The following is a 55,103-nucleotide window of genomic DNA, read 5'->3' as shown; positions in this document are numbered from 1 at the left end:
CATGCCCACGAGGTGATGCCCCCCGGCACCCCGGCCGAGGAGCAGCTCTCCATCGGCCACCTGCTCCACGAGGGCCAGGCGCTGGTGGTGCAGGTCACCAAGGACCCCATCGGCTCCAAGGGGGCGCGGCTCACCACCCATCTGTCGGTGCCGTCGCGTTACCTGGTCTACATGCCTGACGCTCCCCATCACGGCGTCTCCCAGCGTATCGAGGACGAACGCGAGCGTGAGCGCCTGCGCGGCCTGATCGAGGAGGCCCAGGCCCAGCAGAGCCTGGAGGTGGCCGGCGGCTTTATCGTGCGCACCGCCGCCGAGGGGGTGGGCGTCCAGGAGCTGGCCGCTGACATGCACTTCCTGTTGCGGCTGTGTCGCAAGGTGAGCGAGCGCAAGGTGACCTCTTCGGCGCCCAGCGTGATCTACGACGACCTGCCACTGTTCATGCGCATCCTGCGCGACGTGATGCGTGACGACATCGAGAAGGTGCGCATCGACTCCCGGGAGAACTACGTCAAGCTGATCGAGTTCGCCGAGGAGTTCATGCCCGACGCCGTGGAGCGCATCGAGCACTACGCCGGCGAGCGGCCGATCTTCGACCTCTACAGCGTCGAGGACGAGATTCACAAGGCGCTGGGCCGCAAGGTTCAGCTCAAGTCCGGTGGCTACCTGGTGATCGACCCCACCGAGGCGATGACCACCATCGACGTCAATACCGGCGGCTATGTGGGGCACCGCAACCTCGAGGAGACCATCTTCAAGACCAACCTCGAGGCCGCCACCGCCATCGCCCGCCAGCTGCGGCTGCGCAATCTCGGCGGCATCATCATCATCGACTTCATCGACATGGAGGATACCGAGCATCAGCGCCAGGTGCTGCGCATGCTCGAGAAGTCGCTGGAGCGCGATCACGCCAAGACCAAGTGCACCGGGGTCACCGAACTGGGCCTGGTGCAGCTGACCCGCAAGCGCACCCGGGAGAGCCTCGAGCAGACGCTCTGCGAGGCGTGCCCGACCTGTGCGGGCCGTGGCACTCTCAAGACCCCCGAGACGGTCTGCTACGAGATCTTCCGCGAGATCCTGCGCGAGGAGCGTGCCTACAGTGCCGAGACCTACATGGTACTGGCGGCGCAGGAGGTGGTGGACCGCCTGCTCGACGAGGAGTCGGCGGCGGTAGCCGACCTGGAGGAGTTCATCGGCAAGCCGATCCGCTTCCAGGTGGAGGCCCACTACTCCCAGGAGCAGTACGACATCGTGCTGATGTGAGCCCATGGCCATGACTCGCCCGGTGATTCGCTGGACCCTGACCCTGGTGGCCTTGCTGCTGGCGGGGGTGGCGCTGCTGGTGCTGCTGGCGCGCCTGGCGCTGGGGCTGGCCGATGGCCTGGTGCCGCGGCTGGAGGCGCTGCTCTCGGCGCGCTTCGCGGCGGAGGTGCGGATCGCCTCCCTGGAAGGGGGCCTGGCGTACCTCGACCCGCACCTCAGCCTGGATGATCTAAGCCTGAGCACCCGGGAGGGCGACAGGCCGCTGCTGGAGGTCCGGTCGGGCCACCTTCGCCTGGACAGCTGGCAGAGCCTGCGCGAAGGGCTGCCGGTGGTGGAGGATGCTCGCCTCGAGGGCGTGACGTTGCACCTCTACCAGACTCCCGACGGGGGCTGGCACTGGCCCGATCCCGCCGAGCTACCGCCCGAACTGCAGCCCGAGGGCGAGCTCGACCTGGAACGTATCGACTTCTGGGTCGGGGTCCTGCTGCGTCAGCGCGCCTGGGCCGAGCGGGTGAACGTGGTGCTGCATGGCCTTGAACGGCGGGTCGCCTTCGAGGCGCCGCGACTGCTGATGACCGGCGATGACCGACGCGCCCATCTCGAGGGGGAACTGCGCCTGGTGGGCGATCCGGATGTTGCCATGCAGGTGGCCCTGGAGGTGCTGCCGGGCCAGGCCGGATTTCGCGATTTCGGCGCCGCCCTGCAGGCCGAGTTGCGTCTCGACAGCCTGGTGGAGCTGGCCGCGGTGTTGGGTAACAGCCAGCCGCTGCGCCTCGACGAGGCGCGTGGCGAGGCGAGCCTGTGGGGACGCTGGCAAGGCGGCAGCCTGGCCGACGCCCGCCTGGCCCTGGACATCGAACGGCTGGCGGTCAGCCACCGGGACGCGGCGGGAGAGCGCCATGACCTGGAACTCGACAGCGTGACCGGGCGCGGCCAGTGGTTGAAGGGGGAGAGCGGCTGGCAGGCGTGGTTCCAGGGCGACGCCGAGAGCCCCGATGCCAGCGAACTCGATGTCCCCGCACCGCGCTGGGGCCCGGCCTTGCCCTATCGCTGGCACCTGAGCGGCGATGCCGACGGCTGGTGGCTCAACACCAGTGCCTTCGACCTGGGGTCGCTGGCCGCCTGGCGTGACCGGGTCCCGCTGCCCGAGGCCCTGTCGCGGGTGGTGGACAGCCTCGACCCGCGCGGGCGCGTGATGGGCTTCGGCCTGGGTTTTCAGGAGGGAGAGTGGCAGGCACGGGCCGCACTGCGCGGGGTGGAGGTCTCGCCCTGGCAGCAGGCGCCGGGCGGAGGGCCCTTCGACATGTGGGTGGAAGCCCGCGGGGGGAGCGGGCTGGTGCGCTTCGTCGGCGGCGACGCCGCCACGCTGCATTTTCCCGAGGTCTTTGCCGGCCCCATGGCGCTCGAGCACGCCTCGGGCGAGGTGCGCTGGGTCTATGATGGCCCGCGCAGCATGGTCAGCGGCCGCGACCTCGTGGTGGGCTGGAACGGCGCCGAGGTCAGCGGCGGCTTCGGCCTCTCCGTCGGCCGTGGTGCCCGGGGCGGCTTCGGCCTGACCCTGGCCCTCGAGGAGGTCGATGCCGTGGAAACACCGCTTATCGAGTGGCTGCCGGTGGGTATCCTCGGTGATGAACTGCACGACTGGCTCGCCGACGGCGTGGCGGGGCGGGTGCCCGAGGGTTCGCTGCGCCTGCATGTGCCGCTCTTCGGGGGCAGCGACGAGCGCGTCGCGGCGAGCTTCGGCCTCGACCTCGCCATTCGCGATGGTCGCCTGCCCATCGCCCCGGCCTGGCCGATGCTGGAGGGCATCGAGGGGCGGTTGCGCCTCAACGACGGCGTACTCGATGCCGAGGTGACCCACGCCGAGAGCCTCGGCGTGGAGGCGCACGACGGCCGGGTACGCCTGGCCGACGAACGCCTCGAGGTGGAGGGCCAGCTGGCCACCGAGGCGGCCGGGCTGCGTCGCTTCCTGCTGGCCATGCCGGTGGAAGGTATGCAGGCCCTGGATGCCTGGCAGGCCGAGGGGCGTGCCGAGGGCGCGCTCTCCCTGGCGCTGCCCCTGGCCGAGCCCGAGGGCCTCGAGCTGGATATCGTCACCGAGACCGCCTTCCCGCGCCTGGAGTATCGCCCCCTTGGCCTTGCTTTTCGCGACCTCGCGGGGCCGCTTGCCTGGCGCCAGCGTGGCGACGAGGGCGGTCTCGAGGGACGCATCGAGGGCCAGGCGCTGGGTGGGCAGGTGCAGGCCGATATCGATACCCTGCAGGGTGGTCTCGAGCTTGCCGGCACGGCCGAGACGAGAGCGCTGCTCGAGCTGGGCGGCGTCACCGCACTCGGCGAGCGGCTGTCGGGCCGTTTCGACTGGCGCGGACGGCTGGGCGTCGGCGAGAGCGTTTCCTTGCGCCTGGAGAGCACTCTCCAGGGGCTGGCCGCCGACCTGCCTGCCCCGCTGGGCAAGTCGGCAGGGGAGACGCGTCCGCTGCGGCTCGACATGGACCTGACCGAAGGGCGCCTGGAGGGGCGCCTGGGTGAGGCGCTGGCACTGCGCTGGCGGGCGCTGCCGGGTGGCGACAGCGGCCAGGGGCAGGTGTGGCTGGGCCGCCCGGCCTCCGGCAGCTGGCCAACGGGGGCGGGCTGGTGGGTCGACGCCTACCTGCCGAGGCTGTCACCCGCCGCCTGGGGCGAGTCGCTCTCCGGCCAGGTGGGCGCCGGCTCGGGAGCGGCAGGCGGTGCCCTGAATCTGCGCGAGGTGCGCCTGGCGAGTGACTGCCTGCATCACGATGACCGCTGTCTGGGTTCCTTCTACGCCACGGCACGCCCCCAATCCGGAGGCGGCTGGCGCCTGGCGCTGGATGGCAGCCTGCTGGAGGGAAATCTCGACTACCGGCCCCAACTCGCCGAGCCCCTGGATATCGGCCTGGCTCGGCTCTCCCTGGATGCGCTGATGCCGGGCAGTCGTGAAGTCGGCTCGCTGTTCGACGAGATCGCCACCCCACCCGAGCCGCAGCCACTGCCCGAGTGGGTGGCCGACCTCCCCGACGGACGCCTGCGCGTTGCCGACATCGAACGCGCCGGCCAGCGGCTGGGTCCCCTGACCGCCCGCTGGCAGGCCACACCCGAGCGACTCAGTATCGCTCCCCTGGGGCTGACCCTGGGCGAGGTCAGTGCCCGTGGTGAGCTGGTCTGGGAGACAGCCGGTGCCGGGGCCAGCCTGACCCGTGCGCGTCTCGACCTGGATGGGCGCGACCTCGGCACGGCGCTGGAGCGCCTTGGGCAGGAGGCGGTGATCCGCAGCCAGGAGACCCGGGTCAAGAGCCAGCTCGCCTGGCCGGGGGCCCCCTGGCAGTTTGCCCTGGAGCGCTCCCGGGGCAGCGTGGAGGCGGAGCTGCGTGACGGGCGTTTCGTCAACCTGGAGTCCACCCCGGCGCGCCTGGTGGGTCTGCTCAATATCGACAACCTGGTACGTCGCCTGCGTCTGGACTTCTCCGACGTGACCGGACAGGGGACCGCCTTCGATCGTGTCAGTGGCGCGGCGACCCTGTATGGTGGCAGTCTCGAGACACGGGGGCCGGTCGAGGTCGTGGGGCCCGCCACCCGCTTCTCTCTGGATGGCAGCGTCGAGCTGGCACGGCGGGAACTCGACATGCGGCTGGGGGTCACGCTACCCGTCAGCCGCAACCTGCCGCTGGCCGCGGTGATCGCCGGCGCCCCGGTAGTAGGTGGCGCCCTGTTCATTGCCGACCGCCTGTTCGGTGATGCCATCGACAGCGTGACCCGAATTCATTATCGCGTGCTCGGTCCCTGGACCGCGCCGCAGATCTCAGTGGAAAGCGCCGAATGACCCAAGCGAGACACGCACTGCTAGACGAAGCCGCCGGTATCCTGCTGGCTCCCGGCGGCCTCTCCCTGGATGACCTGGATGCCGGCCTCGGCCACGCCATGGGCCCGGGCATCGACTATGCCGACCTCTACTTCCAGCGCAGCTGGCATGAGGGATGGGTGCTGGAGGACGGCGAGGTCAAGGAGGCCAGCTACAATATCGACGGCGGGGTGGGCGTGCGCTCCCTGGCCGGCGAGAAGACCGGCTTCGCCTACTCCAACCAGATCACCGCCGACGCCCTGGGCGAGACCGGGCGCACCGCCGCGGGCATCGTGCGCAGCGGCAAGCGCCTGAGCCTGGGCGTTCCTGTCGCCGTCGCGCCCACGGCGCGCTATGCCGGGGTCGACCCGCTCTCCGGCCTCTCTGCCGAGGAGAAGGTCGCCATGCTCAAGGAGGCGGATCGCGTGGCCCGCGCCGCCGATCCCTCGGTCAGCCAGGTCAGTGCCTCACTCTCCGGGGTCCATGAGGTGGTGCTGGTGCGCGCCAGCGACGGCACCCTGGCGGCGGATATCCGCCCTCTGGTGCGCTTCAACGTCAGCGTGATCGCCGTGCGGGGCGGCCGTCGTGAGCGCGGCAGCGCCGGTGGCGGTGGCCGCTATCCCATGTCGCGCCTGCGCGACGAAGGCGTGGCCGAGCGCTACGCGAAGGAGGCGGTACGCCAGGCACTGGTCAACCTGGAGGCGGTCGACGCCCCGGCCGGCCAGCTGCCGGTGGTGCTGGCGCCGGGCTGGCCCGGCATCCTGCTCCACGAGGCGGTAGGTCACGGCCTGGAGGGCGACTTCAACCGCAAGGGCAGCTCGGCCTTCGCCGGACGCATGGGCCAGCGCGTCGCCGCGCCGGGGGTGACGGTGGTGGACGATGCCACCCTGGCCGACCGCCGCGGCTCGATGAGCGTCGACGATGAAGGCACTGCCGGTCAGCGCACACCGTTGATCGAGGATGGCATCCTGACCGGCTACATGCAGGACAAGCTCAATGCCCGGCTGATGGGCATGGCGCCCACCGGCAACGCCCGCCGCGAATCCTTCGCCCACCTGCCCATGCCGCGCATGACCAATACCGTCATGCTGGCCGGGCAGGACGACCCCGCCGATATCCTCAAGAGCGTCAGGCGTGGCCTCTATGCGGTGAGCTTTGGCGGCGGCCAGGTGGACATCACCTCGGGCAAGTTCGTGTTCTCGGCAAGCGAGGCCTACCTGATCGAGGATGGCCGGATCACCGCCCCGGTGAAGGGCGCCACGTTGATCGGCAACGGCCCCGAGGTGATGGGGCAGGTGTCGATGATCGGCCATGACATGGAGCTGGATAGAGGCATCGGCGTCTGCGGCAAGGAGGGTCAGGGCGTGCCCGTGGGCGTCGGACAGCCGACCCTCAAGATTGACGAGCTGACCGTGGGTGGTACGGCATCATGAACGAACGTGCCTGCGCTCGCCCATACGGCGTTGGCGCTCGGCTCGCCATGCTCATTTAGGGCCCCTAAACTCCGTTGGCTCGCCGAACGCCGCCTTGTCTGGCCTTCGCTCGGCGACGTTCCGCGAGGGAAGAGGTCTAGAGTCCTGCGGTATCGCGGATCAGCTTGAACAGCTTGCGGGCGCTGGCCGGGGGCTTGCCCTTCTCGCGCTCTCGCTGGGCGTTGCGGATCAGCTGGCGCAGTGCCTGGCGGTCGGCGTCGGGGTAGTCGGCCACGAAGGCTTCCACCGCGGCGTCGCCCTCGTCGACGAGGCGGTCACGCCACTTCTCGAGGCGATGGAAGGCGTGGTCACGGCGCATCGACTCCTGCTCGATCTCGTCGTGGACGGCACGGATCGCCTCGAGGTCCTCGCGGCGCATCAGCTTGCCGATGTACTGCATATGCCGGCGTCGGCCCTCGTGGGAGCGGATGCGCGTGGTCTCTTCCACCGCGGCGAGCATGTCGTCGGAGAGTGGAAAGCGTGCCCGCTCGCCGGGTGTCATGGCGATGATCTGTTCGCCCAGCGTCTGCAGCGCCTGCATCTCGCGCTTGAGCTGGGACTTGCTGGGGCGTTCGTCGTTGTCCGGCTGCTGAAGGATCTGATCGAGCAGCTCGCGGGGAGATTCCTGGGACATGCCGCTTCCATCGGTTGGGGGCTGGTTGTCCCGACAGTATACCAGCCCGCTACACCGGGCTGAGAATGAACATCACAGGCGTGGCCTCCGGGTCCGCCGAAGGAGGAAAGAGATGACTCAGGCTTTCGATGCCGCCGCCCAGCAGATCCAGCTGGAGAGCCGTTCCCGACAGGCCTTGGAGCTGGCCCGCAAGCTCGGCGCCGATGCCTGCGAGGTGGGCGCCAGCGTCGACCAGGGCGTCGGCGTCAGCGTGCGCGAAGGGGAAGTGGAGACCGTCGAGCTCTCTCGTGACCAGGGCATCGCGGTGACCGTCTATCTCGGGCAGCGCAAGGGCAGCGCCTCCTCCACCGACGCCGGAGAGGCCTCCATCCACGCCGTGGTCGAGAAGGCTATCGCCATCGCCCGCTACACCGGTGAGGATCCCGCCGCCGGCCTCGCCGACGCCGAGCTGATGGCCACCCATCTGCCGGATCTCGACGTGCACCACCCCTGGCCGCTGACCACCGAGGAGGCGATCGACCTGGCGCTGGCCTGCGAGGCCGCCGGTCGCGGCAAGGCGGGAATCAAGAGCTCCGACGGGGCCTCGCTCTCCAGCGGCGAGGGGGTGCGGGTCTATGCCAACAGTCACGGTTTCCTGGGCAGCCAGTGCGGCAGCCGCCACTCCCTCTCCTGCATGCTGATCGCCGAGGACGCCGCCGGCATGCAGCGCGACTACGACTTCACCAGCGCCCGGAACCCCCGCGACCTGCTGGCTCCCGAGCGCGTCGGCGAGAGCGCCGCCGAGCACACCCTGCGGCGCCTGGGCGCCCGCCGGCCGGCCACCGGGCGCATGCCAGTACTCTTAGACCCCAATCTGGCCGCGGGCCTGGTCGGCTCGTTGATGGGCGCCATCGCCGGCGGAGCGCTGTTCCGCCAGTCCTCCTTCCTCTGCGACCGCCTCGGCGATGAGCTCTTCCCCGAGTGGTTCAGCCTGCAGGAGAAGCCCATGGAGATCGGCGCCATGGCCAGCTCGCCCTTCGACAACGACGGCGTGCAGACCCGCGACAATGTGTTCATCGAGAACGGGCGCCTGGCCAGCTACATGCTCTCGGCCTACAGTGCCCGCCGCCTCGGCATGCAGACCACCGCCAACGCCGGTGGCGCCCGCAACCTGCGCATCGCGGCGCCGCTGGCCTCACGCGACGAGTTGCTCGCCCGCATGGGGCGCGGCGTACTGGTCACCGAGCTGATGGGGCAGGGCGTCAATGCTGTCACCGGCGACTACTCGCGCGGCGCGGCAGGCTTCTGGGTTGAGAACGGCAAGATCCAGTACCCGGTGGAGGAGTTCACCATCGCCGGTAACCTGGAGGCGATGTTCCGCGGACTGGCCGGCGTGGGCAGCGATATCGACACCCGCGGAAGCATCCATACCGGCAGCTGGCTGATCGACGAGATGACCGTGGCCGGCAGCTAGTCATCCTCGTCGAAGCGGGCCTCGAACAGCGCCTGCACGGCGTCGAGGGCCGCCTCGGCATCCTCCCCCTCGGCGCTGACGGTGAGTTCGGTGCCGCAGGGGGCGGCGAGCATCAGCAGCGACATGATGTTGTCCGCCTCGCCCTGCATGGCGCCATTGGCCACGCAGATACGTGCGTCGAAGGGCTGGCAGCACTGCACCAGCCGGGTGGCGGCGCGGGCGTGGAGCCCACGCTTGTTGGTCAGGGTCAGCTTGCGTTGCAGCACGCTCAACTTCCTTGATGAGGTGTGGCGTCGGGGCCGGGCAGGGTGTTCTGGGTGCCCAGCTCACGGTGGCGCAGGCGTACATGGGTCTGGCTCTGCGCCAGCTGCATCGCCAGCCGCTCGGCGATATAGACCGAGCGATGCTGCCCGCCGGTGCAGCCGATGGCCACGGTCAGGTAGCTGCGATGGCTGGCCTCGTAGCTGGGTAGCCAGCGGGTCAGCCAGGCGTGGATATCCTCGAGCATCGCCTGGACCAGGGGATAGCCCTCGAGGAAGGCGATGATCTCGGGGTCCTGGCCGGTGAACGGCCTCAGGCGCGGGTCCCAGTAGGGATTGGGCAGGCAGCGGGCATCGAACACCAGATCGGCGTCGAGGGGCACGCCGCGCTTGAAGCCGAAGGATTCCACGGTCAGGGTCAGCTGCTCGGGGCGATGCCGGGCCACCTGGTCGGCGATGCGACCGCGCAGCTCGTGCACCGACAGCCGTGAGGTGTCGATCACCAGGTCGGCCAGGTCACGGATCTCGGCCAGCGCCTGCTCCTCGGAGTCGATCGCCTCGGCCAGCGTCATCTCGCTTCCGCGGGTGAGGGGGTGGCGGCGCCGGGTGGCAGAGTAGCGTTCGATCAGGATGCGTGCGTCGGTGGTGAGGTAGATCACCTGGCAGTCGATGCCGCGGTCACGCACCTCCTCGAGCAGGCTGGGAAAGCGCTTCAGGGCCTGGGGCAGGTTGCGGGCGTCGATACTGACGGCAATCGAGGAGCGAGGGGACTCGGGGTTGCCCAGCTCGTCGATCAGCGAGCCCAGCAGCATGGCTGGCAGGTTGTCGATGGCGTAGTAGCCGAGATCCTCCAGGGCCTGCAGGGCGATCGACTTGCCCGAGCCGGAACGGCCGCTGATGATCACGAGCTGCATGGGGATCTCCTGGTCGTCCTGGCCGAGCGGGTGCTCAGCCCTGTCGTCGGATGGCCTCGATCAGGCCCTCGTGGAGTTCTCGCTGACTGGCGCTACGGCGCAGGCGAGTTCGGGTGTCGACGTCGTTCATGATGCCGGCCACCTGGGCCAGCAGGGTCAGGTGGGCGGCATCGGCCTCCTCGGGCACCAGCAGCACGAACACCAGGTCGACGGGCTCGCCGTCGATGGCATCGAAATCCACCGGCTCGGCCAGCTTCAGGAAGCCGGCGATGGGGGCCTTGCAGTGGGGGCTTCTGGCATGCGGGATGGCCACGCCATTGCCGATCCCTGTACTGCCTAAGCGTTCGCGGGCGATCAGCCGCGCGAACACCTCCTGGCTGTCGAGGCTGGGAGTATTCTGGGCAATGAAGGTGCTGAAGAACTCCAGCACCCGCTTCTTGCTCCCCCCGGGCACATCGAAGAGGGTGCGCTCGGGGGGCAGGATGGTTTCGAGAGACGACATCGTGGACTCAGCGAACGCCGGCGCCCTGGGCGCGGGCCTGAGCCTTTTCCTTGTGCTTGACCAGTTGGCGGTCCAGCTTGTCGGCCAGGGCATCGATGGCGGCGTACATGTCGTTTTCCTGAGCCTCGGCGTGCAGATCGGCACCGGCGGCGTGCAGGGTGCAGGCAGCAGACTGGCGCTCCTTCTCCACCGACAGGGTCACCTGCACGTTGGTGATATTGTCGTAGTGGCGCTCCACGCGCGTCAGTTTCTCGCTGACATAGTCACGCAGGGCATCGGTCAGTTCCACATGATGGCCGGTGATGTTGACTTGCATGACACGCTCCTTGCTCGTTGGTTGTGTTTCGATTGTAACCCTTTTTCCTGCCTTGCATACCCCCGTGCCGACGCCCTGGATGTCGGTCATGACGCGGGTCATGCCAGCCGCTTGCGTTCGCTGGAGGAGGGGATGCCCATGGCCTCGCGGGTAAGCTTTGGAGAGTGCCACGGTGCGGCGCCGCGCGGGGTTATGCCAGCCGCTTGCGTTCGCTGGATGAGGGGATGCCCATGGCCTCGCGGTACTTGGCCACGGTCCTGCGCGCCACCTGGATCCCGGCTTCGTCGAGCAGGCTGACCAGCTTGCTGTCGGAGAGCGGCTTGCGTGGCGGTTCCGCCTGGATCAGCTTGCGGATGTGTGCGCGGATGGCGGTGCTGGAGTGGGCGTCGCCATCGCCCTCGCCGCGGACCTGGCTGGAGAAGAAGTACTTGAGTTCGAATACTCCCCGCGGCGTGTGGATGAACTTCTGGGTGGTGACCCGCGAGATGGTGGATTCGTGCATCTCCACCGCCTGGGCGATATCGGCCAGGATGAGTGGCTTCATCGCCTCTTCGCCGCGCTCGAGGAAGTCGAGCTGGCGGGCCAGGATCTCACGGCCCACTCGCAGGAGGGTGTCGTTGCGGCTGGACAGGCTCTTCATCAGCCAGCGCGCCTCCTGGAGGTGCTCCTTGAGGAACTGGTTGTCGTCACTCCTGACGGCGCGGCGCACCAGGGCGGCGTAATCGGGTTGAATGCGCAGCCTTGGCAGTGCCTCGGGGTTGAGTTCGACGTGCCAGCCACGCCGGTCGTGGAAGGCGACGAGGTCGGGGATCACATAGTCGTCGGTCACGCTGGCAAAGGCACTGCCGGGTCGTGGGTCCAGTCCTCGAACCAGGTTGATGGTGGCGTCGAGCGTGGCATCGTCCACCCCCAGACGCCGTTTGAGCAGGCGTCGGTCGCCGCTGGCCAGGGCCTCCAGGAACTGGCGTACCAGGCGCCGCGCCTGGGGCAGCAGCGGTGTGTCGTCGGGGAAGGCGGCGAGCTGCAGCTGCAGGCATTCGCGCAGGTCGCGTGCGAAGATGCCGGTGGGTTCGAACTGCTGCAGGCGCAGCAGCACCCGCTCCATCTCCGGGCTGCGCAGGTCGGCAAGGCCCTGCTGCTTCAGGCCGTCACGGATCTCGTCGAGGGGGGCGGCCAGGTAGCCGGCATCGTCCACGGCATCGATCAGGCTCTCGGCGATCTGTCGTGCCCGGGGATCGAGGTCGCTCATCGCCAGCTGCCAGGCGAGGTGGCTCTGGAGGCTCTGGCCCTGGGCCTGGCGCTCGAAATCGGGCCCCTCACCGCCGGCGGGCGCGCCCAGGTCCTGGTAGGTGTCGGACCAGTCGCTGTCGGTGACGAGCTGTTCGGGAATCTCGTTTGCCCAGTCGTCTTCCGCGGGCTCCTGAGTGGCCTGCTCGCCGAACCCGTCGTCGAGCTCCAGCAACGGGTTGTTCTCCATCGCCTGCTGGATCTCCTGGCGCAGGTCCAGGGTGGAGAGCTGCAGCAGGGCGATGGCCTGCTGCAGCTGGGGTGTCATGGTCAGCTGGGTGCCGACCCGCAACTGCAGGGATGCCTTCATGGCCATGGCAGGCGTCCTCCTGGCGTGTCGGAAAGCCTTACCCTAGCGCCTGGCCTCGCAGGGCGCAACAATCCTATAAGCAATAATCATGCCATTGATGGATTGCCCGCCGGAATATGAATATAGTGAGGCGCTTGTTCCGGCCGGTGATCACAGGCGGAAGTCTTCACCGAGGTAGACCTCGCGCACCCTCTGGTTGGCGAGGATCGATTCGGCGTCGCCCTCGGCGATGATCTTGCCGTCGCCGACGATATAGGCGCTGTCGCAGATGTCGAGGGTGTCGCGGACGTTGTGGTCGGTGATCAACACGCCGATGCCGCGGGCCTTGAGCTGGCGGATGATGCCCTTGATCTCGCCCACCGAGATCGGGTCGACCCCGGCGAAGGGCTCGTCGAGCAGGATGAAAGCGGGTTCCGTCGCCAGCGCCCTGGCGATCTCCACCCGGCGCCGCTCGCCGCCGGAAAGGCTCATGCCCGGGTTGTCGCGAATATGCGTGACATGGAACTCCTCGAGCAGCTGTTCCAGGCGTGCGCGACGCCCCTCCCGGTCGAGATCCTTGCGGGTCTCGAGGATGGCCATGATGTTGTCGGCCACCGACAGCTTGCGGAAGATCGAGGCCTCCTGGGGCAGGTAACCGATCCCAGCCCGGGCTCGCTCATGCATGGCGGCCCGGGAGAGATCCAGGTCATCGATGGCCACCGAGCCCGCATCGGCACGCACCAGTCCCACGATCATGTAGAAAGAGGTGGTCTTGCCGGCGCCGTTGGGCCCCAGCAGTCCGACGATGCTGCCCTGGGGGATAGACAGGCCGATGTCCTGCACCACGCGGCGGCGCTTGTAGCTCTTTGCGAGATGGCGTGCGTGTAGGGTCTTCATGGCATCCTTACTGCTGTTCCGGCTGGAGCGTCATGCGGATTCGCTGGCTGCCTTCGACGCCTTCGGCATCGGCGCGGGCCTGCACCACGCGGCGGTCGAGGAAGTACTCCAGGTAGCCGCCTTCGAAGGTGTCGCCGCCCTGGTGGAGCTCGGCGCGATCGATCAGCTCCACGCGGCGTTCGGCCACGTGGTAGATGACGGTGCGGCCCCAGCCCTTGACCACCGGCTCGGCGGGATCGGGCTGCTGTTCGAGGTAGGCCCGTTCGCCGGTGGCAGTCGCCAGGGAGAGCTCGCCGGCCGCGTTGCGGCGGATCTCCACCCGGTTGCCGGTCAGGCGCATGCTGCCCTGGCGGATATCCACGTTGCCGGTGTAGACGGCGGTGCCGGCGCGGTCGTCGAGGTCGAGGCGGTCCGCCTCGACCAGGATGGGGGCATTGGCATCCTGATTCTGGGACTGGTTCTGTGCCTGGCTGGCGGGGGCGATAGCCAGCGTCAGCAGCAGTGCACAGGCCAGTGTGGAGAGCGGATGGCGCGTCATGACGAGGACTCCTCGGCTGTCTCGGGCGGATGGTGGCCGCGCACATTGTCGGTCAGGCGCGCCCGGTTGTCATGAAGCCAGGCGTCGAAACGCTCGCCGCTCATGCGCTGGGGGGGCTGGCGCAGCGTGGCCGGGGTGGTGCTCCAGGCATGCCCGGTGTCGGCATCGTAGTGCAGCGTCTCGGTCTCGAGCTCCCAGCGCTCGGCGGGGGCGCGCAGGCGGGCGTCGCCGTCGAGCAGCAGCGGGTTGTCTCCCGGCCCCAGCTCGCCGCGCTCGGCCTCGGCCAGCCATAGCCGACCCTCGCGGTCGTGGAGCCGGGCAAGCGGAGTCTCCAGGCGGGTCACGTCATCTAGCGGGGTATGCACCAGCCGCGGCGTGGTCACCCGCTGGTGGGGCTGGCCCTCGCTGTCGAAGCGGGTGAGGCGCGCGTTCTCGAGGTAGAAGTCGGGTTCGCCCGCGGCATCGCGCGGTACCTGACCGGTGGGGCTGGGGTCGCGCAGGTCGAGCAGCGCCAGGCCTCCGCCCAGCGCCAGCAGCAGCAGGGTCAGCCAGGTGCGAAAGCCCGGGCGCGGCAGGGCCATGATCTCAGCCGGCCCCGTGGAGGTAGGTGTCGATCACCGCGTCCCAGTGGCCCTGGGCGCGCAGCAGGGTGTCGGCGATCTCGCGGGCCGCGCCCTGGCCGCCGCTGCGTTCGGTGACCCAGTCCGCGTGCTTCTGGATATAGCTCGGTGCATTGGGGACGCTGATGCCCACGCCGGCACGGCGGATGGCGCCCACATCGGGCATGTCGTCCCCGCAGTAGGCGACCTGGTCGAACTCCAGGCCCAGGCGCGCGATTAGCTCACGCAGGACCGGCAGCTTCTTCTCCACACCCTGGAAGACATGCTGGATGCCCAGGGCAGCGGCGCGGCGACTCACGGTGGGGGATTCGCGGCCGGTGATCAGCGCGACCTGAATGCCGGCACGCTTGAGCAGCTTGAGGCCGTGACCGTCCTGGACATTGAAGGCCTTGATCTCGATGCCGTCGGCCTGGAAGTAGAGCTGGCCGTCGGTGAGCACGCCGTCGACATCAAGCGCGAGCAGGCGGATGCGGCGCAGGCGGTCGGTCAGCAGCGGATCCTGCAGGGGGGAGGTATGGGTCATGGGGACTCCGTGTCGTTGAGGTCAGATCACGCCACTGGCGAGCAGGTCGTGCATATGCAGGGCGCCCACGGGGCGGCCCTCGTCATCGACCACGGCCAGGGCGGAGATGCGGTGGTCTTCCATCAGGCTTACCGCCTCGGCGGCCAGGGTCTCCGGGGAGACGCGCTTGCCGGGGCAGGTCATCACCTCATCCACGGTCAGCCCGGTGAGGTCACTGTGCTGGTCCAGGGTACGGCGCAGGTCGCCATCGGTATAGACCCCGGCGAGGCGGCCGTCGGGGGCCACCACGCAGGTGAAGCCCAGCCCCTGGCGGGTGATCTCCAGCAGGGCGTCACGCAGCGGACTGCCCAGTGCCACCCGGGGCAGCCTGTCACCCGAGTGCATCAGGTCACCGACGCGCAGCAGCAGCCGCTTGCCGAGGCTGCCGCCGGGGTGGGAAAGGGCGAAGTCCTCGGCGGTGAAGCCGCGCGACTCCAGCAGCGCCACGGCCAGGGCATCCCCCATGGCCAGAGCGGCGGTGGTGGAGGCGGTCGGGGCGAGGTCGAGAGGACAGGCCTCGCGTTCGACACCGACATCGAGATGCGCCTCGGCGTGGCGGGCCAGGCTCGAGGCCGGGCGGCCGGTCATGCTGATCAGCGGCACCTTCATGCGCTTGAGCAGCGGCAGCAGGGCGGTTACCTCGGCGGTCTCGCCCGAGTTGGAGAGGGCCAGCACCACGTCACCAGGCGTGATCATGCCGAGGTCGCCGTGGCTGGCCTCGCCGGGATGCACGAAGAAGGCCGGCGTGCCGGTGCTGGCCAGGGTGGCGGCGATCTTGCCGGCGATATGGCCCGACTTGCCCATGCCGGTGACCACCACCCGGCCGTGGCAGGCCAGGATCAGTTCGCAGGCGCTGTCGAAGGCGTCATCGAGGCGCGCCACCAGGGCGCCCACGGCCTGCTGCTCGAGGCGAAGGGTGCGTTTGGCGCTGTCACGGAGGGCCGAACCGGCCGAGGGGGTATCGGATGTCATGGCGACGATTGTTGCCTGTTCGAGGGGTTCACTCAAGAGCCGCCGCCCAGACTGGTCGTGCCGAGCCAGATCAGGTAGCCGAAATAGCTGGCCGCCAGTGCCGCGCCGGGGAGGCGGCCCAGATGGTTGCGGCGGTGCCACAGCAGCAGGGCGCCGAGTACCAGGGTCAGCACCAGCAGCAGCGGATAGTCACGCTCGCCGGCGGCGGGGTCGGTCGGGCCCGGCGCAAGCAGGCCGGGTACCGGCAGTACCGCCAGCAGGTTGAAGAGGTTGGAGCCGATGATATTGCCGATGGCCAGGTCGTGGTGACGCTTGAGGGCGCTGGCCACGCAGGCCACCAGTTCGGGCAGGCTGGTACCGATGGCGACAATGGTCAGGCCGATGACCAGCTCGCTGACCCCCATGCTGCGGGCCAGTTCGCTGGCCCCCCACACCAGGCCCCGGGAGCCGGCGACCATCACTGCGAGGGTCACCACCAGCCACAGCAGTGCACGCGCCAGCGTCATCTCGGGTATCTCGCCTGCCACTTCCTCCTTGGCGTCCGGGGTATCGGCACGGAACAGCCACCACAGGCTGAACACCAGCAGGGCGATGAGCAGCGCGGCATCCATTCGCCCCAGGTGACCGTTGGCCAGGGCGTAGCCGGCCAGTCCGGTGGCGCCGAGCAGCAGCGGCAGCTCGCGGCGCACGATGGAGAAGCGAACCGGGATCGGCACCACCAGCGCGGTGATGCCCAGCACCAGCCCGATATTGGCGATGTTGGAGCCCAGGGCGTTGCCGGTGGCCAGGTCGGGAATGCCGTCCAGGGACGCCATCAGCGAGACCACGATCTCGGGCGCCGAGGTGCCCAGGGCGACGATGGTCATGCCCACCAGCATCGTGCTCATGCCGGCGCGGCGGGCGGTGGCGGCCGCCGCGCCGACGAAGTGGTCGGCGCTCCACAGCAGGGCCACGAGGCCTGCGGCGACGGCGATCAGGGGAAGCAGCATGGCAAGCGTCTCGTTCGTTCGGCCAATGTCGGAAGGGCGCCATTAAACGTGCTGACCAGCAGTGGTGCAAGCCGGGTAGACGGCATCGGGCTGGCACCCGGCAGGGCAGTTAGGATACGATGTTCGATAATTTTACTGGGATGGCTGAGCCGATGAGTGACACTCCCTTCGTGGCGGTGGAGGGGCTGCATTTCGCGCGTGGCGACAAGGAGATCTTCCGCGGCGTCGACATGCTGATCCAGCGAGGCGGCATCACCGCCATCATGGGCCCCAGCGGCAGTGGCAAGACCACCCTGCTCAGGCTGATCGGCGGCCAGCTCATGCCCGACGCCGGCCGGGTGCTGATCGAGGGTCAGGACGTGCATCGCCAGTCGCGCAAGGCGCTGTTTTCCATGCGCCAGCGCATGGGCATGCTGTTCCAGAGCGGGGCGCTGTTCTCGGACCTCAGCGTGTTCGAGAATGTGGCCTTCCCGCTGCGGGTGCATACCGATCTGCCGGGTACCATGGTCCGCGACCTGGTGCTGATGAAGCTCGAGGCGGTGGGGCTGCGCGGAGCCCGGGAGCTGATGCCCGCGGAACTTTCCGGGGGCATGGCGCGCCGGGTGGCCCTGGCCCGGGCCATCGCCCTGGATCCCGAGCTGATCCTCTATGACGAGCCGTTCGTCGGCCAGGACCCGATCTCCATGGGCGTGCTGGTGCAGCTGATCAAGCGCCTCAACCAGGCGCTGGGGCTGACCTCCATCGTGGTCTCCCATGATATCAAGGAGACCCTGACCATCGCCGACTACGTCTACGTGGTCGCCGATGGCCAGGTGATGGCCCATGGCACGCCCAAGAGCCTCGACGTGGACCAGGATCCCCGGGTCAGCCAGTTCGTCCACGGCGAGCCGGATGGGCCGGTGCCTTTCCACTACCCGGCGGTGGACTTCATCAGCGACATGCTCAGCCCGGGAGGTCCACGATGATCCAGCGAATCCGGCGCCTCGGGCGCCGCGGCTGCGACCTGCTCGAGGCCTTTGGCCGCGCCGGCATCTTCCTGGTCCAGTCCGCCGTGGGGCTGCCGAGTCGTGAGGGCCTCTACCTCTGGGTGCGCCAGATGCATTTCGTGGGCGTGCTGTCGCTGGCCATCGTGCTCGTCTCGGGGCTCTTTATCGGCATGGTGCTGTCGCTGCAGGGCTATACCATCCTGGTCGATTTCGGTGCCGAGGATGCGCTGGGTCAGATGGTGGCGCTATCTCTGCTGCGTGAGCTTGCCCCGGTGGTGGCGGCACTGCTGTTCGCCGGGCGCGCCGGCTCGGCACTGACCGCCGAGATCGGCCTGATGAAGGCCACCGAGCAGTTGACCAGCATGGAGATGATCGGCGTCGACCCGCTGCGCCGGGTGGTGGCGCCACGCCTGTGGGCGGGCTTCGTGGCCCTTCCGCTGCTTACCGTGGGCTTCGGTGTGGTGGGCATCTACGGTGGCTACCTGGTCGGGGTCGACTGGCTGGGCGTCTTCGAGGGCTCCTACTGGTCCAACATGCAGGCCAGCGTCGACTTCATCGACGACGTGGGCAACGGCATCATCAAGAGCCTGGTGTTTGCCGTGGTGGTGACCTGGATCGCGGTTTTCCAGGGCTATGACCTGGTGCCCACCTCGGAGGGCATCTCGCGGGCCACCACCCGTACCGTGGTCTATTCCTCGCTGGCCGTGCTCGGCCTCGATTTCGTGCTGACCGCCGTGATGTTCGGCGGCCTCGCCTGAGCGGCGAACGATCGCCCTGATGTGTGGAGATACTGATGAAGCGCAGCAAAACCATGGAGCTGGGGGTGGGGCTTTTCATGCTCGCCGGCATCCTCGGCCTGGTGTTTCTCGGCCTGCGGGTCAGCGGCATGACCCTGCAGACCCCCGGCGATACCTTCCGCCTGGAGGCCAATTTCGCCAATATAGGCGGCCTCAAGCCCCGCGCACGGGTCACCATGGCCGGGGTCACGGTGGGACGCGTGGCGGCCATCGAGCTCGATACCGACTGGTACGATGCCCGTGTAGTGCTCGAGCTCGATGATGACTTGCAGGGACAGCTCTCCCGTGACACCACCGCGGCGATCCTGACCTCGGGCCTGCTCGGCGAGCAGTACGTGGGGCTTTCCGTGGGTGGCGATCCCGAGACCCTGGCCGACGGCGATACCATCCGCGATACCCAGTCGGCCCTGGTGCTTGAAGAACTCATCCAGCAGTTCGTGTCAAACATGGTCAGCGACTAGCCGCTGACCGATTTTTCATCGACCCCGACATGGAGACGTTGATCATGATCCGTTATCCCCTGGCCCTGGCAACGTTGCTGCTGAGCCTGCTGTTCAGCCTGGCCGTGCAGGCCGCCCCCGAGCGCACCCCCGACCAGGTGATCCGCCACAGCGTCGAGACGCTGACCGGCCAGATCGAGGGCCGGCGCGACCACTTCGCCAACAACATGGATGAGCTCGAGGCGCTGGTCGACGACAGCCTCGATGAGATCGCCGACTTCCGCTACATCGGCGCCAGCGTGATGGGGCGCTATTTCGCCAACGCCACGCCGCAGCAGCGTTCGCGCTTCGTCGAGACCTTCCGCCAGACCCTGATCGATACCTACGCCAAGGGACTGGTGACCTTCGACTATCGCGACCTGCGTGTGCTCGATACCCAGCGGGCCCAGCGCCACGAGGACCAGGCCAGCGTGGACATGGAAGTGGTGGCCGAGGATGGTACCGTCTACCCGGTCAGCTACTCCCTGCGCCTCTCCGGTGGCGAATGGCGAGTGGTCAACGTGATTGTCAACGGCATCAACCTGGGGCTGACCTTCCGCAACCAGTTCGATCAGGCGATGCGTGACAACGCTCGCGATTACGACGCCGTGATCGACGGCTGGTCGCCGGAGGTGGGTGTCGAGGAGCTGGAGCAGGGCGCGTGAGCGACCTGCTGGCGCGCGATGGCCTGAGGCTGGAGGCCGGTGATGCTGGTCTGGTGGTGCGCGGCGAAGTGGGCTTTGAGCATGCCGCCGAGCTCGCCGAGGCGGGCAGTCGCTGGCTCGCGCAGCGCCACTCGGGCGAGACGGTGAGCTTCGACCTGCGTGGTGTCGCCGGCGTCAGCAGTGCGGCCCTCTCCGTGCTGCTGGAGTGGGCCCGTGCGGCGAGCCGTGCCGGGCTCGCCCTGGAGCGGGTACAGCTGTCGGCGCCCCTCTGGCGTCTCACCGACCTGGCCGGCCTCGAGCGCCTGCTGCCGCTGGAGGCGGCGGGCGAGTAGCCGGGGCAATCGCCAAGCGCGATGCTTTTCATTACCATGGGTCATCCCTATTGCCTGTCGACGACGAGGTGGCTGTCGTCGACGGACCCGTTTCAGCTCTTTCATTTCAGTACTACAAGGAGTGCCTCACCATGCAACCCAGTGACGTCAAGGGGCTGCTCGAGTCGCGTATCGACGGCTGCGATTTCCATATCCAGGGCGAGGGCTGCAATTTCCAGGTGGTGGCCGTGGGCGAGCTCTTCGAAGGTCTGTCGCCGGTCAAACGCCAGCAGCTGATCTATGGCGCGCTCTCCGACGAGATCGCCTCCGGCGCGCTGCATGCGGTGAGCATCAAGACCTATACCCCGGCGCAGTGGCAAGACGCGCCGGAGAATTCCCGCGCCTGAGACCTCGACCCTCCATGGACAAGTTGATCATTACCGGCAACGGGCCGGTCGATGGCGAGGTGTGGGTCAGCGGTGCCAAGAACGCCGCCCTGCCCATCCTTTGCGCCACCCTTCTGGCCGACGAGCCGGTGACCATCGGCAACCTGCCGCACCTGCAGGACATCACCACCACCCTGGAGCTGCTCGGCCATCTGGGGGTGGAGCCGGTGATGGGCGAGAAGATGACCATCCAGCTCGATGGTTCCCAGGTGAAGCACTGCGATGCGCCCTATGAGCTGGTCAAGAAGATGCGTGCCTCGATCCTGGTGCTGGGCCCGCTGGTGGCTCACTTCGGCCACGCCGATGTCTCCCTGCCAGGGGGGTGCGCCATCGGTTCGCGTCCGGTGGACCTGCACCTGCGTGGCCTCGAGGCCATGGGGGCAGAGATTCGCGTCGAGGCCGGCTATATCCGTGCCCGGGTGGAGGGGCGGCTGAAGGGAGTCACCATCTTCTTCGATACCGTGACGGTGACCGGTACCGAGAACCTGCTGATGGCGGCCGTGCTGGCGGAGGGCACCACGGTGCTCGAGAACGCCGCCCGGGAGCCTGAGGTGGTCGACCTGGCCGAGTTGCTGATCAAGATGGGGGCCAACATCCGCGGCCACGGTACCGATACCATCACCATCGAGGGGGTGGAGCGCCTGCACGGTGCCTACCATGACGTGATGCCCGACCGCATCGAGACCGGCACCTTTCTGGTCGCCGCTGCACTGTCACGCGGACGCGTCCGGGTGCGGCGCACCCGCGCCGATATCCTCGAGGCGGTGCTGGCCAAGCTCGAGGAGGCCGGCGCGGAGATCACCATCGGCGATGACTGGATCGAGCTGGACATGCACGGCAGGCGCCCGCGGCCGGTCAATATTCGTACCGCGCCCTATCCGGCCTTTCCCACCGACATGCAGGCCCAGTTCGTGGCCATGAACGCGGTGGCCGACGGCACCTCGCGGGTAGTCGAAACCATCTTCGAGAACCGCTTCATGCACGTCCAGGAGCTCAATCGCATGGGGGCGAAGATCGCTCTGGAGGGTAACACCGCTGTGATCGAAGGAGTCGAGCAGCTCTCCGGTGCCCCGGTGATGGCGACCGACCTGCGCGCCTCGGCGTCGCTGGTGATCGCGGCGATGATGGCCGAGGGGGAGACGCTGGTCGACCGTATCTACCATATCGATCGCGGCTACGAATGCATCGAGGAGAAGCTGCAGCTGCTCGGCGCGCGCATCCGTCGCGTACCGGGCTAGCCTGCACCCTGACCAAGGCGAGAGCATGAGCAAACAACTGATCGTGGCCCTCTCCAAGGGCCGTATCCTGGACGAGACCCTGCCGCTGCTGGCCGACGCTGGCGTCGAGCCGGCGGAAGACCTGGGCAGCAGCCGCAAGCTGCTGTTCGATACCAACCTGCCCGACGTCAAGCTGGTGGTGATCCGCGCCACCGACGTGCCGACCTATGTGCAGCTGGGCGCCGCCGATCTGGGGGTGGCCGGCAAGGACGTGCTCCTCGAGCACGGCGCGGCGGGGCTCTACGAGCCGCTGGACCTGGAGATCGCTCGCTGCCGGCTGATGACCGCCGGCATCACCGGCGCCGAGCCGGCCCGTGCGCGTCGCCGGGTGGCCACCAAGTTCGTCAACGTCGCCCGGCGCTGGTATGCCGAGCAGGGTATCCAGGCCGAGGTGATCAAGCTCTACGGCGCCATGGAACTGGCGCCGTTGATGAACCTGGCCGACGAGATCGTCGATATCGTCGATACCGGCAATACCCTGCGCGCCAACGGCATGGAGCCCCGCGAGCTGATCGCGCCGATCTCCACCCGCCTGGTGGTCAACAAGGCGGCGATGACCATGAAGCATGCGCGTATCAAGCCGCTGCTCGAGCGCCTCGAGCAGGCGGTGACCGCACGTCGCGAGGGCGTCGCTGGCTGAGATGCCGGCGATGGACCCGACTGGATAGTCCCGACACGATATGGATGCTGCCATGACCGAGACCACTGCTCCCTCCGGAATTGCCCGCCTCGCCACCACCGACGCCGACTTCACGGCTCGGCTCGACCACCTGCTGGCCTGGGAGGGGGTCTCCGACTGCGAGGTCCAAGCACGGGTCGCGGAGATTCTCGCCGCGGTGAAGGATCGCGGCGATGCCGCCCTGGTGGAGGCCAGCAACCGCTTCGATCGCCTCTCGGTATCGAGCATGGCCGAACTGACCCTCAGTGCACCGCGCTTGCGCCAGGCCTATGAGGGGTTGCCCGCCGAGCAGCGCGAGGCGCTGGCCCAGGCCGCCGAGCGTATCCGCCTCTACCACGAGCGTCAGAAGCCCGAGTCCTGGCACTACACCGAGGCGGACGGCAGCGTGCTCGGCCAGCAGGTCATGCCGCTGGACCGCGCCGGCATCTATGTGCCGGGTGGCAAGGCGGCCTATCCCTCCTCGGTGTTGATGAACGCGATTCCCGCCCACGTGGCCGGCGTTCGCGAGATCATCATGGTGGTGCCCACCCCGGATGGGGTGCTCAACGAGCTGGTGCTGGCCGCGGCGCATCTCGCCGGGGTCGACCGGGTGTTCACGGTGGGCGGCGCCCAGGCCATTGCCGCCCTGGCCTACGGCACCGAGACGGTGCCGCGGGTCGACAAGATCGTCGGGCCGGGCAATATCTACGTGGCGACGGCCAAGCGCGCGGTGTTCGGCCAGGTGGGCATCGACATGATCGCCGGCCCCTCGGAGATCCTGGTGGTCTCCGATGGCGGGACCGCCCCCGAGTGGCTGGCCATGGACCTCTTCTCCCAGGCCGAGCACGACGAGGACGCCCAGGCAATCCTGGTGGGCTGGGATGACCAGCACATCGACGCCGTGGAGGCCGCCATCGACCGCCTGCTGCCGACCCTGGAGCGCCAGGCGATCGTCCGCGAGTCGCTCTCCCGGCGCGGGGCGCTGATTCGTTGCCGCGATCGCGCCGAGGCGATGACTCTGATCAATCGCATCGCGCCGGAGCATCTCGAGCTCTCGGTGGCCAACCCCGAGGGCTGGCTTCCCGAGGTGCGTCACGCCGGCGCCATCTTCATGGGTCGCTATACCGCCGAGGCGCTGGGGGACTACTGCGCCGGTCCCAACCATGTGCTGCCCACCTCGGGCACCGCACGCTTCTCGTCGCCGCTGGGGGTCTACGACTTCCAGAAGCGCTCATCGATCATCCACTGCTCCGCCGAGGGGGCGTCCGAGCTGGGGCGGGTGGCCTCGGTGCTGGCTCGCGGCGAGTCGCTTACCGCCCATGCGCGCAGCGCCGAGTACCGCATCAAGACGTGATCGACCGACGTGGCTGGACGCAGAGAGGGCCCCGCCGGATGGCGGGGCCCTCTGCGTCGTGGGGAGCGTGGGCGCGGCGTGGGCGAGTGGCTACTCGGGGTCGCGCAGCTCGGGGGGCGGCCGCTCGCCGACCTCTACCGTCAGTTCCAGCTCCTCGCCGCCGCGTACCACGGTGAGCGGCAGGCTGTCGCCGGGCTCCACCGCGGCGATGTCAGACATCGTTTCCCGGGCGTCGAGGATCGGCCGGCCCTCGATCGAGAGCAGCACGTCGCCGGGGCGCAGGCCGGCCTGGTCGGCAGGGCCTCCCGGAACCACTCCGGCAATGATCACGCCGCGAGGTGCCTGCAGGCCGAAGGAGGCGGCCAGCTCCGGGTTGAGCTCCTGGGCCTCGACTCCCAACCAGCCACGGATCACCCGCCCCTGGGTGACCAGCTCCTCGAGGATGTTTCGCGCCAGGTTGGCGGGGATGGCGAAGCCGATGCCCTGGGAGCCGCCGGAGCGCGAGAAGATGGCGGTGTTGATGCCGACCATGGCGCCGTCGGGGCTGATCAGCGCGCCTCCGGAGTTGCCCGGGTTGATGGCGGCATCGGTCTGGATGAAGTCCTCGTAGGCGTTGAGCCCCAGGTGGCTGCGGCCGGTGGCACTGATGATGCCCATGGTGACCGTCTGGCCGACCCCGAACGGGTTGCCGATGGCCAGGGCCACATCGCCGATGGCCACCTCGGCGGAGTCGGCGAGCTCGATCACCGGCAGGTCGTCGAGCTGGATGCGCAGCACGGCGAGGTCGCTCTCGGGATCGGTGCCGATCACCTCGGCCAGGGTCTCGCGGCCGTCGCGCAGCGCGACCTGGATCTGGTCGGCGCCGCCGATGACATGGTGGTTGGTCAGCACATAGCCCTCTTCACTGACGATGACGCCCGAGCCGAGGCTCGAGAGCATGCGTTGGCGCGTCGGCATGTCGTCGCCGAAGAACTGGCGGAAGAAGGGGTCCGACATCAGCGGATGCTGGTCGCGCTCGACGACCCGGGAGGAGTAGATATTGACGACCGCCGGGGCGGCGCGCTCCACCGCGGCGGCGTAGCTGGCCGGCCCCTGTTCGCGGGCGAGCGGCGGTGCCTGGCGCAGTGCCGGGGCGGGGCGCTCGGTTTCATCGCTGGATGCCGCGACATCGGGGGACACCGCCAGCGGCTCGCGCCGGGTCGGGGAGGGCGCTTGTGGCGCCGGCGAGTCGGCCGTATCGCGGCCGGTGAGCTGCGGGAAGGCGTTGAGCAGTACCACGGCCAGCAGCACCCCGATCAGTACCGGCAGCAGGTAGGGGGCGAGGGAGCGAAGGCGATGGCGCGGTAGTCGGTACGGCATGCGGGACTCGGTTCTCGTCCGGGCGGTCGCGTCAGGTCTGTGACGGTCGCCGGCACTCGTCGGTGACGGTTACAATCGGCGCATGGTAACACCTTCATTCCACAGCGTCCGGAGGAGACGATGACCCATCGCGACACCCTGGTGGCGGCCTGCGCCAGCAAGCTGCAGCCCGAGCGCTTCAAGGACTACACCGTCAACGGCCTGCAGGTGGAGGGGCGTGACGAGGTCAGACGGGTGCTGAGCGGCGTCACCGCCTGCCAGGCGCTGCTCGACGAGGCGCTGGCGTGGGAGGCCGACCTGGTGCTCGTGCACCATGGCTATTTCTGGAAGAACGAGCCGGTGGCCATCACCGGCATGAAACGGCGCCGCCTGCAGACCCTGCTGGCCCACGACATCAGCCTGCTGGCCTATCATCTGCCGCTGGATGCCCATGCCGGGCTCGGCAATAACGCCGAGCTGGGGCGTCGGCTGGGCTTCACGGTGGAAGGGTGCGCCGACGGTGAGCTCGGGGAGGGGCTCCTTTGGCTGGGGGCGCCACCGTCGGTGATGGATGCGCGGGCGCTGGCCGACCACGTCGGTGAGCGTCTGGGGCGCGAGGCGCTGCTGGTGGAGGCGCCGGAGAGTTGGCGCATCGAGCGGGTGGCCTGGTGCACCGGCGGTGCCCAGGACATGATCACCGCGGCCTGGGAGGCGGGCGCCGACGCCTTCATCTCCGGAGAGATCTCCGAACGCACCACCCATCTGGCCCGCGAGCTGGGCATCCACTACCTGTGTGCGGGGCACCACGCCACCGAGCGCGACGGTGTGCGCGCGCTGGGCGAGTGGCTGGCCGGAGAGTTCGGCATCGAGCACCGCTTCGTGGATATCGATAACCCGGCATGAGGTCCTGAAACCGCAACGCCCCGCCGGTGGGGCGGGGCGCTGGTGGCTGGCACTCGGCTCAGTAGCGAGGAGCCTCGGGCTCCCGGCTGGCATCGTCCTTGAGGCCGAAGTCCTCGGAGAGGGTGCCGCCGGAGCCGTCGGCATAGTCACGCGGCGTCGCCAGGGCTTCGTCGCTCGTCGCCTCGGCGGGAGGCGCTGCCTCCTCCACGGCCAGGCCGCGGTGGCGCCTGGTGCGTCCCCCTAGGCTGCTGGCATCCTCGGCGAGACGGGCGGCCAGCGCCTCGCTGTCCCGGCGCAGCAATTCCGCCAGTCGGCTGACCTCGTCGAAGTGCTCGTCGAGGCCGTCGCGCAGGGCCGCAAGCTCCCGGTCGCGTTCGGCGAGTCGCTGGCGCAGGCGCTGCATGCCGTGTGCACCGGCATTGAGCAGGTGGTAGCCCAGTGCTCCCAGGCCGATACCGGCCAGCAGGCAGGCGATGGCCAGAATCCAGTTGATGTTGCTCTCGTCCACGTCGGTCTCCCTGCGGCGGTGAACGATCCAGCGGCCGGCGTTTCGGCGGGCGGATCCGGTGGTGGGGCGGTAGCCCCGGCGCGCACCATTATAGGGGCGAGCGCCGTCGCCGGGTCAACGCGGACAGGCGTCGGCGATGCGCTTCGTGGATCAGGCGCGTATAATATGCAGCCTGTCGAAGCCGCAACAGGCCGTTTTCGCCCCCATGAGTGCCGCACATCGAGACATTCGTCCGACCCCCATGGCCCGCTATCGGGCCGATCTGGAACGTGACGACTTCCAGTATGACGCCGCCCAGGAGCAGGCCGTGGCGCATCTGCAGCGTCTCTATGATGACCTGCTCGCCGCGCCGGCGTTGCCGCCGCGGCCCGCCGCCTCTGGCAGTGGCCTGGCCTCCCGTGTGGCCGGGCTGTTCGGCAAGCGTGCACGCAGTGAACCCGAGGCGCCGGTGTTGCCGGAGGTCCGCGGGCTCTACTTCTGGGGCGGTGTCGGGCGCGGCAAGACCTACCTCGTGGACGCCTTCTACGAGTCGCTGCCCTTTCCCGAGAAGATGCGTACCCACTTCCACCGCTTCATGCAGCGGGTGCACAACGAATTGGAGCACTACAAGGGCGAGAAGAATCCGCTGCGCCTGATCGCCGCGAAGTTCGCCGCCGAGGCCAGGGTGATCTGCTTCGACGAATTCTTCGTCAAGGACATCACCGATGCCATGATCCTGGCCAACCTGCTCGAGGCGCTGTTCGAGCGTGGGGTGGTGCTGGTGGCGACCTCCAATATCGTGCCCGGCGATCTCTACAAGGATGGCCTGCAGCGCGCACGCTTCCTGCCGGCCATCGACCTGCTCGAGCGCCACTGCGAGGTGGTCAATGTCGACTCGGGCATCGACTACCGGCTGCGCGCCCTGGAGCGTGCCGAGATCTTCCACTCGCCCCTCGACGAGGCAGCCGAGGTGGAGCTGGCGCGCAGCTTCCGCGAGATCGCCGGCCATGACGGCGAGGTCGATGTGCCGCTGGAGGTGAACCATCGCGTGCTGCACGCCCGTCGGCTCCACGACGATGTGGTGTGGTTCGAGTTCCGCGAGCTCTGTGACGGTCCGCGCAGCCAGAACGACTATATCGAGCTGGCCCGGGAGTTCCATTCCGTGCTGGTCTCCAACGTGACCCGCATGAACGGGGCGACGGATGATCAGGCCAGGCGCTTCATCAATATGGTCGACGAGTTCTACGATCGCGGCGTCAAGCTGCTGATGTCCGCCGAGATGCCCGCCGAGGCGCTGTATGCCGACGGGCGCCTCGAGTTCGAGTTCCAGCGTACCCTGTCGCGGCTGCAGGAGATGCAGTCCCACGACTACCTGGCACTACCCCACAAGCCCTGAGTGGCATTGCCTTGTGGGCCGTGCCCATGTAGAATTCGCGCGCTCTACTCGTTGTGCCCGCCAGTCGGGGGCAACCAAGAAGAATAGGGATGGTTGCATGCCGGATGATCGGCTGATAACCCAATACACTTGATTGGTGAGATTCCATGAAGACGTTCACTGCCAAACCGCAGTCCGTCGAGCGCGACTGGTACGTCGTCGACGCCACGGACAAGACGCTGGGCCGTCTGGCCACAGAGATCGCTCGTCGCCTGCGCGGCAAGCACAAGCCGGAGTTTACCCCGCACGTGGATACCGGCGACTACATCGTCGTTATCAACGCCGAGAAGGTGAAGGTCACCGGCAACAAGGCCAAGGCCAAGACCTACTATCGCCACACCGGTTACCCGGGTGGCCTGCGTTCCATGACCTTCGACAAGATGCTCGACCACGCCCCCGAGCGTATCATCGAGAGTGCCGTCAAGGGCATGCTGCCGAAGGGCCCTCTGGGCCGCGCCATGTACACCAAACTCAAGGTCTACGCCGGCGCCGAGCATCCGCACGCCGCCCAGCAGCCGCAAGAACTGAACTTCTGAGGGAATCTTCGCCATGACACAGCAGTATTACGGTACCGGGCGCCGCAAGACCTCTACCGCCCGCGTCTTCCTTAAGCCGGGCACCGGCAAGATCACCGTCAACAGCCGTGAGCTGGACCAGTACTTCGGTCGCGTCACCGGTCGCATGGTGGTCCGTCAGCCCCTCGAGCTGACTGAGACCCTGGGCCAGTTCGACGTCTACGTGACCGTCAAGGGCGGTGGTGGTTCTGCCCAGGCCGGTGCGATCCGTCACGGCATCACCCGCGCCCTGATGTCCTATAACGAGGACTTCCGTGCGCCGCTGCGTGAGGCGGGTTACGTGACCCGTGACGCGCGTCAGGTCGAGCGCAAGAAGGTCGGCCTGCGCAAGGCGCGCCGCCGTCCGCAGTTCTCCAAGCGCTGATCGCCAGCCATCTTGGAAGCTTCGACGCCCGGGTTTATCAACCCGGGCGTTTCTTGTTCTGGGTCAACAATTTGTGTGTGCCATGCCACCTTGGTCAAGGTCCTTTTCCTTGTGCGGGGCGGCTCGATTTCTTAACATGTACCGCATTTGGTGTCCGTGTTCGCGGGGATGATGCCCGTGATGGATCAACGGGTAAGCTGATGGGAGAAACCTTGAAATGGCAGATAACGGCGTGAACAAGGGTCGGCGCCGTTTCCTCGTGGGTGCCACCACCGTTGTAGGTGGGGTTGGTGCCGTCGGGGTTGCGGTCCCCTTTGTGGCTTCCTGGCAGCCGAGTGCCAGGGCGAGAGCGGCGGGCGCGCCGGTTCAGGCTGATGTGTCCAAGCTGGAGCCGGGTCAGCAAATGACCGTGGAGTGGCGTGGCAAGCCGGTCTGGATCGTCAACCGCACCCCGGAGATGATCGAGCGGACCGAGGGCTTCGACGCCTCGCGGCTGGCCGATCCCGACTCCGAAGTGCCCCAGCAGCCCGCGTATGTGAGCGGACCGCTGCGGGCCATCAAGCCCGAGATCGGGGTGCTGATCGGCATTTGTACCCACCTGGGCTGCTCACCGCTGTTCAAGCCTGAGCCCGATGCCGAGGGCGTGGGCACCGACAACTGGCCGGGAGGCTACTTCTGCCCCTGCCACGGTTCGCGTTTCGACCTGGCGGGCCGGGTATTCCGCAACGTTCCGGCGCCCACCAACCTGGAGGTCCCGCCGTACCGCTTCGAGACCGACGATATCATTGTCGTGGGCGAAGATGAGGAGACTGCCTGATGGGTAACCCGAACAAGGCGATGGCGGAGAAGGGGATCATGCGCTGGGTGGATGAGCGCTTCCCCGCGACGCAGATGTGGCAGGAGCACCTGTCCAAGTATTACGCCCCCAAGAACTTCAACTTCTGGTACTTCTTCGGCTCCCTGGCGCTGCTGGTGCTGGTCAACCAGATCCTTACCGGCATCTGGCTCACCATGAGCTACAACCCCTCCGCGGAGGGCGCCTTCGCCTCCGTCGAGTACATCATGCGCGATGTAGAGTGGGGCTGGCTGATCCGCTATATGCACTCCACCGGCGCCACGGCCTTCTTCGTGGTGGTCTACCTGCACATGTTCCGCGGCCTGCTCTACGGCTCCTACAAGGCGCCCCGCGAACTGGTGTGGATCTTCGGCATGGCGATCTACCTGGCGCTGATGGCCGAGGCCTTCATGGGCTACCTGCTGCCCTGGGGGCAGATGTCCTACTGGGGGGCTCAGGTCATCATCTCGCTGTTCTCCGCCATCCCGGTGATCGGCCCCGACCTGACCCAGTGGGTGCGCGGCGACTTCCTGATCTCCGGTATCACGCTCAATCGCTTCTTTGCCCTGCACGTGGTGGCGCTGCCCATCGTGATCCTGGCGCTGGTGGTGCTGCACATCATTGCCCTGCATGAGGTCGGCTCCAACAACCCGGACGGCATCGACATCAAGCAGAAAAAGGACGAGACCGGCAAGCCGCTGGACGGCATCCCCTTCCACCCGTACTACACGGTGAAGGATATCGTCGGTGTGGCGGTGTTCCTGTTCGTCTTCGCGGTGGTGATCTTCTACTTCCCCGAGGGGGGCGGCTACTTCCTCGAGAAGCCCAACTTCGAACCGGCTAACCCGCTGAAGACCCCGAATCACATCGCCCCGGTGTGGTACTTCACCCCCTTCTACGCGATCCTGCGCGCCATCAACTTCTCGCTGTTCGGCCTCGACGCCAAGCTCCTCGGCGTGATCTGCATGGGGGCGGCCATCGCGGTGCTCTTCGTGTTGCCCTGGCTCGACCGCAGCCCGGTGCGCTCCATCCGCTACAAGGGCTGGATCTCCAAGGTGATGCTGGCGCTGTTCGCCATCAGTTTCGTGATCCTCGGAGTGCTGGGCGTGCTGCCCGCCACCGATGGCCGGACCCTGGTGGCCCAGATCTGTACCGCCATCTACTTCGCCTTCTTCCTGCTGATGCCGTTCTACACTCGGCTGGAGAAGACAAAACCCGTTCCGGAGAGGGTGACTGGCTAATGAAAAAGCAACTGTTCGCACTGCTCTTCGCGCTGGTGCCCCTCGCGGCGATGGCCGCGGGAGGCACCAGCGTCCCGTACTCCATGACGCCGGACCTGGACGACAAGGCGTCGTTGCAGCGGGGCATGCAGCTCTACACCAACTACTGCATGGGCTGTCACTCCCTCGAGCACCAGCGCTTCGCGCGGGCCGCCGAGGACCTGAACATGCCCCAGGATCTGGTCGAGGAGAACCTGATCTTCTCCTCCGACCTGGCCTTCAACGACCAGATGCATATCGCCATGAACAGCGGCGATGCCGAGACCTGGTTCGGGGCGCCGCCGCCCGACCTGACCCTGGAGTCGCGCCTGCGCGGCACCGACTGGATCTACTCCTACCTGCTGTCGTTCTACAAGGATCCGAGCACCGGTACCGGGGTGAACAACGCCGTGTTCGACCTGGTGGCCATGCCCAACGTGCTGGAACCGCTGCAGGGTGTGCAGGAGAAGGTGTGTGCCGAGACCGACCGCCCGGTAGAAGGGGCCGAGCTCGATCCGCTGACCGGCAAGTACCAGTCCTGCGAGACCCTGCAGGTGACCCAGCCCGGTGAGATGGAGCCCGCGGAGTTCGAGGAAGCGGTCTATGACCTGACCAACTTCCTGGCCTACGTCGGCGAGCCCTCCAAGCTGCAGGCCCAGGCCCTGGCGCCCAAGGTGCTGATCTTCATCTTCATCTTCGGTGTCATCGCCTACCTGCTCAAGCGCGAGTACTGGCGCGACATCCACTGATCCACCGCGGTGGACAATGCGGGGGCGCACGGCCAACGGCCATGCGCCCCCGCGACGTATGTGCCGGGCGAAACGCTCCCCCGCGGAGCGCTGCCCGCGTGTTATCATAGTCGTTCGATTTGATGCGAGGATTGTTTCATGGGTGTAGTGGCCAAGCGGTCGTCGATGATCTTCTATTCCGGTGGTACCGATCACTTCAGTCATCGGGTGCGTATCGTGCTCGCCGAGAAGGGTGTGGCGGTGGACATCGTGGAAGTCACCCAGGACCAGCCCCCCGAGGAGCTCGCCGACCTCAACCCCTACAACAGCGTGCCGACCCTGCTGGATCGTGATCTGGTGTTGTACGAGTCCAAGGTGATGATGGAGTACCTGGACGAGCGCTTCCCGCATCCTCCGCTGCTGCCGGTCTATCCGGTGGCGCGTGCCCAGAGCCGCCTCTGGATGCATCGCATCGAGCGCGAGTGGTGCCCGCTGGTGGAGCAGATCGAGCAGGGGGCCAAGAAGGAGGCGGACAAGGCACGCAAGGAGCTGCGCGAGAGCCTGGTGGGTATCTCGCCCATCTTCGAGGACATGGCGTTCTTCATGAGCGAGGAGTTCACCCTGGTGGACTGCTGCCTGGCACCGATCCTGTGGCGCCTGCCGGCACTGGGCATCGAGCTGCCCGAGAAGCAGGTGGGGCCGCTGCTCGGCTACATGGAGCGGGTCTTCGAGCGTGATGGCTTCAAGGCCTCGCTGAGTGAACGCGAGCGCGAGATGCGTAGCTGATACACTTCCGGTCGCCTGCGGGCGGCCGTTCAACGGAGGAGGGCCTGACGATGGATTCCAGTCGTCCCAACCTATCCAGTCGCCCCTACCTGGCCAGGGCCCTGTTCCAGTGGCTGCTGGACAACGACCTCACGCCGCATATCGTGGTCGATGCGGAGCACCCCGACGTCGAGGTCCCGCGGCAGTTCGTGCAGAACGGCCAGATCGTCCTCAACCTGTCGCCGACCGCGGTACGTGATCTCGCCATGGAGAACGACGCGATCAGCTTCGGGGCCCGCTTCGGTGGCCAGCCCATGCGGGTGATGGTGCCGAGCGACGCCCTGGTGGCCATCTATGGTCGCGAGAATGGCGTGGGCATGGTCTTCGGCCATGAGCCGGTGATGCCGCAGCCCGCCGATGCCGCCGACGAGGAGGCGCCGACGCTGACCGAGGTGGAGAGCGATGGCGATGCCTCGGCAGGCGAGGAGCCACCGGCCGAGGAGGGCGAAGGTAACCGTCGCCCGCCCAAGGGCAGGCCCTCGCTGCGCGTGATCAAGTAGTTCCCGGTCAGGTGTGGAAACGCAGGACGGCAGGCCCGAGGGCCTGCCGTCCTGCGTTGGGGGCTTGTCGCGGTGCCCGTCGGGCACGTCGGTCAGTCGAGCCCGTCAGTCAAGCCCGTCAGTCAAGATAGTCGAATACCTTGACGATGCGCTGCATGCCGCCCAGCTGCGAGACCGCCTGGACGATGCGCTCGGCCTCGGCACGGGTCACGATGCCCATCAGGTAGACGCTGGCATTCTCGGTGATCACCCGGATGCGGCTCGAGTCGATGCTCTCGTTGGCGGCCAGGTGGGTGCGGATGCGCGTGTTGAGCCAGGTATCCGAGAGCCGCTGGCTGGCGGGCAGGTTGCCGGCGATGGTGAGCTCATTGTGAATGGTGCGCACGTTGCGCACGTCACTGGCCACTTCGTTGGCCAGGGTCTTGAGCTCCTCGCTGGGGACCTGGCCGGTAAGCAGTACCACGCCGTTGTAGCTGTCGACGTTGATCCGGGCATCGCCCAGGCGGGCGTCGGTGCGGCCGAGGTTGTGGGAGATCTTGGTCTCGATGCTCTGATCCTCGACCTGGGCACCGGCGGTGCGCTTGCCGTAGTTCTCGTCGATGGTGCCCTGGTGCGTCACGCTGGTCACGGTGGTGCAGCCGGCGAGGCCCAGGACGGCGGACAGCAGCAGCGCGCTGAGCAGGGGGGGGCGTGTCGTCATTCGCTTGCTCCAAAGAGTTGTTCGTCGATCAGGTCACAGAGGCAGTGGATCACCAGCAGGTGGACCTCCTGGATGCGCGCGGTGGAGGTCGCTGGGACGCGGATCTCGCAGTCGTCCTGGCCGAGCAGCGAAGCCATGTTGCCGCCGTCGCGTCCGGTCAGGGCCACCACCGTCATGTCGCGGTCATGGGCGGCCTGAATGGCCTGGATGACGTTGGCCGAGTTGCCGCTGGTGGAGATCGCCAACAGTATGTCGCCGGGCTGGCCCAGGGCGCGTACCTGCTTGGAGAAGACCTCGTTGTAGCTGTAGTCGTTGGCGATGGAGGTCAGGGTCGAGGTGTCGGTGGTCAGCGCCAGGGCGGGCAGGCTGGGACGCTCCCGCTCGAAACGGTTGAGCAGTTCCGACGAGAAGTGTTGGCTGTCGCCGGCGCTGCCGCCGTTGCCGCAGGCCAGGATCTTGCCCTCGCTGACCAGGCACTGGACCATCATCTGGCTGGCCACCTCGATGAAGGGCGGCAGCACTTCACTGGCGTAGGTCTTGGTGTCGATGCTGGCGTTGAAGTGGCCGAGAATGCGCTGCTGGAAATCCATGCTGAGTCGGGTTCCTCTGGCGAGTTAGTAGGCATCGAAGGCGTTGACCACCCACTGGATGTCGAGTTCGGGGGGCTGGCCGGTCACGGCCACCACATCGAAGCGGCAGGCACATGATAGCCGGTTGCGCTGGAGATAAAAACGCGCCGCCCGGACCAGGCGGCGCTGCTTGGTGGCGGTGATGGTCTCGAGGGGGTGGCCGTGGCGGGTATCGGCCCGGTGACGCACCTCGACGAAGACCAGGGTCTCGCCGTCGCGCATCACCAGATCCAGTTCGCCACCCTTGGCGTGCTGGTTGGCGGCCACCGGCGTCAGGCCGCGCTCTGTGAGCCAGGCCGCGACGAGGCGCTCGATGGCCTCGCCGCGGGCCCGCGCGTCACGGGGACTGCTCATCACCGAAGATCCCCGGGATCAGCACCGGCTGAGGGACGCCGTTGACAAAGCGTGCCCAGGGCAGCTGGCGCTGCATACGGCCGTCGGGCCCCGGGCGCAGGGTGCCGGTGGCACCGAACACCTCGCTGCCCGACACCAGCTGGAACTGGGGCAGCCGCCGCGCCAGCTCGAAGGCGTCGACCCCCATGGCGTTCAGGCGGAACAGGTTGGGGTCCGCCTCCTCGCGCAGGGCGCGGTAGCTCGCGGAGAAGGGCAGGGCGTCCTCGCCGCCCACGGCGGCATCGGGGATCTGCCAGGGGATGTCGAGGAACAGCACGTCGTCCAGGTCGCCGTCGAGGCGAGGATTGAGCTGCCCGTTGAACAGGTGCGAGGTGGCGTAGACCGGCAGGTCGCCGGCGCCGTAATAGTCCAGGGTCGGCGGCACCTGGCGGGCGTAGTCGGGAAGCGCCAGCATGAACAGGGCGTCGGGGCGTGCCTCGGCGATGGCGCGACGGGTGCTTTCGGTGGCGGCGGCGCCGGGGTTGTAGCGCACCGCCTTGGTGATCTCCCCGCCCTGGGCGCGCCATTCATCCCAGAAGGCCTCGCCGACGCGGCGCCCCCAGTCGTTGTCAGGTGCCAGCAGGGCGGCGCGGCGATGCCCGTCGCGCCAGGCGCGCTGGGCGGCCTGGGTGGCCTCGTCCTCGGCGGAGAGGCCGTACTGGAAGAGCCCCTCGGCGTGATTGCTGCCGCCCCTGCCGTAGTTGAGCGCCAGGGTGGGGAGTGGCACGCGGTCGCGGCGCTCGAGCTCGCTGACCCGGTCCTTGTCGAGGGGGCCGATCACGACCTGGGCGCCGCGATTCTCGGCTTCCCGATAGAGCGCCTCGAGGCTGCCGGAGGAGCCATCGATGAAGCTCAGGCGGACATTGGCATCATTCGACAGGCGGTGCTGGGTACGAATGCCCTCGGCGACGGCCTCGGCGATTCGTGACAGGGGGCCGGAGTCGGGCAGCAGCACGGCGATATGCTGTACCTCCTGGCCGCTCAGCTCGCGCAGGGCGAGCAGGTCTGCCGGCAGTCGGCGTGCCGCCGGGTGGCGCTGATTGCGGCTGCGCCAGTCATCCAGGCGCTGGAACAGGCGCTCGATATCGCCACCGCCGCTGCGCACCGTCTCGCTCAACTCGACCCAGCCGCGGGTCAGGGCATCGCCCTGTTCACCTAACCGGGTCAGCCGGCGCCCATCGAGCCCCCCCAGGGCGCGCCAGATGGGGTCGTTGAGGGCCTCGTCATCGGACTCTGCCTGCACTGCCAGCAGGGCCTCGGCGGCGGCAAGGGGCTCATCGACCTCGAGCAGGGCCAGGCCCCGCTGTTCGCGCAGGGCCAGTGCCTGGCCGCGATTCAGCTCCAGGCCGTCGAGGTCCTGGGTCGCGCGGATCACCGCCTCGGGGTTGCCTTCACTCTCGCCGAGATCGGCCAGCAGCAGCGCCCAGCGCGCCCGCTGGTCGCCGGCCAGGCGAGCATCGTCGATATTGCGGGCGATCTCGAGTGCCTGGGTGCGCTCCCCCTGGCGTGCTAGGATGTCCGCCGCGTCCAGCCGCGTGCGCGCCGCCTGGCCCGGTTCCTGTTGCTGGGCCTGCTCGAGCAGGCTCGCGGGGTCATCATCGGTGACGCGCTCGACGATGCCCGGCTGGTAGGCGCAGCCGGCCAGCAGCAGCGCGAGTAGCGCGGTGGCCAGCAGGCCGCGTGTGAGTGTGAGCATGCATCCTTCCTTTCTTCATCCGTCGTATCGGGAGCCCGCCGAGGAGGCGACGTGTCAGAACCGAACTCTGCTTCATTGTACGTGGTCGCCACGCCGATTGGGAATCTGGCCGACCTGAGCCCGCGTGCCGCCGGGGTGCTGGCCGAGGTGTCGCTGGTCGCCGCCGAGGACACCCGGCACACCGCACGCCTGTTGCGCCACCTGGGGGTGCAGGTGCCCATGCTGTCGCTGCATGAGCATAACGAGGCTGCTCGGGTCGAGCAGCTGGACGCCCGCCTGGCCGCCGGCGAGTCCATCGCCCTGGTCTCCGATGCCGGTACGCCGCTGATCAGCGACCCCGGCTTCGTGATGGTGCGCGAGTTGCGCGCCCGGGGGCGGCGCATCGTGCCGGTTCCCGGTGCCTGTGCGCTGGTCGCCGCTCTCTCGGCCGCGGGCTTGCCTACCGACCGCTTCACCTTCCATGGCTTCCTGCCGGCCAAGGGCGGGGCGCGTCGCGCGCAGCTCGAGGAGCTGTCGACGCGCAGCGAGACCCTGGTCTTCTATGAATCGCCGCATCGCATTCGCGACACCCTGACGGATATCGGGACGGTATTCGGCGAGCGTCGCCTGGTGCTGGCGCGGGAGCTGACCAAGGCCTTCGAGACCTTTCTGGAGGGCAGCGCCGCCGAGTTGTCCCGGCGCATGGAGGAGGACCCCAACCAGGCCCGCGGCGAGTTCGTGGTGATGGTGGCCGGTGCGCCGCCGCGCGAGAAGGGCGCGGGTGGCGAAGTGGAGGGGGAGGCGCTGCTCGCGGCGCTGCTGGCCGAGGGCGTCGGCGTCAAGCAGGCCGCGGCGGTGGCGTCGCGGGTGCTGGGGGGCGCCAAGAAGGCCTGGTATGCCCACGCCCAGACCCTCAAAGACCAGGCGTCCCCCTGAGGCAAGGTCGCTTGGGGCTGTTCCGTCGGCTTGCCCCCGGCGTCCCTCGCGTTGGAATGCACTGCTTGTTGAGGGGGTGTCGGGGCACTGGTATCCTTGCCGCGGGAGTCGGCCAGACAGTCGCCGCCGGAGTGATCCGGGGGAGGAAAGTCCGGGCTCCACAGGGCAGAGTGCCAGGTAACGCCTGGGCGGCGTGAGCCGACGGAAAGTGCAGCAGAGAGCAGACCGCCTACGTCTCCCTCGGGAGGCCGGTAAGGGTGAAAGGGTGCGGTAAGAGCGCACCGCGCGCCTGGTAACAGTGCGTGGCACGGTAAACCCCACTCGGAGCAAGACCAAATAGGAACCCGCTGGCGTGGCCCGCGCCGGGTTCGGGTAGGTTGCTCGAGGGTCGTGGTGACGCGACCCCTAGATGAATGACTGTCCTCGACAGAACCCGGCTTATCGGCCGGCTCCCCCCTGTTTTCAGTCCGGCGGCGGAACTCTCCGTCGCCCCACCGTGGATCGATAAGCGCATGCAGTCCGCCCCTGATACACCCCCGCGGGGTTTTCGCCACGCCAGCGTGCTGCTCGACGGTGCGGTCGATGCCCTGGTCCACGATTCCGATGGTGCCTATCTCGACGGTACCTTCGGTCGCGGCGGCCACTCGCGGGAGATCCTGTCGCGCCTCTCGCCCCGGGGCAGGCTGCTGGCCATCGATCGTGACCCTCAGGCGATTGCCGAGGCAGCCGCCATCGATGACCCGCGCTTCACCATCGAGCGTGCCGAATTCGCCCGCCTCGACGAGGTCGCCCGTGCCCATGAGCTGCATGGTCGGCTGGCCGGGGTGCTGCTCGATATCGGCGTCTCCTCTCCCCAGCTCGACGATCCCGAGCGCGGCTTCAGCTTCCTGCGCGACGGCCCGCTGGACATGCGCATGGATCCGACCCGAGGCGAGAGCGCGGCGGGCTTCATTGCCCGCGCCGGCGAGGCCGAGCTGTCTCGGGTGTTCAAGGAGTACGGCGAGGAGCGCTATGCCCGGCGCCTGGCCAGGGCGATTCTCGCGCGACGCACCGAGCGACGCTTCGAGCGCACCGCCGACCTGGCCGAGGTGGTCAAGACCGCCCACCCCGCCTGGGAGAAGCACAAGCACCCCGCGACGCGGGTCTTCCAGGCCCTGCGCATCCAGGTTAACGGCGAGCTCGAGCAGCTCGACGCGGCTCTGGAGGCGGCGCTGGAGGCGCTGGCCCCGGGTGGCCACCTGGTGGTGATCAGCTTTCACTCCCTGGAGGATCGTCGGGTCAAGCGTTTCATCCGGCACCATGTGCGGGGTGACACCCACCTGCCCCGGGGCATCCCGATTCGCGACGAGCAGCTCGAGCGTCGCCTGGAGGCGGTGGGCAAGGCCCAGCGTCCCGGGGAGTCGGAGGTCAAGGAGAACCCCCGCGCACGCAGCGCGGTGATGCGCGTCGCGCGCAAGCGCTATTGAGCATGCGACAGTGAAGGAAGGAGTCGGCATGACACAGGGAAGGTCGTTTACCGCTCGTCTCGCCTGGCCCTCGGCGCTGCGCCTGAACCCGCGCGCGCTGCTGGTGCTTCTGCTGCTGGCCGGCTGCCTGGCCAGCGCCCTGGCAGTGATCGCCATCAGCCACCTGACCCGTGAGGAGTACGCCGCCCTGCAGCAGCTCGAACGCGAGCAGCAGCAGCTGCAGACCGAGTGGGGTCAGCTGCTCCTCGAGGAGAGTGCCTGGTCGTCGCCGGCCCGCATCGAGCGCCTGGCCGTGGAGCGCCTGGAGATGCGCCTGCCCGGCGTGGACGAGGTGGAGGTGATCCGGCGATGAATACCGAAGTTCGCAGCGGTGTGTCGCCGCGTCGTCGCCCGCCCGGCGTGCCCATGGGGCGGCTGCGCTATGTCGTGATGCTGGGAATGGTGCTGCTCGGGCTGGGGCTGCTGGTGGGGCGTGTGGTCATCCTGCACGTGGTCGACCGCCCCTTCCTGCAGGGGCAGGGCGATGCCCGTACCCTGCGCACCGACTCGCTGCCTGCCCACCGCGGCATGATCGCCGACCGTCACGGCGAACCGCTGGCCATCTCCACCCCGGTGGTGACCCTGTGGGCCAACCCCCAGGATGTGCCCGATGACCCCATCCAGCGTGTCCAGCTGGCCTCGGCGCTGGGCATGGAGCTGGAGACCCTCAACGAGCGGCTGGCGCGTTATGCCGAGCGCGAGTTCATGTACCTGCGCCGTCAGCTGACCCCCGAGGCGGCCCAGCGGGTCCTCGACCTGCGTGTGCCCGGCGTCTACGGCCAGGACGAGTACAAGCGCTACTACCCGGCCGGCGAGGTGGCCGCCCAGCTGCTGGGGGTGACCAACGTCGACGACGTGGGGCAGGAGGGGCTCGAGCTGGCCTATCAGCCCTACCTGGCGGGCACCCCCGGGCTGCGCCGCGTGCTCAAGGACCGGCGCGGACGCCTGGTGCGTGACCTCGAGGTGCTGCGCGAGGCCAAGCCCGGTGGCGAGCTGACGCTTTCCATCGACCAGCGCCTCCAGTACATGGCCTACCGTGAGCTCAAGGCCGCGGTGGCCGAGCAGGATGCCGATGGTGGCGTGGTGGTGATGCTGGATGCGCGCACCGGCGAGGTGCTGGCCATGGCCAACCAGCCCTCCTACAACCCCAACAACCGTGCCGGGCTCGATCCCCAGGGGCTGCGCAACCGAGTCATCGTCGACCCCTACGAGCCCGGCTCGGTGGTCAAGCCGCTGGCCATGGCGGCGATGCTCGATGCCGGCGACCTGTCTCCCGCCACCGTGGTTGATACCTCCCCCGGCTGGATGCGGATCGACCGCTTCACCATCCGCGATATACGCAACTACGGCGAGCTCGACCTCGCCGGTATCCTCGAGAAGTCCTCCAATATCGGCATGTCCAAGCTGGTGCTGCGCTATGACGAGCCGGTGGTGCCCCAGCTCTATCGCCGCCTGGGCTTCGGCCAGGCACCGGGTACCGGCTTTCCCGGCGAGGCGACCGGAGAGGTGCCGGCACCGGTGCGCTGGTCGAGCAGCCAGTGGGCGGCGCTCTCCTACGGCTACGGACTCTCGGTCACGCCGCTCCAGCTGGCCAGTGCCTTTACCGCCATCGCCAACCAGGGGCGCCTGCTGCCGCCGTCACTGCTGCGCCTCGACGAACCCGTCACGGGGGAGCAGGTCATCTCGCCCGAGGTCGCCCGCCAGGTCCTGGAAATGATGGATAAGGTCGTCGAGCCGGATACCGGTGCTCGGCGAGCCGAGGTGCCGGGCTATCGTGTCGCCGGCAAGACCGGCACGGTGCGCAAGACCGGCGCCGGAGGCTACCAGGAGAACGCCTATCGCGGCTTCTTCGTGGGCATCGCCCCGGTCAGCAACCCGCGCATCGTGGCGGTGGTGATGATCGACCACCCGCGGGGCGACTCCTACTACGGTGGTGCGGTGGCGGCACCGGTGTTCTCGCGCGTCGCCGGCAGTGCCCTGCGCCTGCTCGATGTACCCCCCGACCAGCGTCACGTCCCGGAGGACGAATGAGCGCCAACCGACCGCCCCAAGCGAGCCCTGCCATGTCGATAACGCTCTCCCGCCTCGATGCCACCCTGTCACGACTGTGGCCCGACCACGCGTTTGCCCCGTCAGCCGAGGGGGAGACTCGCCTGGAGACCGACAGCCGGCGGGTGGCGACGGGTGATGTCTTCGTCGCGGTGCCCGGGGTGGCGGTGGATGGGCGCGACTTCATCGACCAGGCCCTGGCCGGCGGTGCGCTGCGGGTGCTGTGCCATGCGGCGGACGGCCGCGGATGCCCCGATGATCCGCGGGTGGTGCCGCTAGAAGGCCTGCGCGAACGCCTGGGAGAGCTCGGCCGCCTGCTCTACGGCGTGCCCGACTCCCTCGAGCTGGTCGGTGTCACCGGCACCAACGGCAAGAGCTCGGTGACCCATTACATCGCCGAGCTGAGCCGGTCGCTGGACGTCGATGCCGCGGTGATTGGTACCCTCGGCAATGGCCGCCCCGGTCAACTGGTCGACGCCGGATTGACGACTCCGGGGCCCCTGGCGCTGCAGGCCTCGCTCGCCGGACTCGCCGATGACGGCGTCACGCGGGTGGCCATGGAGGTCTCCTCCCATGCCCTGGAGCAGGGCCGCCTCGATGGCTGCCGGGTGCAGGCCGCGGTCTTCACCAACCTGAGCCGCGACCACCTCGACTACCACGGCAGCATGGCCGCCTATGCCGCCGCCAAGGCGCGGCTGTTTCGCAGGCCCGAGCTCGAGCTCGCCGTGGTCAATGGCGATGACCCCCTGGCCCGGCTGATGTTGGCCGGCCTGTCCGCCGGCGTGCGGGTACTCGCCACCGGACATGACGAGGCGGTGACCCTGCGCGTGCTGGAGCGCTTCCCCCATGCCACCGGTCAGCGTGCCCTGATCGCCACCCCCCAGGGCGAGCGCGAGCTGGCGCTGCCGCTGGTGGGGCGCTTCAACCTCGACAACGTGCTGCTGGCCATGGCCACGCTGCTCGGGCTGGGGCACGACCTCGAGGCGCTGTGCGAGGCGGTGGGGCATCTCGCACCGGTGCCCGGGCGCATGGAGATCCTGGCACGGCCCGGGATGCCCACGGTGGTGATCGACTATGCGCATACCCCTGACGCTCTGGACAACGCCCTGTCGGCGTTGCGCGACCACCTGCCCGGCCAGGGCCGGCTCTGGTGCCTGTTCGGCTGTGGCGGCGATCGCGATCCCGGCAAGCGGGCACCCATGGCCGCCGCCGCCGAGCGCCACGCCGACCGCCTGGTGGTCACCGACGACAACCCCCGCGGCGAGGCGCCGGCCTCCATCCGCGAGCAGATGATGGCTGGCCTGAGCGAGGCGGCCCGTCAAAGGACCTGGGATATCGCCGGGCGCGCGGCGGCCATCCGCCGCACCCTGGCCGAGGCGGGCCCCGACGATGTGGTGCTGATCGCCGGCAAGGGCCACGAGAACTACCAGGAGATCGCCGGCGTGCGCCACCCCTTCGACGACCGCGAGGTGGCCGAGCAGTCGCTGGCGGCTCGCGGCAAGGGGGAGGGGGCGTGATGAGCCGCTGCGGGCTGTCCAGCCTGGCCGAGGTGGCCGAGGCCCTGGGGATCGCAATCCCGGCCGAGGACCTGCCGGTGGACGCGATCGTTACCGATACCCGCAAGGTCGCGGCGGGGGCGCTCTTCGTCGCGCTGCGCGGCGAGCGCTTCGATGCCCATGACTTCCTGGCCGAGGCCCGCGAGGCGGGGGCCGTGGCCGCCGTGGTCGAGCGGGCGGTGGATGACCCGCTGCCCCAGCTGGTGGTGGCCGATACCCGCCTCGCCCTGGGTCTGTTGGGCCGTGCCCGTCGTCGCTCCTGGGGTGGCCCGCTGGCGGCGGTGACGGGCAACAGCGGCAAGACCACCGTCAAGGAGTTGCTGGCGGCAATCCTCAACCGCCAGGGGGCGACGCTGGCCACGCGCGGCAACCTCAACAACGACTTCGGCGCGCCGTTGACCCTGCTCGAGCTGACCCCGGCCCACCGCCAGGCGGTGGTGGAGCTGGGGGCCAATCATCTGGGCGAGATCGCCTGGACGGTAGGCCTGGCCGAGCCTCGAGTGGCAGTGATCACCAATGTTACCGGCGCCCATGTCGGCGAGTTCGGAGGCATGGGGCAGATCGCCCAGGCCAAGGCGGAGATTATCGCCGGCCTGCCCGCGGACGGCGTGGCGGTGCTCAACCGCGACGATACCTACTTCGCTACCTGGAGCCGGCTGGCCGCCCCGCGCGAGGTGCTCGACTTCGGTCTGGCCGAGGGCGCCAGGGTCACGGCGCGTTCACTGGTCGCAGATGCCCTCGGGCGCTATGCTTTCACGCTTGTCGTCGACGACCACGAGCTTGGCGATGTCAGTCTGCGACTGATGGGACGCCACAGCGTGGCCAATGCCCTGGCCGCGGCGGCGGCGGCCCTGGCCATGGGGGCCTCCGCCAGCGATGTGCTGGCGGGGCTCGCGGCAGTCGAGCCGATGGCCGGCCGCCAGGCCGTGGTGGCGGGCATCCGCGCCACCCGAATCATCGATGACAGCTATAACGCCAACCCCGGTGCGGTGAAGGCCGCACTCGAGCTGCTGGGCAGCCTGCCAGCGCCGCGCTGGTGCCTGCTGGGTGCCATGGGAGAGTTGGGAGAGGCGTCCGCGGCGTTGCACGCCGAGATCGGGCGCCACGCACGGGAACTGGGGATCGATTTCCTGGGCACCCTTGGCGAGGCGGCACGCCCCGCCAGCCATGCCTTCGGTGAAGGCGGGTGCCATTTCGACGGCCGCGAGGCGCTGGTACGCCACGCGCTGGATCATCTTCCCCCCGGCGCCAGCGTGCTGGTCAAGGGGTCGCGGAGTGTCGCCATGGAGCAGGTGGTGGCGGCACTGCGCGAGGACACAACACGGTGAACGTGATACATGCTTCTCTATCTGGCTGAATTCCTGGCGCAGTACTTCAGCGCCTTCAATGTTTTCGAATACCTCACGCTGAGGATGATCCTCGCCACCATCACCGCCCTGGTGCTCTGCCTGTGGCTCGGCCCGGTGATGATCCGCCGGCTGGTCGAGGGGCAGATCGGCCAGGCGGTGCGTGACGATGGTCCCCAGTCGCATCTCTCCAAGGCGGGCACCCCGACCATGGGCGGCGCCATGATCCTGATGGCCATCGCCGTCAGTACCCTGCTGTGGGGAGACCTGGCCAACCATTATGTGTGGGTCGTGCTGGCCGTGACCCTGGGCTTCGGTGCCATCGGCTGGGTCGACGATTACCGCAAGGTCGTGGAGAAGAATCCGCGCGGCCTGCCGGCGCGCTGGAAATACCTCTGGCAGTCGGTGATCGGCCTGGCGGCGGCGGTGCTGCTCTATGTCACCGCCGCCTCGCCGGTGGAGACCAGCCTGATCGTGCCGCTGTTCAAGGAGTTCGTGCTGCCGCTGGGGCTCTTCTACGTGGTGCTGGCCTACCTGGTGATCGTCGGCAGCTCCAACGCCGTCAACCTCACCGACGGCCTCGATGGCCTGGCGATCATGCCCACCGTGCTGGTGGCCATGGGGCTGGGGATCTTCGCCTATGCCAGCGGCAATGCGGTGTTTGCCGAATATCTGCAGATCCCGGGGATTCCCGGGGCCGGTGAGCTCGCCGTGTTCTGTGCCACCATCGCCGGCGCCGGCCTGGGCTTCCTGTGGTTCAACACCTATCCGGCCCAGGTGTTCATGGGCGACGTGGGGGCGCTGGCCCTGGGTGCGGCCCTCGGCGTGGTGGCGGTGATCGTGCGCCAGGAGATCGTTCTGTTCATCATGGGCGGTATCTTCGTGATGGAGACCGTCTCGGTGATCCTGCAGGTGGCATCCTACAAGCTCACCGGTCGGCGCATCTTCCGCATGGCGCCGCTGCACCACCATTACGAGCTCAAGGGCTGGCCGGAGCCGCGGGTCATCGTGCGCTTCTGGATCATCACCGTGGTGCTGGTGCTGATCGGGCTGGCCACCCTCAAGGTGCGCTGATGGTACGCGACGCGACCGCCACGCATGATGCCGTCATCCCGGTGCCCCCCGGCACCACCCTGGTGGTGGGGCTGGGTCTCTCCGGTCGCGCGATCTGTCGCCATCTGGCGCGGCATGGCGTGCCCTTCATGGTCGCCGACACCCGCGAGGCGCCGCCCGGAGTGGATGACTTCCGGGCCGCCCATCCCGGGGTCGCGTTACACCTCGGTCCCCTCGATGCACTCGACCTCGAGGCGGTCGAGGAGGTGGTGCTGAGCCCCGGCATCGACCCGCACACGGCGGGGCTCGAGACGCTGGCCGGGCGGATCAATCCCGCCACCGGCGAGCCGCGACTGATCGGCGAGATCGCGCTCTTCGTGCGCGCGGCCCGAGCGCCCATCGCCGCCATCACCGGCTCCAATGCCAAGTCCACCGTGACGACGCTGGTTGGTGAGATGGCCAGTGAGGCGGGGGTGCGGGTGGCCGTGGGCGGCAACCTGGGGACCCCGGCCCTGGACCTCCTCGACGAGGTGCCCGATGCCGGGCTCTACGTGCTGGAGCTTTCCAGCTTCCAGCTCGAGACCACGCCGCACCTGGGCGCCGAGAGCGCCGCCTTCCTCAACCTCTCCGAGGACCATCTGGACCGCCATGGCGACATGGCCGGCTACCGTGCCGCCAAGCTCGCCATCTTCCGGGGCGCACGCCACGCCGTGGTCAATGCCGACGACGCCATGACTTGGCCGGCGGGGGAGATGCCCGCCGTCGATCGCTTTACCACCGGGCAGCCGCAGGGCGACGACTGGGGCGTGGCCAGCCGCGACGGTGGTGACTGGTTGATGCATGGCGAGTCGCCGCTGATGCCCGTCGCCGCCATGCGCCTGGCCGGCCGTCACCACCAGGCCAATGCCCTGGCGGCCCTGGCCATGGGCCATCGGCTCGGCTTTCCGCTGGACGCCATGCGGGCGGTGCTCGAACGCTTCCCGGGGCTGCCCCACCGCAGCGAGCTGGTCGCCGAGGCGGGCGGCGTGCGCTGGATCAACGACTCCAAGGGCACCAACGTGGGTGCGACCCTGGCGGCCATCGCCGGGCTCGGCCCCACCCTCGATGGCCGACTGATCCTGCTGGCCGGTGGCGTGGGGAAGGGGGCCGACTTCACGCCCCTGGCCGAGCCCCTGGCGCGTTTCGGCCGCGAGGCGATCCTGTTCGGTGCCGATGCCGGCCGCCTCGAGGCGGCTCTCGCCGGGCGGCTGCCGGTCACCCGGGTCGCCGACCTGGCCACGGCCCTGGCGCGGGCCGCGACCATCGCCGAACCGGGAGATGCCGTGCTGCTCTCGCCGGCCTGTGCCAGCCTCGATCAGTTTAGAAACTATCAGGTGCGTGGCGATGCCTTTCGTGACTGGGTCCACCATCACCTGGCGCAGGAGGGGGCATGAGCCGACTGGCAAGACTCCGCGAGGCACTCTCGACCCGTGATCACCCCGTTGACGGATGGCTGCTGGTGGCCGCCTTGGCACTGCTGCTGGTCGGCTGGGTCATGGTCACCTCCGCCTCCACCGGCGTGGCGGCGAGCCTGACCGGTAACCCCTGGTACTTCAGCATTCGTCACGGCATCTTCCTGCTGGTGGCGATCACGGTGGCGACCGGCGTGCTGCGCGTGCCGCTGGGTTGGTGGAGGGCCAACGGCCCCCTGCTGCTGCTGCTGGGGTTGCTGCTGCTGGCGCTGGTTCTGCTGGTGGGGCGCGAGGTCAACGGCAGCAGGCGCTGGCTGTCGATTCCCGGGGTGCCCTTCAATGTCCAGGCCTCCGAATTCGCCAAGCTGTTCCTGATTGTCTATCTGGCAGGCTACCTGGAGCGCTTCCTGCCCCAGGTGCGTCGCCACTGGGGGGCCTTCCTGCGTCCCCTGGTGGTGCTTGGCCTTTACGGAGTCCTGCTGATCATGGAGCCCGACTACGGCGCCGTGGTGGTGTTGACCGGCTGCGTGATGGGCATGCTGCTGATGGCCGGTGCGCCCTGGGGACGCTTCCTGCTGCTGGCGCTGCTGGTGGCCGCCGGTGGTGCCCTGCTGGCCATCGCCGAGCCCTACCGGCTGGCGCGACTGACCAGCTTCGTCGATCCCTGGGCCGACCAGTTCGCCAGCGGCTACCAGCTGACCCAGGCGCTCATCGCCTTCGGTCGTGGCGGGTGGCTGGGCGTGGGGCTGGGCAACAGCGTCCAGAAGCTCTTCTACTTGCCCGAGGCGCACACCGACTTCGTCTTCGCGGTGCTGGCCGAGGAGCTCGGGTTGCTGGGGGCGGTCTGCGTCATCGGCCTCTTCGCCCTGCTGGTGTGGCGTGCCATGGCGGTGGGGCGGCGTGCCGAGCTGGCGGGTCGAGCATTTTCCGCGTACCTCAGCTATGGCATCGCACTGGTGATCGGCGCCCAGGCATTCATCAATATAGCGGTGAGCAGCGGCATGCTGCCCACCAAGGGGCTGACCCTGCCGCTGCTCAGCTACGGCGGCTCCAGTCTGCTGGTATGTACCTGCATGGTGGCGATGCTGCTGCGCGTGGATATCGAGACGCGGCGTGAACAGCGACGCCGCTCACCAGTGGCTCCACGCCCGGTGGCGGCTGTCGGCTCGTCCACACTGGCCAGACAAGGAGTCGAGCCATGAGCGAATCCATTCCCCGTCGGGCCCTGATCATGGCCGGTGGTACCGGTGGCCATGTGATCCCCGCGCTCTCCCTGGCCCGTGGCCTTCAGGCCCGCGGCGTGGAGGTCGCCTGGCTGGGTAGCCCGCGAGGCATCGAGAACCGCCTGGTGCCGGAGGCGGGCATTCCCCTCCATCGCATCGCCGTGGCCGGCCTGCGCGGCAACGGCGCGGCCGGCTGGCTGCTGGCGCCCTTCAACCTGAGCCGGGCGGTATGGCAGGCATGGCGGGTGATCCGTGCCTTCGACCCCCAGCTGGTGGTGGGACTGGGTGGCTTCGCCAGCGGCCCCGGCGGACTCGCCGCCTGGCTTTCGCGGCGCCCGCTGGTGATCCACGAGCAGAACGCCGTGGCCGGGCTCACCAACCGTGCCCTGGCGCGGCTGGCGCGGCGGGTCTATGCGGCCTTTCCCCAGGCCTTCCAGGGCCGCGGCGAGGTGATCGGCAACCCGGTGCGCGACGAGATCGCGAGCCTGGGAGAGGCCCCCCGCGGCAGCGACGAGATGGCCGGGCGTCCGCTGCGCCTGCTGGTGATCGGTGGCTCGCTGGGCGCCCAGGCATTGAACGAGGGCCTGCCGGCGGCCCTGGCTCGGCTGCCCGAGGAGCTCAGACCCGAGGTGCACCACCAGGCCGGTCGTGACAAGGATGCCGCCACCCGTGATGCCTACGCTCGGCAGGGCGTCGTCGCGGAGGTCACCGCCTTTATCGATGATATGGCTTCCGCCTATGCCTGGGCCGACCTGGTGGTGTGCCGGGCCGGCGCCCTGACCGTGGCGGAGCTCGCCGCCGCGGCCAAGCCGGCGCTGTTCGTGCCCTTCCCGCACGCCGTGGACGACCACCAGACCGCCAACGCCAGGGCGCTGGTGGAGGAGGGCGCCGCCGAGCTGCTGCCCCAGAGAGAACTCAGTGCAGCGACGCTGGCCGACCGGCTGGCGGCGCTGCTCGACCCCGATACCCTCGCCACCATGGCGTCGCGGGCCCGCGCCTGCGCCCATCTCGACGCTGTCGAGCGCCTGGTGGCCGGCTGCATGGAGACAGGCTTTGAGCGATAGCAGATCACATCCGATGCCCGGCCAGGCCGAGCCCGCCCGCCATGGTCGTGGGCTGGGCATGCGCCGTATTCGCAACATCCATTTCGTGGGCATCGGCGGTGCCGGCATGTGCGGTATCGCCGAGGTGCTGGCCAACCAGGGCTACACCGTCAGCGGCAGCGACCTGCGCGAGTCGCCGGTGGTCGCGAGGCTGCGCCGCTGCGGGATCCGCGTGGCCATCGGTCATGCCGCCGAGCACGTCGCCGGCGCCGACGTGGTGGTGGTCTCCACCGCGGTGGACGAGACCAACCCCGAGATCGTCTGGGCCCATGAGCATCGTGTGCCGGTGGTGCGTCGTGCCGAGATGCTTGCCGAGCTGATGCGCTTCCGCCACGGCATCGCCGTGGCCGGTACCCACGGCAAGACCACCACCACGAGCCTGACCGCGACCCTGCTCGGCGAGGGTGGTCTCGATCCCACCTTCGTGATCGGCGGTCGGCTGACCAGCGCCGGCACCAACGCACGCTTGGGGGAGGGCGATTATCTGGTGGCCGAGGCCGACGAGTCCGACGCCTCCTTCCTGCACCTGCAGCCCATGGTCTCCATCGTCACCAATATCGACGCCGACCACATGAGCACCTACGGCGGTGACTTCGAGAAGCTCAAGGGCACCTTCATCGAATTTCTGCACAACCTGCCCTTCTACGGACTGGCCATCCTGTGTATCGATGATGAACATGTGCGTGGGCTGCTCGACCGTGTCAGCCGCCAGTTCGTCACCTACGGCTTCAGCGAGGATGCCGATTACCGCGTCGAGGACTTCGTCCAGGCAGAGGGTGAGGTGCGCTTCACCGCTCGCCGTCCCGGTGGACAGGCGCCTCTCGAGGTGAGATTGGCGATGCCCGGTCGTCATAACGCCCTGAATGCCCTGGCCGCCATCGCCGTGGCCAGTGACGCCGGCGTGGATGATGACGCCATCCTGCGCGGCCTTGCCGGCTTCCAGGGGGTGGGACGTCGCTTCCAGGTCCACGGCCACTACCCGGCGCCGGGAGGCGAGGGCGAGGTGATGCTGGTGGACGACTATGGTCATCATCCTCGCGAGGTGGAGATGGTGATCCAGGCGGTGCGTGCCGGCTGGCCCGAGCGTCGCCTGGTGATGCTCTATCAGCCCCACCGCTACACGCGCACTCGTGATCTCTTTGAAGACTTTGTGCGGGTGCTGGGCGGAGTCGACACCCTGCTGCTGCTCGACGTCTACAGCGCGGGTGAGGCGGCGATCCCCGGTGCCGAGGGGCGCACCCTGGCCGGCTCGATCCGCCAGCGCGGCGCCGTCGACCCGATCTTCGTCCAGGACAAGGCAGAGCTGCCCGAACTGCTCGGCCGCGTGCTCAGGCCCGACGATATCCTGATTACCCAGGGGGCCGGTGATATCGGTGGGATCTCTCTGGCGCTGGCCGAGGCGGCGCTGAGACTCGAGGAGGTGACGCTATGAGCCTGGTGACTGAACTGGGGCGCGTGGCGGTGCTCTTCGGCGGCAGTTCCGCCGAACGCGAGGTATCGCTGAAGAGCGGGCAGGCAGTGCTATCGGCGCTCATCCGCTCCGGTGTCGATGCGGTCGGCTACGACCCGGCCGATGGCGGCCTGGTGGGGCTCGAGGCGCTGGCTCCGGATCGCGTGTTCATCGCCCTGCACGGGCGTGGTGGCGAGGACGGCACCCTGCAGGGGGCGCTGGAACTGCTGGGCATTCCCTATACCGGCAGCGGGGTGCTGGCCTCGGCGCTGGGCATGGACAAGCAGCGCACCAAGCTGGTGTGGCAGGCACTCGGCATGCCTACCCCCGAGGCTGAGATGCTGGGGCCGGAAGCCGACTGGCAGGCCGTGGTCGAGCGCCTGGGGTTGCCGCTGATCGTCAAGCCGGTTCACGAAGGCTCGACACTGGGCATCAGTGTGGTGGAGAGCGCCGAGGCGCTGGCCGAGGCCTACCACGAGGCGGCGCGTTTCGATGCCCGGGTGATGGCCGAACGCTTCGTGAAGGGCGAGGAGTACACGGTGTCGCTGCTCGGCGACGAGGTGTTGCCGGCGATCCGCGTGGAGGCGGCCGGTGGTTTCTACGATTACGAGGCCAAGTACCTTTCCGACGAGACCCTCTACCATCTGCCCTGTGGGCTGGGGGAGAGCGACGAGGTCGAGCTGGGTGAGCTGTGCCGCCAGGCCTTCGCCGCGGTGGGCGGCGAGGGCTGGGGACGCGTCGACGTGATGCGTGATGCCCAGGGGCGTTTCTGGCTGATCGAGGTCAACACCTCGCCGGGCATGACCGATCACAGCCTGGTACCCCAGGCCGCGGCCCATGTCGGCATCGACTTCGAGACGCTGGTGCTGCGCATCCTTGCCGCTACCCTGGAGAGCCGTCCGGCATGAACCAGCGTGGTGGATGGCTGGGCGTGATGCTGCTGGTGGTGTTGCTCGGCGCCGGTGGCAGGGCGCTGTGGCTGTGGCTGGATCGCCCCCTCGAGCGCGTCTCGATCGGCGGTGACCTGGAGCATGTCAGCGCCGACTATCTGCGCAGCGAGCTGACGCCGCTGCTGCGCGGCCATACCTGGCTGTCGGTGGATGTCGCTGAACTACGCGAGCAGGCCCTGGAGGTCGAGTGGATCGCCGAGGCTCGGGTCAGCCGCGAATGGCCCAATGCCCTGACCCTCGAACTGGTGGAGCAGGTGCCGGTCGCGCGCTGGAACGATGATTACCTGCTCAATCCCGAGGGGGAACCCTTCGCCACCGGCCCGGTGTCGCCTCCCGGCGACCTGCCCGATCTCGCCGGTCCCCGCGGAAGCGGTGCCGAGGTGCTCGCCTACCATGAACGTCTCGCCACGCGCTTCGCCGAACTGGGGCTCGAGCTGACCCAGCTGCGACTGGAGCCACGGGGCGCCTGGCGCTTCCAGCTCGATGACGGCGTCTGGGTGATGCTGGGGCGCAGTGACCTCGAAGGGCGCCTGGCGCGCCTGACCGCGGCCTGGCGTCGACAGCTCGAAGAGCAGGCGTCGCATATCCGCTACATCGACCTTCGATACCCCAATGGGGTGGCCGTGGCATGGCACGGCGAAAGCGACCCTCTCGAGCAGGATGGCGAAGAGGAGGGCTGAGCCCTTTTTTCGGCCAAACACGCATGGTGAAGGGCATACGCCTGTTTCTTTCGCGACAAAATGGCCGTATCGTGAAGGGGCTTTTTCGTTCCGGGGTGGAGGAATACGCTCAGTTGTTCCTATAATTGGCCCCAGGTTCATTTTCGTGTTGCAGGCCCATCAAGCGGGCCAGGTTCGAGGAGACTTCCCGACTCATGGCAGGTCCATCCAATGCGTCCAATATGGTAGTCGGGCTGGATATCGGAACGTCCAAGGTGGTGGCGATCGTGGGGCAGCCCACCGATGACGGCGGCATCGAGATCGCCGGTATCGGCTCGCACCCCTCCCGAGGCATGAAGAAGGGAGTGGTGATCAATATCGAATCCACAGTGCAGTCGATCCAGCGTGCCGTGGAAGAGGCGGAACTGATGGCCGGCTGCGATATCCACTCGGTCTATGTGGGGGTCGCGGGCAGCCATATCAGTTCCATGAACTCCGATGGCGTGGTGGCGATCAAGGAGCGCGAGGTCACCCCTTCGGATATCGACCGCGTGATCGACTCGGCCCGGGCACGGGCCATCTCCGAGGGGCAGCGGGTGCTGCACGTGCTGCCCCAGGAGTTCGCCATCGATGCCCAGGGCGGCATCCGCGAGCCGCTGGGCATGTCCGGTGTGCGCCTGGAGGCGCGCGTCCATCTGGTCACGGCCGCCCTCAATGCGGTACAGAACATTGAGAAGTGCGTGCGCCGCTGCGGACTGGAGGTCGACGCCATCATCCTCGAGCAGCTCGCCTCCAGCATGGCGGTGCTTACCGAGGATGAACGCGAGCTCGGCGTCTGCATGGTCGATATCGGTGGTGGTACCACCGATATCGCCGTGTTCACCGAGGGGGCCATTCGCTACACCGCGGTGATCCCCATCGCCGGCGACCAGGTCACCAACGATATTGCCATGGCGCTGCGCACGCCGACCCAGCACGCGGAAGAGATCAAGGTCAAGTACGCCTGTGCGCTGACCCAGCTGGCCGCCAGCGACGAGATGATCAAGGTGCCCAGCGTCGGCGACCGTCCGGCCCGCGACCTCTCGCGCCAGGCTCTCGCCGAGGTGGTCGAGCCGCGCTACGAGGAGCTCTTTACCCTGGTCCGCGACGAACTGCGCCGCAGCGGTTACGAGGACCTGGTGGCCGCCGGTGTGGTGCTGACCGGCGGTACCGCCCGCATGGAAGGTGTGGTGGAGCTGGCCGAGGAGATCTTTCACATGCCGGTGCGCATCGCCTGCCCGCAGAACGTGCGCGGGCTGGCCGATGTGGTGCGCAACCCGATTTATTCGACCGGAGTCGGTTTGTTACATTACGCTCTACAAGAGACACGGCAGGGGCACGGTCGACAGGCACAGGGCAGCATGATGTCCGCACAGTCCCGGCGCGAGGACGCCGCACGCCGCGGCGACAGGGAAGGACTCTCGGCGCTGACGAGGCTGAAGGGCTGGTTGAAAGGAAATTTCTGACAGGATCGCCAGCGGCGGTTCAGGAGACGGGGCAAATGTTTGAACTGGTAGATAGCGCACCCTCAAGCAGCGCGGTCATCAAGGTGATCGGCGTGGGCGGCGGCGGCGGCAATGCCGTCAACCACATGGTCGAGAGCAGCATCGAGGGCGTGGAGTTCATCTGCGCCAACACCGATGCCCAGGCCCTCAAGCGAGTGGCGGCCAAGACCGTTCTCCAGCTCGGCAACGAGATCACCAAGGGGCTGGGAGCCGGTGCCAACCCCGATGTGGGGCGCCAGGCCGCCATGGAGGATCGCGAGCGCATCGCCGAGCTGCTCGAGGGCGCCGATATGGTGTTCATCACCGCCGGCATGGGTGGCGGCACCGGCACCGGTGGTGCCCCCGTGGTGGCGCAGGTGGCCAAGGAGCTGGGCATCCTCACCGTGGCGGTGGTTACCCGGCCCTTCCCCTTCGAGGGTCCCAAGCGCATGCGCGCCGCCGAAGAGGGCATGCGTGAGCTCTCCGAGCATGTCGATTCGCTGATCACCATTCCCAACGAGAAACTGCTCTCGGTTCTGGGCAAGAGTGCCAGCCTGCTCTCCGCCTTCAGTGCCGCCAATGATGTTCTGCTGGGGGCCGTGCAGGGGATCGCCGAGCTGATCACCAGCCCCGGCATCATCAACGTCGACTTCGCCGACGTACGCACCGTGATGTCCGAGATGGGCATGGCGATGATGGGCACGGGCAGCGCCACCGGAGAGAACCGCGCCCGCGAGGCCGCCGAGAAGGCCATCCGCAGCCCGCTGCTGGAGGACATCGACCTCCACGGCGCCCGCGGCATCCTGGTCAATATCACCGCCGGTCCGGACCTCTCCATCGGCGAGTTTAACGATGTGGGTGCCACCGTCCAGGAGTTCGCCTCCCAGGATGCCACCATCGTGGTGGGTACCTCCATCGACATGGAGTTGACCGACGAGCTGCGCGTCACCGTGGTGGCCGCCGGTCTCGAGGGTGCCCAGAAGAAGGCGTCGAGCCGCGAGAGTGCCAAGCGGGTCGAGGCGGGTGGCGACTACCGTCGCAGTGCCCAGCAGGGTATCGCTGCACGGCAGTCCTCCGCCGCGGCGGCCCGTGCCGAGCCCGAGGAGGCCCCCAAGCCGCGCCCCGAGAAGCGCCGCTCCCAGGAGCTCGATGACTACCTCGATATTCCGGCGTTCCTGCGTCGTCAGGCCGATTGAGGCAGGCTATCGGGGCCATGCGCCGCACCGAACGAGCTTTCTTTGTTGAAACGCTCGTTCGGTGCTATAGTGAACACTGTTTGATAATCCGATAACCGCCTGGCCACTGCCCATGATCAGACAACGCACCCTGAAGAACGTCATCCGCGCCACCGGCGTCGGCCTGCATTCCGGAAAGAAGGTCTACATGACCCTGAGGCCGGCGCCCGTGGATAGCGGCATCATCTTCGTGCGCACCGACCTGGATCCCGAGGTGCAGATTCCGGCCCGCGCGGAACTGGTGACCGATACCACCCTGTGCACCGCCCTGACCCATGCCGGCGCCAAGGTTGCCACCGTGGAGCACCTGATGTCGGCGCTGGCCGGGCTGGGTATCGACAACGCCTACGTGGATCTCAGTGCCGCCGAGGTGCCGATCATGGATGGCAGCGCCGGCCCCTTCGTGTTCCTGATCCAGTCAGCGGGGATCAGCGAGCAGAACGCCCCCAAGAAGTTCATGCGCATCAAGCGCGAGCTGACGGTGCGTGATGGCGACAAGGAAGCCACCTTCCGCCCCCACAAGGGCTTCAAGGTAGGCTTCTCCATCGACTTCGACCATCCGGTGTTCGAGAGCCAGACCCAGACCGCCGCCGTGGACTTCTCCACCACCTCCTTCGTCAAGGA

At 68.2% G+C, this 55,103-nt stretch carries 56 protein-coding genes and 1 other RNA gene (2 of these 57 cut by a window edge); 39 read left to right on the top strand and 18 right to left on the bottom strand.

The window, feature by feature from the left end; translation table 11 throughout:
- The 3 genes in view from rng to tldD are tightly spaced (at most 4 nt apart) and all read left to right on the top strand, a layout consistent with a single transcriptional unit that may run on beyond the window.
- Window positions 1-1,260, top strand: partial view of a ribonuclease G gene (gene rng, locus LWH48_RS01355; protein WP_161432414.1) — the 3' portion only. The gene continues 204 nt to the left of window position 1, outside the view; 1,260 of the gene's 1,464 nt are visible here — the last part of the coding sequence; the start codon falls outside the window, past its left edge; the stop codon is at window positions 1,258-1,260.
- 4 nt (window positions 1,261-1,264) lie between these two features.
- Complete coding sequence (locus tag LWH48_RS01350; protein ID WP_232910992.1) at window positions 1,265-5,098, top strand: YhdP family phospholipid transporter; 3,834 nt, start codon at window positions 1,265-1,267, stop codon at window positions 5,096-5,098.
- Complete coding sequence (gene tldD / locus LWH48_RS01345) at window positions 5,095-6,549, top strand: metalloprotease TldD (protein ID WP_232910991.1); 1,455 nt, start codon at window positions 5,095-5,097, stop codon at window positions 6,547-6,549. The genes LWH48_RS01350 and tldD overlap by 4 nt, the downstream gene beginning before the upstream one ends.
- Before the next feature lie 136 nt (window positions 6,550-6,685).
- Here tldD and yjgA read toward each other — a convergent pair whose 3' ends face one another.
- On the bottom strand, window positions 6,686-7,222 hold the full coding sequence (gene yjgA, locus LWH48_RS01340; protein WP_232910990.1) for a ribosome biogenesis factor YjgA: 537 nt from the start codon (window positions 7,220-7,222) through the stop codon (window positions 6,686-6,688).
- Window positions 7,223-7,334: 112 nt separating this feature from the next.
- Here yjgA and pmbA point away from each other — a divergent pair, with 112 nt between their 5' ends.
- The gene (pmbA, locus tag LWH48_RS01335) at window positions 7,335-8,675 is read left to right on the top strand and encodes a metalloprotease PmbA (RefSeq protein WP_232910989.1); all 1,341 of its coding nucleotides are present in this window, start codon (window positions 7,335-7,337) and stop codon (window positions 8,673-8,675) included.
- Here pmbA and LWH48_RS01330 read toward each other — a convergent pair.
- The 11 genes from LWH48_RS01330 to LWH48_RS01280 form a co-directional block, all read right to left on the bottom strand.
- Window positions 8,672-8,941, bottom strand: a complete 270-nt coding sequence (locus tag LWH48_RS01330) for an HPr family phosphocarrier protein (protein ID WP_232910988.1) — start codon at window positions 8,939-8,941, stop codon at window positions 8,672-8,674. The two genes, pmbA and LWH48_RS01330, sit on opposite strands and share 4 nt — an antisense overlap.
- Before the next feature lie 2 nt (window positions 8,942-8,943).
- On the bottom strand, window positions 8,944-9,849 hold the full coding sequence (gene rapZ / locus LWH48_RS01325) for an RNase adapter RapZ (RefSeq protein ID WP_232910987.1): 906 nt from the start codon (window positions 9,847-9,849) through the stop codon (window positions 8,944-8,946).
- Between the two features lie 34 nt (window positions 9,850-9,883).
- Complete coding sequence (gene ptsN / locus LWH48_RS01320) at window positions 9,884-10,351, bottom strand: PTS IIA-like nitrogen regulatory protein PtsN (protein WP_232910986.1); 468 nt, start codon at window positions 10,349-10,351, stop codon at window positions 9,884-9,886.
- A 7-nt stretch (window positions 10,352-10,358) separates the two neighbouring features.
- Window positions 10,359-10,667: a ribosome hibernation-promoting factor, HPF/YfiA family gene (hpf, locus tag LWH48_RS01315; protein ID WP_232910985.1), complete on the bottom strand. Its 309-nt coding sequence runs from the start codon at window positions 10,665-10,667 to the stop codon at window positions 10,359-10,361.
- A gap of 190 nt (window positions 10,668-10,857) precedes the next feature.
- Window positions 10,858-12,270 (bottom strand): RNA polymerase factor sigma-54, encoded by a 1,413-nt coding sequence (locus LWH48_RS01310; RefSeq protein WP_232910984.1) that lies wholly within the window; start codon window positions 12,268-12,270, stop codon window positions 10,858-10,860.
- Window positions 12,271-12,414: 144 nt separating this feature from the next.
- Window positions 12,415-13,140 carry an LPS export ABC transporter ATP-binding protein gene (gene lptB / locus LWH48_RS01305; RefSeq protein WP_161432404.1) on the bottom strand — a complete coding sequence of 242 codons (726 nt, stop codon included), beginning with the start codon at window positions 13,138-13,140 and terminating at the stop codon, window positions 12,415-12,417.
- Window positions 13,141-13,147: 7 nt separating this feature from the next.
- The gene (gene lptA / locus LWH48_RS01300; protein ID WP_232910983.1) at window positions 13,148-13,678 is read right to left on the bottom strand and encodes a lipopolysaccharide transport periplasmic protein LptA; all 531 of its coding nucleotides are present in this window, start codon (window positions 13,676-13,678) and stop codon (window positions 13,148-13,150) included.
- Complete coding sequence (gene lptC, locus LWH48_RS01295) at window positions 13,675-14,259, bottom strand: LPS export ABC transporter periplasmic protein LptC (protein ID WP_232910982.1); 585 nt, start codon at window positions 14,257-14,259, stop codon at window positions 13,675-13,677. The genes lptA and lptC overlap by 4 nt, the downstream gene beginning before the upstream one ends.
- Window positions 14,260-14,263: 4 nt before the next feature.
- Window positions 14,264-14,821 carry a KdsC family phosphatase gene (locus tag LWH48_RS01290; protein WP_232910981.1) on the bottom strand — a complete coding sequence of 186 codons (558 nt, stop codon included), beginning with the start codon at window positions 14,819-14,821 and terminating at the stop codon, window positions 14,264-14,266.
- 21 nt (window positions 14,822-14,842) lie between these two features.
- Window positions 14,843-15,832 carry a KpsF/GutQ family sugar-phosphate isomerase gene (locus LWH48_RS01285; protein ID WP_161432400.1) on the bottom strand — a complete coding sequence of 330 codons (990 nt, stop codon included), beginning with the start codon at window positions 15,830-15,832 and terminating at the stop codon, window positions 14,843-14,845.
- A 32-nt stretch (window positions 15,833-15,864) separates the two neighbouring features.
- Window positions 15,865-16,821 (bottom strand): calcium/sodium antiporter, encoded by a 957-nt coding sequence (locus LWH48_RS01280; RefSeq protein WP_232910980.1) that lies wholly within the window; start codon window positions 16,819-16,821, stop codon window positions 15,865-15,867.
- Window positions 16,822-16,973: 152 nt separating this feature from the next.
- Here LWH48_RS01280 and LWH48_RS01275 point away from each other — a divergent pair, with 152 nt between their 5' ends.
- The 9 genes from LWH48_RS01275 (at window position 16,974) to hisD (ending at window position 23,794) form a co-directional block, all read left to right on the top strand.
- Window positions 16,974-17,786, top strand: coding sequence for an ABC transporter ATP-binding protein (locus LWH48_RS01275; protein ID WP_232910979.1), 813 nt, complete (start codon window positions 16,974-16,976; stop codon window positions 17,784-17,786).
- A complete protein-coding gene (gene mlaE, locus LWH48_RS01270; RefSeq protein ID WP_161432397.1) occupies window positions 17,783-18,565 on the top strand; it encodes a lipid asymmetry maintenance ABC transporter permease subunit MlaE in 783 nt (260 codons plus the stop codon). Before LWH48_RS01275 ends, mlaE begins: the two co-directional genes overlap by 4 nt.
- 35 nt (window positions 18,566-18,600) lie before the next feature.
- Window positions 18,601-19,065: an outer membrane lipid asymmetry maintenance protein MlaD gene (gene mlaD / locus LWH48_RS01265; protein WP_161432396.1), complete on the top strand. Its 465-nt coding sequence runs from the start codon at window positions 18,601-18,603 to the stop codon at window positions 19,063-19,065.
- Between the two features lie 44 nt (window positions 19,066-19,109).
- The gene (locus tag LWH48_RS01260; RefSeq protein WP_232910978.1) at window positions 19,110-19,748 is read left to right on the top strand and encodes an MlaC/ttg2D family ABC transporter substrate-binding protein; all 639 of its coding nucleotides are present in this window, start codon (window positions 19,110-19,112) and stop codon (window positions 19,746-19,748) included.
- Window positions 19,745-20,080: an STAS domain-containing protein gene (locus tag LWH48_RS01255; RefSeq protein ID WP_232910977.1), complete on the top strand. Its 336-nt coding sequence runs from the start codon at window positions 19,745-19,747 to the stop codon at window positions 20,078-20,080. Before LWH48_RS01260 ends, LWH48_RS01255 begins: the two co-directional genes overlap by 4 nt.
- Before the next feature lie 131 nt (window positions 20,081-20,211).
- Entirely contained in the window at window positions 20,212-20,466 is a 255-nt protein-coding gene (locus LWH48_RS01250) for a BolA family protein (RefSeq protein WP_232910976.1), read from the top strand.
- Between the two features lie 14 nt (window positions 20,467-20,480).
- Entirely contained in the window at window positions 20,481-21,743 is a 1,263-nt protein-coding gene (murA, locus tag LWH48_RS01245; protein ID WP_232910975.1) for a UDP-N-acetylglucosamine 1-carboxyvinyltransferase, read from the top strand.
- Window positions 21,744-21,768: 25 nt separating this feature from the next.
- On the top strand, window positions 21,769-22,422 hold the full coding sequence (gene hisG / locus LWH48_RS01240; RefSeq protein ID WP_232910974.1) for an ATP phosphoribosyltransferase: 654 nt from the start codon (window positions 21,769-21,771) through the stop codon (window positions 22,420-22,422).
- A 52-nt stretch (window positions 22,423-22,474) separates the two neighbouring features.
- Window positions 22,475-23,794 (top strand): histidinol dehydrogenase, encoded by a 1,320-nt coding sequence (gene hisD / locus LWH48_RS01235; protein WP_232910973.1) that lies wholly within the window; start codon window positions 22,475-22,477, stop codon window positions 23,792-23,794.
- A gap of 90 nt (window positions 23,795-23,884) precedes the next feature.
- Here hisD and LWH48_RS01230 read toward each other — a convergent pair whose 3' ends face one another.
- A complete protein-coding gene (locus LWH48_RS01230) occupies window positions 23,885-25,153 on the bottom strand; it encodes a S1C family serine protease (RefSeq protein ID WP_232910972.1) in 1,269 nt (422 codons plus the stop codon).
- A gap of 120 nt (window positions 25,154-25,273) precedes the next feature.
- Here LWH48_RS01230 and LWH48_RS01225 point away from each other — a divergent pair, with 120 nt between their 5' ends.
- Entirely contained in the window at window positions 25,274-26,035 is a 762-nt protein-coding gene (locus LWH48_RS01225; RefSeq protein ID WP_232910971.1) for a Nif3-like dinuclear metal center hexameric protein, read from the top strand.
- 58 nt (window positions 26,036-26,093) lie between these two features.
- Here LWH48_RS01225 and LWH48_RS01220 read toward each other — a convergent pair whose 3' ends face one another.
- Entirely contained in the window at window positions 26,094-26,543 is a 450-nt protein-coding gene (locus LWH48_RS01220) for a YhcB family protein (protein ID WP_232910970.1), read from the bottom strand.
- A 205-nt stretch (window positions 26,544-26,748) separates the two neighbouring features.
- On the opposite strand from LWH48_RS01220, the gene zapE reads away from it, so the two are divergent.
- The 8 genes from zapE (at window position 26,749) to LWH48_RS01180 (ending at window position 33,043) form a co-directional block, all read left to right on the top strand.
- On the top strand, window positions 26,749-27,918 hold the full coding sequence (gene zapE / locus LWH48_RS01215) for a cell division protein ZapE (protein ID WP_232910969.1): 1,170 nt from the start codon (window positions 26,749-26,751) through the stop codon (window positions 27,916-27,918).
- 146 nt (window positions 27,919-28,064) lie between these two features.
- Window positions 28,065-28,493: a 50S ribosomal protein L13 gene (gene rplM, locus LWH48_RS01210; protein ID WP_161432385.1), complete on the top strand. Its 429-nt coding sequence runs from the start codon at window positions 28,065-28,067 to the stop codon at window positions 28,491-28,493.
- Between the two features lie 13 nt (window positions 28,494-28,506).
- On the top strand, window positions 28,507-28,896 hold the full coding sequence (gene rpsI / locus LWH48_RS01205; RefSeq protein ID WP_161432384.1) for a 30S ribosomal protein S9: 390 nt from the start codon (window positions 28,507-28,509) through the stop codon (window positions 28,894-28,896).
- A 217-nt stretch (window positions 28,897-29,113) separates the two neighbouring features.
- Window positions 29,114-29,713, top strand: a complete 600-nt coding sequence (gene petA / locus LWH48_RS01200) for a ubiquinol-cytochrome c reductase iron-sulfur subunit (RefSeq protein ID WP_232910968.1) — start codon at window positions 29,114-29,116, stop codon at window positions 29,711-29,713.
- Window positions 29,713-30,972, top strand: a complete 1,260-nt coding sequence (locus tag LWH48_RS01195) for a cytochrome b (RefSeq protein WP_232910967.1) — start codon at window positions 29,713-29,715, stop codon at window positions 30,970-30,972. Before petA ends, LWH48_RS01195 begins: the two co-directional genes overlap by 1 nt.
- Window positions 30,972-31,739: a cytochrome c1 gene (locus LWH48_RS01190; protein WP_232910966.1), complete on the top strand. Its 768-nt coding sequence runs from the start codon at window positions 30,972-30,974 to the stop codon at window positions 31,737-31,739. Before LWH48_RS01195 ends, LWH48_RS01190 begins: the two co-directional genes overlap by 1 nt.
- Window positions 31,740-31,877: 138 nt before the next feature.
- Window positions 31,878-32,504: a stringent starvation protein SspA gene (gene sspA / locus LWH48_RS01185; RefSeq protein ID WP_161432380.1), complete on the top strand. Its 627-nt coding sequence runs from the start codon at window positions 31,878-31,880 to the stop codon at window positions 32,502-32,504.
- 50 nt (window positions 32,505-32,554) lie between these two features.
- Window positions 32,555-33,043 (top strand): ClpXP protease specificity-enhancing factor, encoded by a 489-nt coding sequence (locus LWH48_RS01180; protein WP_161432379.1) that lies wholly within the window; start codon window positions 32,555-32,557, stop codon window positions 33,041-33,043.
- Window positions 33,044-33,161: 118 nt separating this feature from the next.
- Here the strand turns inward: LWH48_RS01180 and LWH48_RS01175 are convergent, their stop codons facing one another.
- Genes LWH48_RS01175 through LWH48_RS01160 form a run of 4 tightly spaced genes read right to left on the bottom strand, consistent with a single transcriptional unit; the run spans window position 33,162 to window position 36,461 of the window.
- On the bottom strand, window positions 33,162-33,743 hold the full coding sequence (locus LWH48_RS01175; RefSeq protein WP_232910965.1) for a BON domain-containing protein: 582 nt from the start codon (window positions 33,741-33,743) through the stop codon (window positions 33,162-33,164).
- Complete coding sequence (locus LWH48_RS01170) at window positions 33,740-34,333, bottom strand: phosphoheptose isomerase (RefSeq protein ID WP_110281837.1); 594 nt, start codon at window positions 34,331-34,333, stop codon at window positions 33,740-33,742. The genes LWH48_RS01175 and LWH48_RS01170 overlap by 4 nt, the downstream gene beginning before the upstream one ends.
- A gap of 24 nt (window positions 34,334-34,357) precedes the next feature.
- The gene (locus tag LWH48_RS01165; protein WP_232910964.1) at window positions 34,358-34,726 is read right to left on the bottom strand and encodes a YraN family protein; all 369 of its coding nucleotides are present in this window, start codon (window positions 34,724-34,726) and stop codon (window positions 34,358-34,360) included.
- Window positions 34,710-36,461, bottom strand: a complete 1,752-nt coding sequence (locus tag LWH48_RS01160; protein WP_232910963.1) for a penicillin-binding protein activator — start codon at window positions 36,459-36,461, stop codon at window positions 34,710-34,712. Before LWH48_RS01160 ends, LWH48_RS01165 begins: the two co-directional genes overlap by 17 nt.
- Before the next feature lie 51 nt (window positions 36,462-36,512).
- Here LWH48_RS01160 and rsmI point away from each other — a divergent pair, with 51 nt between their 5' ends.
- From rsmI to lpxC, 17 genes are all read left to right on the top strand, one after another.
- Window positions 36,513-37,376 carry a 16S rRNA (cytidine(1402)-2'-O)-methyltransferase gene (gene rsmI, locus LWH48_RS01155; protein WP_232910962.1) on the top strand — a complete coding sequence of 288 codons (864 nt, stop codon included), beginning with the start codon at window positions 36,513-36,515 and terminating at the stop codon, window positions 37,374-37,376.
- A gap of 104 nt (window positions 37,377-37,480) precedes the next feature.
- An RNA gene (gene rnpB / locus LWH48_RS01150) (RNase P RNA component class A) lies at window positions 37,481-37,833 on the top strand.
- A 55-nt stretch (window positions 37,834-37,888) separates the two neighbouring features.
- Window positions 37,889-38,842 (top strand): 16S rRNA (cytosine(1402)-N(4))-methyltransferase RsmH, encoded by a 954-nt coding sequence (gene rsmH / locus LWH48_RS01145; protein WP_161432374.1) that lies wholly within the window; start codon window positions 37,889-37,891, stop codon window positions 38,840-38,842.
- Between the two features lie 28 nt (window positions 38,843-38,870).
- Window positions 38,871-39,194 (top strand): cell division protein FtsL, encoded by a 324-nt coding sequence (gene ftsL, locus LWH48_RS01140; protein ID WP_161432373.1) that lies wholly within the window; start codon window positions 38,871-38,873, stop codon window positions 39,192-39,194.
- On the top strand, window positions 39,191-40,912 hold the full coding sequence (locus LWH48_RS01135) for a peptidoglycan D,D-transpeptidase FtsI family protein (RefSeq protein WP_232910961.1): 1,722 nt from the start codon (window positions 39,191-39,193) through the stop codon (window positions 40,910-40,912). Before ftsL ends, LWH48_RS01135 begins: the two co-directional genes overlap by 4 nt.
- 32 nt (window positions 40,913-40,944) lie before the next feature.
- Window positions 40,945-42,447, top strand: a complete 1,503-nt coding sequence (locus tag LWH48_RS01130; protein WP_442908283.1) for a UDP-N-acetylmuramoyl-L-alanyl-D-glutamate--2,6-diaminopimelate ligase — start codon at window positions 40,945-40,947, stop codon at window positions 42,445-42,447.
- A complete protein-coding gene (locus tag LWH48_RS01125; protein WP_232910959.1) occupies window positions 42,447-43,814 on the top strand; it encodes a UDP-N-acetylmuramoyl-tripeptide--D-alanyl-D-alanine ligase in 1,368 nt (455 codons plus the stop codon). Before LWH48_RS01130 ends, LWH48_RS01125 begins: the two co-directional genes overlap by 1 nt.
- A 9-nt stretch (window positions 43,815-43,823) precedes the next feature.
- Window positions 43,824-44,906 (top strand): phospho-N-acetylmuramoyl-pentapeptide-transferase, encoded by a 1,083-nt coding sequence (gene mraY / locus LWH48_RS01120; protein WP_161432370.1) that lies wholly within the window; start codon window positions 43,824-43,826, stop codon window positions 44,904-44,906.
- Window positions 44,906-46,318, top strand: a complete 1,413-nt coding sequence (gene murD / locus LWH48_RS01115; protein WP_232910958.1) for a UDP-N-acetylmuramoyl-L-alanine--D-glutamate ligase — start codon at window positions 44,906-44,908, stop codon at window positions 46,316-46,318. The genes mraY and murD overlap by 1 nt, the downstream gene beginning before the upstream one ends.
- Window positions 46,315-47,538: a putative lipid II flippase FtsW gene (gene ftsW, locus LWH48_RS01110; protein WP_232910957.1), complete on the top strand. Its 1,224-nt coding sequence runs from the start codon at window positions 46,315-46,317 to the stop codon at window positions 47,536-47,538. The genes murD and ftsW overlap by 4 nt, the downstream gene beginning before the upstream one ends.
- Window positions 47,535-48,623, top strand: coding sequence for an undecaprenyldiphospho-muramoylpentapeptide beta-N-acetylglucosaminyltransferase (murG, locus tag LWH48_RS01105; protein WP_232910956.1), 1,089 nt, complete (start codon window positions 47,535-47,537; stop codon window positions 48,621-48,623). The genes ftsW and murG overlap by 4 nt, the downstream gene beginning before the upstream one ends.
- A 13-nt stretch (window positions 48,624-48,636) precedes the next feature.
- Entirely contained in the window at window positions 48,637-50,094 is a 1,458-nt protein-coding gene (gene murC / locus LWH48_RS01100; protein ID WP_232911027.1) for a UDP-N-acetylmuramate--L-alanine ligase, read from the top strand.
- Window positions 50,091-51,020 (top strand): D-alanine--D-alanine ligase, encoded by a 930-nt coding sequence (locus LWH48_RS01095; protein ID WP_232910955.1) that lies wholly within the window; start codon window positions 50,091-50,093, stop codon window positions 51,018-51,020. Before murC ends, LWH48_RS01095 begins: the two co-directional genes overlap by 4 nt.
- Window positions 51,017-51,742 (top strand): cell division protein FtsQ/DivIB, encoded by a 726-nt coding sequence (locus LWH48_RS01090; protein ID WP_232910954.1) that lies wholly within the window; start codon window positions 51,017-51,019, stop codon window positions 51,740-51,742. The genes LWH48_RS01095 and LWH48_RS01090 overlap by 4 nt, the downstream gene beginning before the upstream one ends.
- Before the next feature lie 194 nt (window positions 51,743-51,936).
- A complete protein-coding gene (gene ftsA / locus LWH48_RS01085) occupies window positions 51,937-53,226 on the top strand; it encodes a cell division protein FtsA (protein ID WP_161432364.1) in 1,290 nt (429 codons plus the stop codon).
- 35 nt (window positions 53,227-53,261) lie between these two features.
- Window positions 53,262-54,440 (top strand): cell division protein FtsZ, encoded by a 1,179-nt coding sequence (ftsZ, locus tag LWH48_RS01080; protein ID WP_232910953.1) that lies wholly within the window; start codon window positions 53,262-53,264, stop codon window positions 54,438-54,440.
- Between the two features lie 112 nt (window positions 54,441-54,552).
- A protein-coding gene (lpxC, locus tag LWH48_RS01075) for a UDP-3-O-acyl-N-acetylglucosamine deacetylase (protein ID WP_161432362.1) crosses the window boundary here: on the top strand, window positions 54,553-55,103 show its 5' portion. Its footprint extends 361 nt past the window's final position; only the first 551 of its 912 coding nucleotides appear in the window; it begins with the start codon at window positions 54,553-54,555; its stop codon lies off the right edge, out of view.

It is taken from the genome of Halomonas sp. G15 (assembly GCF_021282295.1).
Classification (GTDB): domain Bacteria; phylum Pseudomonadota; class Gammaproteobacteria; order Pseudomonadales; family Halomonadaceae; genus Halomonas; species Halomonas alimentaria.
Note: the sequence above shows the minus strand (reverse complement) of the source record. Positions and strands in the feature narration are given on the sequence as shown.

Coding starts and splice junctions, on each gene's coding strand:
- LWH48_RS01350 (WP_232910992.1), top strand. CDS start 1,265: ATGGCCATGACTCGCCCGGTGATTCGCTGGACCCTGACCCTGGTGGCC.
- tldD (WP_232910991.1), top strand. CDS start 5,095: ATGACCCAAGCGAGACACGCACTGCTAGACGAAGCCGCCGGTATCCTG.
- yjgA (WP_232910990.1), bottom strand. CDS start 7,222: ATGTCCCAGGAATCTCCCCGCGAGCTGCTCGATCAGATCCTTCAGCAG.
- pmbA (WP_232910989.1), top strand. CDS start 7,335: ATGACTCAGGCTTTCGATGCCGCCGCCCAGCAGATCCAGCTGGAGAGC.
- rapZ (WP_232910987.1), bottom strand. CDS start 9,849: ATGCAGCTCGTGATCATCAGCGGCCGTTCCGGCTCGGGCAAGTCGATC.
- ptsN (WP_232910986.1), bottom strand. CDS start 10,351: ATGTCGTCTCTCGAAACCATCCTGCCCCCCGAGCGCACCCTCTTCGAT.
- hpf (WP_232910985.1), bottom strand. CDS start 10,667: ATGCAAGTCAACATCACCGGCCATCATGTGGAACTGACCGATGCCCTG.
- LWH48_RS01310 (WP_232910984.1), bottom strand. CDS start 12,270: ATGGCCATGAAGGCATCCCTGCAGTTGCGGGTCGGCACCCAGCTGACC.
- lptB (WP_161432404.1), bottom strand. CDS start 13,140: ATGAAGACCCTACACGCACGCCATCTCGCAAAGAGCTACAAGCGCCGC.
- lptA (WP_232910983.1), bottom strand. CDS start 13,678: ATGACGCGCCATCCGCTCTCCACACTGGCCTGTGCACTGCTGCTGACG.
- lptC (WP_232910982.1), bottom strand. CDS start 14,259: ATGGCCCTGCCGCGCCCGGGCTTTCGCACCTGGCTGACCCTGCTGCTG.
- LWH48_RS01290 (WP_232910981.1), bottom strand. CDS start 14,821: ATGACCCATACCTCCCCCCTGCAGGATCCGCTGCTGACCGACCGCCTG.
- LWH48_RS01285 (WP_161432400.1), bottom strand. CDS start 15,832: ATGACATCCGATACCCCCTCGGCCGGTTCGGCCCTCCGTGACAGCGCC.
- LWH48_RS01280 (WP_232910980.1), bottom strand. CDS start 16,821: ATGCTGCTTCCCCTGATCGCCGTCGCCGCAGGCCTCGTGGCCCTGCTG.
- LWH48_RS01275 (WP_232910979.1), top strand. CDS start 16,974: ATGAGTGACACTCCCTTCGTGGCGGTGGAGGGGCTGCATTTCGCGCGT.
- mlaE (WP_161432397.1), top strand. CDS start 17,783: ATGATCCAGCGAATCCGGCGCCTCGGGCGCCGCGGCTGCGACCTGCTC.
- mlaD (WP_161432396.1), top strand. CDS start 18,601: ATGAAGCGCAGCAAAACCATGGAGCTGGGGGTGGGGCTTTTCATGCTC.
- LWH48_RS01260 (WP_232910978.1), top strand. CDS start 19,110: ATGATCCGTTATCCCCTGGCCCTGGCAACGTTGCTGCTGAGCCTGCTG.
- LWH48_RS01250 (WP_232910976.1), top strand. CDS start 20,212: ATGCAACCCAGTGACGTCAAGGGGCTGCTCGAGTCGCGTATCGACGGC.
- murA (WP_232910975.1), top strand. CDS start 20,481: ATGGACAAGTTGATCATTACCGGCAACGGGCCGGTCGATGGCGAGGTG.
- hisG (WP_232910974.1), top strand. CDS start 21,769: ATGAGCAAACAACTGATCGTGGCCCTCTCCAAGGGCCGTATCCTGGAC.
- hisD (WP_232910973.1), top strand. CDS start 22,475: ATGACCGAGACCACTGCTCCCTCCGGAATTGCCCGCCTCGCCACCACC.
- LWH48_RS01230 (WP_232910972.1), bottom strand. CDS start 25,153: ATGCCGTACCGACTACCGCGCCATCGCCTTCGCTCCCTCGCCCCCTAC.
- LWH48_RS01225 (WP_232910971.1), top strand. CDS start 25,274: ATGACCCATCGCGACACCCTGGTGGCGGCCTGCGCCAGCAAGCTGCAG.
- zapE (WP_232910969.1), top strand. CDS start 26,749: ATGAGTGCCGCACATCGAGACATTCGTCCGACCCCCATGGCCCGCTAT.
- rplM (WP_161432385.1), top strand. CDS start 28,065: ATGAAGACGTTCACTGCCAAACCGCAGTCCGTCGAGCGCGACTGGTAC.
- rpsI (WP_161432384.1), top strand. CDS start 28,507: ATGACACAGCAGTATTACGGTACCGGGCGCCGCAAGACCTCTACCGCC.
- petA (WP_232910968.1), top strand. CDS start 29,114: ATGGCAGATAACGGCGTGAACAAGGGTCGGCGCCGTTTCCTCGTGGGT.
- LWH48_RS01195 (WP_232910967.1), top strand. CDS start 29,713: ATGGGTAACCCGAACAAGGCGATGGCGGAGAAGGGGATCATGCGCTGG.
- LWH48_RS01190 (WP_232910966.1), top strand. CDS start 30,972: ATGAAAAAGCAACTGTTCGCACTGCTCTTCGCGCTGGTGCCCCTCGCG.
- sspA (WP_161432380.1), top strand. CDS start 31,878: ATGGGTGTAGTGGCCAAGCGGTCGTCGATGATCTTCTATTCCGGTGGT.
- LWH48_RS01180 (WP_161432379.1), top strand. CDS start 32,555: ATGGATTCCAGTCGTCCCAACCTATCCAGTCGCCCCTACCTGGCCAGG.
- LWH48_RS01175 (WP_232910965.1), bottom strand. CDS start 33,743: ATGACGACACGCCCCCCCCTGCTCAGCGCGCTGCTGCTGTCCGCCGTC.
- LWH48_RS01170 (WP_110281837.1), bottom strand. CDS start 34,333: ATGGATTTCCAGCAGCGCATTCTCGGCCACTTCAACGCCAGCATCGAC.
- LWH48_RS01165 (WP_232910964.1), bottom strand. CDS start 34,726: ATGAGCAGTCCCCGTGACGCGCGGGCCCGCGGCGAGGCCATCGAGCGC.
- LWH48_RS01160 (WP_232910963.1), bottom strand. CDS start 36,461: ATGCTCACACTCACACGCGGCCTGCTGGCCACCGCGCTACTCGCGCTG.
- rsmH (WP_161432374.1), top strand. CDS start 37,889: ATGCAGTCCGCCCCTGATACACCCCCGCGGGGTTTTCGCCACGCCAGC.
- ftsL (WP_161432373.1), top strand. CDS start 38,871: ATGACACAGGGAAGGTCGTTTACCGCTCGTCTCGCCTGGCCCTCGGCG.
- LWH48_RS01135 (WP_232910961.1), top strand. CDS start 39,191: ATGAATACCGAAGTTCGCAGCGGTGTGTCGCCGCGTCGTCGCCCGCCC.
- LWH48_RS01130 (WP_442908283.1), top strand. CDS start 40,945: ATGTCGATAACGCTCTCCCGCCTCGATGCCACCCTGTCACGACTGTGG.
- LWH48_RS01125 (WP_232910959.1), top strand. CDS start 42,447: ATGAGCCGCTGCGGGCTGTCCAGCCTGGCCGAGGTGGCCGAGGCCCTG.
- mraY (WP_161432370.1), top strand. CDS start 43,824: ATGCTTCTCTATCTGGCTGAATTCCTGGCGCAGTACTTCAGCGCCTTC.
- murD (WP_232910958.1), top strand. CDS start 44,906: ATGGTACGCGACGCGACCGCCACGCATGATGCCGTCATCCCGGTGCCC.
- ftsW (WP_232910957.1), top strand. CDS start 46,315: ATGAGCCGACTGGCAAGACTCCGCGAGGCACTCTCGACCCGTGATCAC.
- murG (WP_232910956.1), top strand. CDS start 47,535: ATGAGCGAATCCATTCCCCGTCGGGCCCTGATCATGGCCGGTGGTACC.
- murC (WP_232911027.1), top strand. CDS start 48,637: ATGCCCGGCCAGGCCGAGCCCGCCCGCCATGGTCGTGGGCTGGGCATG.
- LWH48_RS01095 (WP_232910955.1), top strand. CDS start 50,091: ATGAGCCTGGTGACTGAACTGGGGCGCGTGGCGGTGCTCTTCGGCGGC.
- LWH48_RS01090 (WP_232910954.1), top strand. CDS start 51,017: ATGAACCAGCGTGGTGGATGGCTGGGCGTGATGCTGCTGGTGGTGTTG.
- ftsA (WP_161432364.1), top strand. CDS start 51,937: ATGGCAGGTCCATCCAATGCGTCCAATATGGTAGTCGGGCTGGATATC.
- ftsZ (WP_232910953.1), top strand. CDS start 53,262: ATGTTTGAACTGGTAGATAGCGCACCCTCAAGCAGCGCGGTCATCAAG.